General features: G+C 67.8%; 48 protein-coding genes (1 of these 48 running past the window's edge). 8 read left to right on the top strand and 40 right to left on the bottom strand.

All coding sequences use genetic code 11. From position 1 onward, the window contains the following. On the bottom strand, window positions 1–361 hold the 5' end (the start) of the coding sequence (gene eccB / locus A8G18_RS10510) for a type VII secretion protein EccB (RefSeq protein ID WP_026003505.1). It extends 1,109 nt beyond the left edge of the window; only the first 361 of its 1,470 coding nucleotides appear in the window; the start codon lies at window positions 359–361; its stop codon lies off the left edge, out of view. Between the two features lie 151 nt (window positions 362–512). Between eccB and eccE the strand changes: the two genes are divergently transcribed. Continuing rightward, entirely contained in the window at window positions 513–2,210 is a 1,698-nt protein-coding gene (gene eccE, locus A8G18_RS10505; protein ID WP_167352086.1) for a type VII secretion protein EccE, read from the top strand. Here eccE and A8G18_RS10500 read toward each other — a convergent pair. Next, window positions 2,198–2,773 (bottom strand): NADPH-dependent FMN reductase, encoded by a 576-nt coding sequence (locus tag A8G18_RS10500; protein ID WP_016932418.1) that lies wholly within the window; start codon window positions 2,771–2,773, stop codon window positions 2,198–2,200. The genes eccE and A8G18_RS10500 overlap by 13 nt on opposite strands. Continuing rightward, on the bottom strand, window positions 2,770–3,375 hold the full coding sequence (locus A8G18_RS10495; RefSeq protein WP_064063817.1) for a TetR/AcrR family transcriptional regulator: 606 nt from the start codon (window positions 3,373–3,375) through the stop codon (window positions 2,770–2,772). Before A8G18_RS10495 ends, A8G18_RS10500 begins: the two co-directional genes overlap by 4 nt. Before the next feature lie 68 nt (window positions 3,376–3,443). Here A8G18_RS10495 and A8G18_RS10490 point away from each other — a divergent pair, with 68 nt between their 5' ends. Together A8G18_RS10490 and A8G18_RS10485 are read left to right on the top strand one after the other, a co-directional pair. Next, a complete protein-coding gene (locus A8G18_RS10490; protein ID WP_064063816.1) occupies window positions 3,444–4,586 on the top strand; it encodes an acyl-CoA dehydrogenase family protein in 1,143 nt (380 codons plus the stop codon). 47 nt (window positions 4,587–4,633) lie between these two features. Further along, window positions 4,634–5,491 (top strand): phosphotransferase family protein, encoded by an 858-nt coding sequence (locus A8G18_RS10485; RefSeq protein ID WP_064063815.1) that lies wholly within the window; start codon window positions 4,634–4,636, stop codon window positions 5,489–5,491. A gap of 100 nt (window positions 5,492–5,591) precedes the next feature. Here A8G18_RS10485 and A8G18_RS10480 read toward each other — a convergent pair whose 3' ends face one another. The 9 genes from A8G18_RS10480 to infA all read right to left on the bottom strand — a co-directional run bounded on the left by A8G18_RS10480 (window position 5,592) and on the right by infA (window position 11,280). Continuing rightward, entirely contained in the window at window positions 5,592–6,593 is a 1,002-nt protein-coding gene (locus A8G18_RS10480; protein WP_016932422.1) for an alpha/beta hydrolase, read from the bottom strand. Between the two features lie 35 nt (window positions 6,594–6,628). Beyond that, window positions 6,629–7,441 (bottom strand): tRNA pseudouridine(38-40) synthase TruA, encoded by an 813-nt coding sequence (gene truA / locus A8G18_RS10475; protein WP_064063876.1) that lies wholly within the window; start codon window positions 7,439–7,441, stop codon window positions 6,629–6,631. A 44-nt stretch (window positions 7,442–7,485) separates the two neighbouring features. After that, window positions 7,486–8,040, bottom strand: coding sequence for a 50S ribosomal protein L17 (gene rplQ / locus A8G18_RS10470; RefSeq protein WP_006554582.1), 555 nt, complete (start codon window positions 8,038–8,040; stop codon window positions 7,486–7,488). A 30-nt stretch (window positions 8,041–8,070) separates the two neighbouring features. Then, window positions 8,071–9,132, bottom strand: a complete 1,062-nt coding sequence (locus A8G18_RS10465) for a DNA-directed RNA polymerase subunit alpha (protein WP_016932424.1) — start codon at window positions 9,130–9,132, stop codon at window positions 8,071–8,073. Window positions 9,133–9,233: 101 nt separating this feature from the next. Beyond that, window positions 9,234–9,839: a 30S ribosomal protein S4 gene (rpsD, locus tag A8G18_RS10460; RefSeq protein WP_016932425.1), complete on the bottom strand. Its 606-nt coding sequence runs from the start codon at window positions 9,837–9,839 to the stop codon at window positions 9,234–9,236. 22 nt (window positions 9,840–9,861) lie between these two features. Continuing rightward, a complete protein-coding gene (gene rpsK, locus A8G18_RS10455) occupies window positions 9,862–10,275 on the bottom strand; it encodes a 30S ribosomal protein S11 (RefSeq protein ID WP_006554585.1) in 414 nt (137 codons plus the stop codon). Then, window positions 10,275–10,643, bottom strand: coding sequence for a 30S ribosomal protein S13 (gene rpsM / locus A8G18_RS10450; RefSeq protein ID WP_016932426.1), 369 nt, complete (start codon window positions 10,641–10,643; stop codon window positions 10,275–10,277). Before rpsM ends, rpsK begins: the two co-directional genes overlap by 1 nt. A 209-nt stretch (window positions 10,644–10,852) precedes the next feature. Next, window positions 10,853–10,966 (bottom strand): 50S ribosomal protein L36, encoded by a 114-nt coding sequence (gene rpmJ, locus A8G18_RS10445; RefSeq protein ID WP_003938068.1) that lies wholly within the window; start codon window positions 10,964–10,966, stop codon window positions 10,853–10,855. 92 nt (window positions 10,967–11,058) lie between these two features. Next, a complete protein-coding gene (infA, locus tag A8G18_RS22800; protein ID WP_006554587.1) occupies window positions 11,059–11,280 on the bottom strand; it encodes a translation initiation factor IF-1 in 222 nt (73 codons plus the stop codon). Between the two features lie 219 nt (window positions 11,281–11,499). Here infA and dtd point away from each other — a divergent pair, with 219 nt between their 5' ends. After that, window positions 11,500–11,937: a D-aminoacyl-tRNA deacylase gene (gene dtd / locus A8G18_RS10435; protein ID WP_019288600.1), complete on the top strand. Its 438-nt coding sequence runs from the start codon at window positions 11,500–11,502 to the stop codon at window positions 11,935–11,937. Between the two features lie 24 nt (window positions 11,938–11,961). On the opposite strand, the gene map is transcribed toward dtd, so the two are convergent. From map to rpsJ, 24 genes are all read right to left on the bottom strand, one after another. After that, the gene (map, locus tag A8G18_RS10430) at window positions 11,962–12,759 is read right to left on the bottom strand and encodes a type I methionyl aminopeptidase (protein ID WP_064063814.1); all 798 of its coding nucleotides are present in this window, start codon (window positions 12,757–12,759) and stop codon (window positions 11,962–11,964) included. Between the two features lie 14 nt (window positions 12,760–12,773). Next, complete coding sequence (locus tag A8G18_RS10425) at window positions 12,774–13,319, bottom strand: adenylate kinase (protein WP_006554590.1); 546 nt, start codon at window positions 13,317–13,319, stop codon at window positions 12,774–12,776. Beyond that, on the bottom strand, window positions 13,316–14,629 hold the full coding sequence (gene secY / locus A8G18_RS10420) for a preprotein translocase subunit SecY (protein ID WP_059382411.1): 1,314 nt from the start codon (window positions 14,627–14,629) through the stop codon (window positions 13,316–13,318). The genes A8G18_RS10425 and secY overlap by 4 nt, the downstream gene beginning before the upstream one ends. Window positions 14,630–14,856: 227 nt before the next feature. After that, on the bottom strand, window positions 14,857–15,300 hold the full coding sequence (rplO, locus tag A8G18_RS10415; RefSeq protein WP_064063813.1) for a 50S ribosomal protein L15: 444 nt from the start codon (window positions 15,298–15,300) through the stop codon (window positions 14,857–14,859). Window positions 15,301–15,302: 2 nt separating this feature from the next. Continuing rightward, the gene (gene rpmD, locus A8G18_RS10410; protein WP_006554593.1) at window positions 15,303–15,482 is read right to left on the bottom strand and encodes a 50S ribosomal protein L30; all 180 of its coding nucleotides are present in this window, start codon (window positions 15,480–15,482) and stop codon (window positions 15,303–15,305) included. Next, complete coding sequence (rpsE, locus tag A8G18_RS10405; protein WP_006554594.1) at window positions 15,482–16,129, bottom strand: 30S ribosomal protein S5; 648 nt, start codon at window positions 16,127–16,129, stop codon at window positions 15,482–15,484. The genes rpmD and rpsE overlap by 1 nt, the downstream gene beginning before the upstream one ends. A gap of 31 nt (window positions 16,130–16,160) precedes the next feature. Continuing rightward, a complete protein-coding gene (rplR, locus tag A8G18_RS10400; RefSeq protein WP_006554595.1) occupies window positions 16,161–16,568 on the bottom strand; it encodes a 50S ribosomal protein L18 in 408 nt (135 codons plus the stop codon). 2 nt (window positions 16,569–16,570) lie between these two features. After that, a complete protein-coding gene (gene rplF, locus A8G18_RS10395; protein ID WP_060654861.1) occupies window positions 16,571–17,110 on the bottom strand; it encodes a 50S ribosomal protein L6 in 540 nt (179 codons plus the stop codon). A gap of 15 nt (window positions 17,111–17,125) precedes the next feature. Next, window positions 17,126–17,524, bottom strand: coding sequence for a 30S ribosomal protein S8 (gene rpsH, locus A8G18_RS10390; protein WP_006554597.1), 399 nt, complete (start codon window positions 17,522–17,524; stop codon window positions 17,126–17,128). Between the two features lie 173 nt (window positions 17,525–17,697). Further along, the gene (locus A8G18_RS10385) at window positions 17,698–17,883 is read right to left on the bottom strand and encodes a type Z 30S ribosomal protein S14 (protein WP_006554598.1); all 186 of its coding nucleotides are present in this window, start codon (window positions 17,881–17,883) and stop codon (window positions 17,698–17,700) included. Between the two features lie 4 nt (window positions 17,884–17,887). Then, complete coding sequence (gene rplE, locus A8G18_RS10380) at window positions 17,888–18,454, bottom strand: 50S ribosomal protein L5 (protein ID WP_006554599.1); 567 nt, start codon at window positions 18,452–18,454, stop codon at window positions 17,888–17,890. A 1-nt stretch (window position 18,455) separates the two neighbouring features. After that, window positions 18,456–18,773: a 50S ribosomal protein L24 gene (rplX, locus tag A8G18_RS10375; protein ID WP_060654858.1), complete on the bottom strand. Its 318-nt coding sequence runs from the start codon at window positions 18,771–18,773 to the stop codon at window positions 18,456–18,458. After that, window positions 18,773–19,141 (bottom strand): 50S ribosomal protein L14, encoded by a 369-nt coding sequence (gene rplN / locus A8G18_RS10370; protein WP_006554601.1) that lies wholly within the window; start codon window positions 19,139–19,141, stop codon window positions 18,773–18,775. Before rplN ends, rplX begins: the two co-directional genes overlap by 1 nt. A 290-nt stretch (window positions 19,142–19,431) precedes the next feature. Beyond that, window positions 19,432–19,716 (bottom strand): 30S ribosomal protein S17, encoded by a 285-nt coding sequence (gene rpsQ / locus A8G18_RS10365; RefSeq protein ID WP_024101619.1) that lies wholly within the window; start codon window positions 19,714–19,716, stop codon window positions 19,432–19,434. Next, on the bottom strand, window positions 19,713–19,949 hold the full coding sequence (gene rpmC / locus A8G18_RS10360) for a 50S ribosomal protein L29 (protein WP_006554603.1): 237 nt from the start codon (window positions 19,947–19,949) through the stop codon (window positions 19,713–19,715). Before rpmC ends, rpsQ begins: the two co-directional genes overlap by 4 nt. Then, window positions 19,949–20,365: a 50S ribosomal protein L16 gene (gene rplP, locus A8G18_RS10355; RefSeq protein WP_006554604.1), complete on the bottom strand. Its 417-nt coding sequence runs from the start codon at window positions 20,363–20,365 to the stop codon at window positions 19,949–19,951. The genes rpmC and rplP overlap by 1 nt, the downstream gene beginning before the upstream one ends. 4 nt (window positions 20,366–20,369) lie before the next feature. After that, a complete protein-coding gene (gene rpsC, locus A8G18_RS10350; protein ID WP_059382415.1) occupies window positions 20,370–21,167 on the bottom strand; it encodes a 30S ribosomal protein S3 in 798 nt (265 codons plus the stop codon). Then, window positions 21,167–21,559, bottom strand: coding sequence for a 50S ribosomal protein L22 (gene rplV, locus A8G18_RS10345; RefSeq protein WP_006554606.1), 393 nt, complete (start codon window positions 21,557–21,559; stop codon window positions 21,167–21,169). Before rplV ends, rpsC begins: the two co-directional genes overlap by 1 nt. After that, window positions 21,556–21,837 carry a 30S ribosomal protein S19 gene (gene rpsS / locus A8G18_RS10340; protein WP_003938088.1) on the bottom strand — a complete coding sequence of 94 codons (282 nt, stop codon included), beginning with the start codon at window positions 21,835–21,837 and terminating at the stop codon, window positions 21,556–21,558. The genes rplV and rpsS overlap by 4 nt, the downstream gene beginning before the upstream one ends. 19 nt (window positions 21,838–21,856) lie before the next feature. Continuing rightward, window positions 21,857–22,690, bottom strand: a complete 834-nt coding sequence (gene rplB, locus A8G18_RS10335) for a 50S ribosomal protein L2 (protein WP_026003489.1) — start codon at window positions 22,688–22,690, stop codon at window positions 21,857–21,859. Window positions 22,691–22,728: 38 nt separating this feature from the next. After that, complete coding sequence (gene rplW, locus A8G18_RS10330; protein WP_016935026.1) at window positions 22,729–23,034, bottom strand: 50S ribosomal protein L23; 306 nt, start codon at window positions 23,032–23,034, stop codon at window positions 22,729–22,731. Further along, a complete protein-coding gene (gene rplD / locus A8G18_RS10325) occupies window positions 23,031–23,714 on the bottom strand; it encodes a 50S ribosomal protein L4 (RefSeq protein ID WP_064063812.1) in 684 nt (227 codons plus the stop codon). Before rplD ends, rplW begins: the two co-directional genes overlap by 4 nt. After that, window positions 23,711–24,364 (bottom strand): 50S ribosomal protein L3, encoded by a 654-nt coding sequence (gene rplC, locus A8G18_RS10320; protein ID WP_064063811.1) that lies wholly within the window; start codon window positions 24,362–24,364, stop codon window positions 23,711–23,713. The genes rplD and rplC overlap by 4 nt, the downstream gene beginning before the upstream one ends. Window positions 24,365–24,409: 45 nt before the next feature. Beyond that, window positions 24,410–24,715, bottom strand: a complete 306-nt coding sequence (gene rpsJ, locus A8G18_RS10315) for a 30S ribosomal protein S10 (protein WP_003938093.1) — start codon at window positions 24,713–24,715, stop codon at window positions 24,410–24,412. A gap of 861 nt (window positions 24,716–25,576) precedes the next feature. Between rpsJ and A8G18_RS10310 the strand changes: the two genes are divergently transcribed. The 4 genes from A8G18_RS10310 to A8G18_RS10295 all read left to right on the top strand — a co-directional run bounded on the left by A8G18_RS10310 (window position 25,577) and on the right by A8G18_RS10295 (window position 29,546). Beyond that, entirely contained in the window at window positions 25,577–26,677 is a 1,101-nt protein-coding gene (locus tag A8G18_RS10310) for a daunorubicin/doxorubicin resistance ABC transporter ATP-binding protein DrrA (protein WP_064063875.1), read from the top strand. Further along, a complete protein-coding gene (locus A8G18_RS10305; protein ID WP_064063810.1) occupies window positions 26,674–27,525 on the top strand; it encodes an ABC transporter permease in 852 nt (283 codons plus the stop codon). The genes A8G18_RS10310 and A8G18_RS10305 overlap by 4 nt, the downstream gene beginning before the upstream one ends. A gap of 4 nt (window positions 27,526–27,529) precedes the next feature. Further along, the gene (locus A8G18_RS10300) at window positions 27,530–28,381 is read left to right on the top strand and encodes an ABC transporter permease (protein WP_064063809.1); all 852 of its coding nucleotides are present in this window, start codon (window positions 27,530–27,532) and stop codon (window positions 28,379–28,381) included. 100 nt (window positions 28,382–28,481) lie between these two features. Next, entirely contained in the window at window positions 28,482–29,546 is a 1,065-nt protein-coding gene (locus A8G18_RS10295) for an esterase/lipase family protein (RefSeq protein ID WP_064063808.1), read from the top strand. Window positions 29,547–29,668: 122 nt separating this feature from the next. Here A8G18_RS10295 and A8G18_RS10290 read toward each other — a convergent pair whose 3' ends face one another. The 4 genes from A8G18_RS10290 to A8G18_RS10275 form a co-directional block, all read right to left on the bottom strand. Further along, on the bottom strand, window positions 29,669–30,724 hold the full coding sequence (locus A8G18_RS10290; protein WP_115311488.1) for an alpha/beta hydrolase: 1,056 nt from the start codon (window positions 30,722–30,724) through the stop codon (window positions 29,669–29,671). A 142-nt stretch (window positions 30,725–30,866) separates the two neighbouring features. Beyond that, entirely contained in the window at window positions 30,867–47,528 is a 16,662-nt protein-coding gene (locus A8G18_RS10285; protein ID WP_245207837.1) for a non-ribosomal peptide synthetase, read from the bottom strand. Between the two features lie 184 nt (window positions 47,529–47,712). Continuing rightward, window positions 47,713–53,547, bottom strand: a complete 5,835-nt coding sequence (locus tag A8G18_RS10280) for an amino acid adenylation domain-containing protein (RefSeq protein WP_064063807.1) — start codon at window positions 53,545–53,547, stop codon at window positions 47,713–47,715. Window positions 53,548–53,688: 141 nt separating this feature from the next. Next, the coding region (locus A8G18_RS10275; protein ID WP_064063806.1) for a non-ribosomal peptide synthetase at window positions 53,689–57,671 on the bottom strand (3,983 nt) is incomplete at its 5' end.

The following is a 57,671-nucleotide window of genomic DNA, read 5'->3' as shown; positions in this document are numbered from 1 at the left end:
TCGTCAGTTCCTCGTCGGCCACGACCGCCGGCTCTGCCGGAGCTCCGAGGATCAACCGCGCCGACGCCAGGTTCAGGACGGGGTGGAAGGTCGTGTCGATCGCGACGTAGAGCGCACCGGAGTCTCGTCCGACGACGACGGCGGCATCACCGATCCGATCCTGGGGACGGAACAGGGCGAGTGCGGCACAGCCTCCCAGCACGACACACGCGACGACCGTTCCGACGACCGATGCCCGGAACTGGGAACGCATGGGGTCGTGGATCATCCGTACGTCGCCCCGCACCAACGCATGATCCATGCGTCGTGCCAGGAACCGGTATCCACTGACCTGCCACCGTGTGGTCGGTTGCGCTGCCATCGATCTCCCCCCCGTACGGCACGCTCTCTGGCGCAACACAGTACAGTCCTGTCGGGCGCTCATCGCACGCGCGCCGCGCGGCACAGGGGAAGGCCGGTACCGCGTCGACATCATTGCCGGCCGTCGTTCGGGGGGATCGATGCAACGGACCGTGACCGCGTCGGAGCACGCGCAATTCGTGACCGCGTCGGAGCACGCGCAATTCGTGACGGCGTCGGGGGACGCGCGAATCGTCACCGCGGCAGGTGAAGCGAGAAGTCGTGTCGCAGTCCGGTTGACGGGGGCGCAGTGCGTGGCCGTCGGCATGGGGGTGCTCGCGGTGGCGCTGGGGTCGTCCGCGTGGGTGGCCTGTGCGATCGCCGTGCCGGTCGCCGCGGCGTGCCTCCTCCGGATCGGCGGACGCGGTACAGCCGACTGGATCGCAACCGTCTTGCGCCGCCCCGGCGGCGTCCCCGTGTCGGGTGTCCTCCGCGACTTCCACGCCGGGCCGGCAGGCCCGGTGGGGGTGCGATGGGACGGCCCGTACGCGACCGTCGTCCTCGAGCTCGCGCCACCGGCCGGCAGAATCACCAGGCTCGGCCGTGACAGCGAGGAATCGGGACGAACACTCCCCCTGAGTGCGATCGCCGCATGCCTGTACCGGCACGACGTCGTCCTCGACGGGATCGACGTCGTGGTGCAAGGGCGTCGGGTTCTCGACTCGACGCCCGCCGGACAGGCCTACGCGCAGTTGCTCGGACCGCTTCCTGCCGCTGCCGAACGCACGGTCCGGGTGGTGCTCCGCCTCGATGTCACCTCCTGTGCGGCCGCCGCGGCCCGCCGGGGCGGCGGCTCCGAGGGCGCCGCGCGCACGGTCGTCGCCGCGGGGCGGCGTGTGATCCGCGCACTCGGCGACGACGGATACGCCGCGCGGCTGCTGAACGCGAACGAGATCGAACAGGCGGCACTGCGCATCTCCCACGGTGTGCCGGCAGCGGAATGGGTACCGACGCACCGGCACGTCGCGTTGTCCTCCGCCTTCGATTCCGGAGGGATGTTCGAACCCCGACGGATCGACCGGCACCACACCGCCGCGGTGTGGGCACATCCGACGTCGGCGTCGACGCTGGTACTCCGGCTGCGGCCGGGCGACCGCGGTTCGGTCCGGCTCGGGGCACTGGCACGGTTCACCACGCGCGAGCCGGACGTCCCGTCCGCTGCGGGCCTGCTTCCGGCATACGGGCGTCACGCCGAACTTCTCACAGCAGCACTGCCACTCGGTATCCCGCATCTGGAGGAGCTCGTTCCCCTGCGCGAGTCGGACGCCGAGGAGCTCGATGCCCTCGCCCTGCCGGCCGGCGGGTGCGGGCAACTCGTCGGATCGGACGACGCCGGTCGGGCCGTCACCGCCCGCCTCACCGGTCCCGGCATCCGCTCGGTCCATATCGCGGGCGAGTTGTACCTCGCCCGGCAGGTGGTCTTCCGGGCCGTCGCGGTGGGGGCGCGGGTCGTCGTCCACACCGACCGCCCCGGCGCGTGGCGCGGCCTGGCCGGATCCGCCGCCGGACCCGACCGGCTGCGGCTGGCGGGCGAGTACGCGGGCGACCGCGATTTCGACACGGTCGTCTACGACGGCGTCCCGCCCACCTCGTCCATGCCGCACGCGACCGCGATCCACGTGCACATCCACCCGGACGGATGGCCGCGCGAGCGTCCCACGGTGTCGCTGCTGCAGCCCGGGGCGGCCGGGGACCGCGTCGTGCTCACGGCGGGCGACGAACGCACACCCCTCACCCTCGTGACGATCGCGGCGGAGAGCGCCCATCTCGGCCGGTCGCGCATGGCGGATCCGGCGCCTCAGCCGGGATAACGGTCGAGGGCACTTCCCGCACGGACGGTGCGCGCCCACCATACGATCTGGTCGAGCATGCGTTCCGCGCCGTCGATCGCGGCCTCGTCCGTGGTGGTGCCGTCGGCAGCGAAGGCGTGCTTGACGCGGTGGAAACTCACCGACTGCCGCACCGGCACCATGTGGACCTCGACGACGACCTGCCGCAACTGTTCGACCGCGCGCAGGCCGCCGGACAGGCCGCCGTAGGAGACGAATCCGACCGGTTTGGTGCGCCATTCGTGCTTGACGGTGTCGATGGCCGTTTTCAGTGCGGCGGGATAGCCGTGGTTGTACTCGGAGGTCACCACCACGAAGGCGTCCGCGGCACCGATACGACGGGTGAAGGCGTCGGCGCCGGGCCCACCCGAGAGGTCCTGTGGGAGCGGGGTCTCGGCGAGGTCGAGAACGCCGACGTCGAACTCGGAGCGGCTCCGCGCGGTGGCCGCGAACCAGTCGGCGACGATCGGGGCGATGCGACCGGCACGGACACTCGCGACGACGACCTCGAGACGGATCGGTTCGTTCGGTACTGCCGTGGTCATGGGGTCGATCGTAGGTGGGGCGCGGCGGACAGTCCGTGTGCGAGCAGTGCGGCGAGTTCGCGGTAGGCGCGTGCGTCTTCGAGTCCCGTCGCCTCGGCCACCTGTCGTTGCTGGATGCGGACCATGACCGACGCGACGACATCGGCGACGAAGGCGGCGTGGACGTCGCGCAGTTCGCCGGACGTGACGCCGTCGGCGATGAGCTGGCGGACCCGGTCGGCCGCGAAGCGGGTGTTGCGTTCGTACACCTCGCGCGCGACCGGCGTGTGGGCGATGTCCTCCATGAATCGGGAGGACGCCGGTTCGAGTTCGCGTCCCACGGCCTCGAGATAAGTGCCGATGCGTGCCTGCGCGTCCGCGGCCTGTGCGACGTCGGCCTCGACCCGCTCGGCGGCGCCCTTGAAGAAGTGCACGGTCGCCGCGTGGACGAGCCGGTTCTTGTTCTCCGCGAGTGCGTAGAGCGTGGATTTCGAGCAGCGCAGGCGCGCGGCGACGTCGTCGAGGGTCAGGTGTGCGAAGCCTTCTGCCAGGAACAACGCGACCAGAGCGTCGAACAGTTGGGCCTGCCGGGCGGTGGGTCGCCGGCTACCGACTCTTGCCATACGGAAAACAGTACTGCAGTATCATGGTCAGTACTACTTTCGGTCCCAGCCTTCCAGGAGGAACCACCGTGCCCGTCGAGCGTCTGCTTCCCACCCGCGAGGCCTACGACCTGATCGACCTCACCCGCGACGTCACCGACAAGGTGCTCGCGCCGCGCGTCGACGAGCACGAACGCGCGGAGACCTTCCCCGAAGGCGTGTTCCCCGCACTCGGCGCCGCCGGACTGCTGAGCCTGCCGTATCCCGAGGAGTTCGGCGGCGGCGACCAGCCGTACGAGGTGTACCTGCAGGTCCTCGAAGAACTCGGTGCCCGTTGGGCCGCAGTGGCGGTCGCGGTGAGTGTGCACGGCCTGTCGTGTTTCGCGCTCGCCACCCATGGCACCGACGAGCAGAAGAACACGTGGCTTCCGGAGATGCTGGGCGGCAACACCATCGGCGCATACAGCCTGTCCGAGCCGCAGGCAGGTTCCGACGCCGCTGCGCTCGCCTGCCGCGCGAAGCCCGTCGAGGGTGGCTACCGCATCACGGGCTCGAAAGCGTGGATCACCAACGGCGGCAAGGCCGACTTCTACACCCTGTTCGCCCGCACGGCCGACACCGGCAGCAAGGGCATCTCGTGCTTCCTCGTGCCCGCCGGCACCGAGGGTCTGTCCTTCGGCAAGCCCGAGGAGAAGATGGGCCTGCACGCGATCCCCACCACCTCCGCCCACTACGACGACGTCTTCGTCCCGGCCGAACGCCGGATCGGCGCCGAGGGGCAGGGGCTGCCGATCGCGTTCAGCGCGCTGGACTCCGGACGCCTGGGGATCGCCGCGGTCGCGACGGGTCTGGCCCAGGCCGCTCTCGACGAGGCGACGGCCTACGCCAAGGAACGGCAGGCCTTCGGCAAGCGCATCATCGACCACCAGGGCCTCGGGTTCGTCCTCGCCGACATGGCCGCCGCGGTCGACTCCGCCCGCGCCACCTATCTCGACGCCGCCCGGCGCAAGGATGCCGGCCGGCCCTACTCGCGGCAGGCGTCGGTGGCCAAGCTCGTCGCGACGGATGCCGCGATGAAGGTCACGACGGATGCCGTCCAGGTCCTCGGTGGATACGGCTACACCCGCGACTTCCCGGTCGAGCGTTTCATGCGCGATGCGAAGATCACCCAGATCTTCGAGGGCACCAATCAGATTCAGCGGCTGGTGATCGCGCGGTCGCTGGCGGGATAACCGATCGGACGACAGCCGCACGGCACGAAGGTCGTTGGAGTGCCTTCATGCCGGACGCCCTGGAGCGGCTCACCCCACAGCAACGTGACCTGCTGACGCAGCGATTCGGCCGCACGGTCGTGGTCGCCGACATGAGCTGGGGACTGGTGTCGACCACCGTCCTCGCGATCGACACCGACGAGGGTCGGCTCGTCGTGAAGGCCGGTGGGGCGCCCGATCGCCACATCGGACGCGAGATCAGCGCCCACGAGCGCTGGACCGGTCCGTGGGTGGGGTGCGGGCGGGCCGCCCGGATGGTGTTCGCCGACCGGGCGACGAAACTCGTGGTGACGGAGTATCTTCCGGGCCGGCTGATCCAGGGTACGGCAGCCTCGTCGTCCCTCGATGTCTACGAGCAGGCCGGGGCGCTGCTCGCGCAGTTCCACCGCCAGGAGCGGATCGTGGACGAGGGGTACGAGCGATCGGCGAACGCGAAGACCCTGCGGTGGCTGGCGGCGGCGCACCGCATCGGTCCCGAGGCCGCCGGCCGGCTGCGGGCGATGGTCGAAGGATGGCCGACACCGACGGCCACCCTGGTGCCCACCCACGGCGATTGGCAGAGCCGGAACTGGCTCGCCGACGACGCGGGAGTGGTGAAGGTGATCGATTTCGGCCGCGCCGCCCTGCGTCCCGCGGGTGAGGACTTCGAACGGCTCGCGGTGCGCGAGTTCCTCCGGGTTCCGGGCGCCGAGCAGGCCTTCGTGTGCGGCTACGGGGAGGATCCGCGCGAGGCGGAGGCCTGGTTCCGTCAGCGCGTGCGCGCGGCGGTCGCGGTCGCGGTATGGGCTTTCCATGTGGGCGACGACTCCTACGAGGCCGAGGGCCATCGCATGATCGCGAGGCTCCTGCTCGCCCCTCGGTTCTAGCGCGTCGACGCATACACGGAGACGATCACCTGCTTCTCGGTTCGCTCGATGCGCTCATCAGCAACGTCCCCGAGTTCCCGGGCCGCGCAGTGTTGTCGCGTCAGGCGCCGATGGCCTCGCCGAGCACCGACCACGACTCGTGCAAGGCCTCCTGCCAGTAACCCCAGGTGTGGGTGCCCTCGGACCGGATGGAATAGGTCGCCTCGACGCCGGCTGCGTCCAGCGCACCGCGCAGTCGCGTCGTACAGTCGCTCACACCGGCCTCGATGAGACCCAGCAGAGCCACGTCGGGAAGGACGGCAACACCGGACTGCTCCCACGCCTTCAGTTCGTACGGACCGGGGACACCGCTACTCGTGGAGACGTAGACGGCCTTGCCGCGCAACTTCTCCGCGTTGCGCACGACGTCCTGTTCGTTCCAGTATTCGCCTGCGACCGGTCCCCACATGTTCTCGGCCTCACCGCCCCCGAACCCGACGACGATCTCCGCGTAACGCGAACCGGTCTCCGTGGCGGTCTCGGCGCATCCGCTGTACGAACCCACACCCTGGTAGAGATCCGGCGCGTGCTGGGCGAGGGCCAGCGCCGACGTCGCCGACATCGACACACCCGCGATCGCGTTCCGGCCGCTCGCCCCGAGCGTCGCGTCGACCACCGACGGGACCTCCTCGGTGAGGAAGGTCGTCCACTTGTTGCGTCCGAGAACGGGATCGTCCTCGAGCCAGTCGGTGTAGTAGCTGAACGCGCCACCGATCGGGGTGACGACGTTGACGTTCTTGTCGCCGAAGAACTCCACGACGTCGGTCTGCTCGCGCCAGGTCGCCCGGTCCTGTCCCCCGCCGGCACCGTTGAGCAGGTAGAAGACCGGTCGCGGAGCGCTCGTGTCGGCCGGACGCAGCACCTGCAACTCGATCGTGCGATCCATCGACGGCGAGTACACGAACAACGACCAGTCGCGGTCCGTGTGCTTCTCGATGCGTTCGACAGTCGCGCTCTGCGACCGGGTCTCGCCGGTCGCGGCAGCCGGGGACTCGTCGGCGTGGGCAACCGCGGCACCGGGCAGGACCAGCGACGAGACGGCGAGCGCCCCGATCGTCCCCATCAACGCAAACCGTCGTGTGCGCACATTCGTTCCCTTCATCCGCAACAGCCGGGCGTGATGGGCCCGCGCATCTCCCGCGTCGCAGCGTTGCGCGCGGCCAGTTCCTCGTCAGCAGGGTAGTCGACGCGGACCAGTGACAGGCCGTGAGCCGGTGCCACCGCTACGGACGCCGCGCGTTCGCGCGCCTCGAGCAGGGCCGTCATCCAGTCGACGCTGCGGCGCCCCTCCCCCACGGCCAGGGCCGCGCCGACGAGACTGCGCACCATCGACCAGCAGAAGGCGTCGGCGCTGACGTAGGCGGTGAGGATGTCGTCCTCACGGGTCCAGTCGTATCGCTGCAGTTCGCGTACGGTCGTCGCACCCTCGCGACGCTTGCAGAAGGCGGCGAAGTCGTGGAGACCGAGCAGTGAGTGCGAGGCGCGTCGCATCGCATCGAGATCGACGGCCTTCGGCCACGAAACGGTGTCGCGCGCCCGCAGCGGCTCGGCGCCGTACACCGCTGTGGTGAGGCGGTATTCGTAGTGACGCCGGATCGCCGAGAAGCGCGCGTCGAAATGCTCGGGGGCGACGGAGATCCCGGTGACACGCACGTCGCGGGGCAGGAACCGTGCGAGACGCCGGACCCAGCGCGACGGATCGTCGGGCAGCGCCGCGGTGGGTACGTCCACGTGGGCGACCTGCCCGGAAGCGTGCACGCCGGCGTCGGTGCGACCGGCGACGGTGAGCAGCACGGGGGTCCGGACGATCGCGGAGATCTTCTCCTCGATCTCCCCGCACACCGTGCGGCGACCGGGTTGCCGTGCCCAGCCGGAGAAGTCGGTGCCGTCGTAGGCGATGTCGAGTCGCAGACGTGTCGTCTCGTGAGCTTCAGCAGATGCCGAAACCAAGTGGACTAGTCCTTCTTGGCCTCGTCGGCCTCGGGTGCGTCGGCAGCCGTGGCGTTGGTGTCCTCGACACCCTCGACGACGGCGTCGGCGTTCGCGACCTCGGCGTCGGTGGCCTCGGCCTCGACGGCCTGGACCGCGTTGTCCTCGGCGGGTGCCTGCGAGGCGGCGACGCGACGTGCGCGGTCGGCCTCGGAGGTGACGGTCTTCTCGCGCACCAGTTCGATGATGGCCATGGGGGCGTTGTCGCCCTTGCGCGGCATCGTCTTGATGATGCGGGTGTAACCGCCGTTGCGGTCCTCGAAGGAGGGACCGATCTCCGCGAACAGCGAGTGGACGACGTCCTTGTTGCGGATGACCTTCAGCACCTCACGACGCGAGGCCAGCGTGCCGGCCTTGGCGTGCGTGACGAGCTTCTCGGCGTACGGGCGCAGGGCCTTGGCCTTGGCCTCGGTGGTGGTGATGCGGCCGTGCTCGAAGAGCGCGGTGGCCAGGTTGGCCATGAGCGCCTTCTGATGCGAGGCCGATCCGCCGAAGCGGGCGCCCTTCTTGGGCTTGGGCATGATTTTCTCCTAGTAACGGACCGTGAGCTGCTACAGCTGCTCGGTCTCGGCGTAGTCCTCGTTGCCGTCGTTGTCACCGAAGGAGCCGGCGTCGGTGTCGCTCCAGGTACCGGTCGCGGCGTCGTAACCGGCGACGGTGCTGGGGTCGAACGATGCCGGGCTGTCCTTGAGGGACAGGCCGAGCGAGTGCAGCTTGACCTTGACCTCGTCGATGGACTTCTGGCCGAAGTTGCGGATGTCGAGCAGGTCGGACTCCGTGCGTGCCACGAGCTCGCCGACGGTGTGAACACCCTCGCGCTTGAGGCAGTTGTAGGACCGGACCGTGAGGTCGAGGTCCTCGATCGGAAGTCCGAAGGAGGCGATGTGGTCGGCCTCGGCGGGCGAGGGACCGATCTCGATGCCTTCTGCTTCGACGTTCAGCTCACGAGCCAGACCGAAGAGCTCCACGAGGGTCTTGCCCGCCGAGGCGAGCGCGTCCCGCGCGCTGATCGAGTTCTTGGTCTCCACGTCGAGAATGAGCCGATCGAAGTCGGTGCGCTGCTCGACGCGGGTCGCTTCCACCTTGTACGTCACCTTGAGGACCGGCGAGTAGATCGAGTCGACCGGGATGCGGCCGATCTCGGCGCCGGACGCCTTGTTCTGCACGGCAGGAACGTAGCCGCGACCGCGCTCGACGACGAGCTCGATCTCCAGCTTGCCCTTGTCGTTCAGGGTGGCGATGTGCAGGTCCGGGTTGTGGATGGTGACACCGGCCGGGGGCACGATGTCGCCGGCCGTGACGGTGCCCGGTCCCTGCTTGCGGACGTACATGGTGACCGGCTCGTCCTCTTCCGAGCCGACCACGAGACCCTTGAGGTTCAGGATGATGTCGGTGACATCCTCCTTCACGCCGGGAACGGTGGTGAACTCGTGGAGCACGCCGTCGATGCGGATGCTGGTGACGGCTGCGCCCGGGATCGAGGAGAGCAGGGTGCGACGAAGCGAGTTGCCGAGGGTGTACCCGAAGCCAGGCTCGAGCGGCTCGATGACGAACTTCGAGCGGTTGTCAGCGATGACCTCTTCGGTCAGTGTGGGTCGCTGAGAGATGAGCATCTGTTGCCTCCTTGTGGGCGTCCGCCATATGACGCCCTAGTGGAATGGAGTGGTGTCCTCCCGTCCGGGTGGACCGGAGGACACCACGACACCGAGGTGTCTTACTTCGAGTAGTACTCGACGATCAGCTGTTCCTGCAGCGGGATGTCGATCTGTGCACGCTCGGGGAGCTGGTGGACCAGCACCCGCAGACGCGGACCGACGACCTGCAGCCAACCCGGGATCGGGCGCTCGCCCTGGGTCTCGCGCGCGACCTGGAAGGGCAGCGTGCTCAGCGACTTCTCGCGGACATCGATGATGTCGTACTGCGAGACGCGGTAGCTGGGGATGTCGACCTTCTTGCCGTTGACCAGGAAGTGGCCGTGGCTGACCAGCTGGCGGGCCTGACGACGCGTGCGGGCGAGGCCGGCACGGTAGACGACGTTGTCCAGACGCGACTCGAGGATGGCCAGCAGAACCTCACCGGTCTTGCCGGGGCGGCTTGCGGCCTCTTCGTAGTAGCGGCGGAACTGCTTCTCCATGACACCGTAGGAGAAGCGGGCCTTCTGCTTCTCCTGCAGCTGGAGCAGGTACTCGCTCTCCTTGATCCGCGCGCGGCCGTGCTGGCCGGGCGGGTAGGGGCGACGCTCGAAGGCCTGATCGCCTCCGACCAGGTCGACACGGAGACGACGCGACTTACGGGTGACGGGACCGGTATAACGAGCCATTATTCTTTACCTTCCTTTCCCGTTAGACGCGACGCCGCTTGGGCGGACGGCAACCGTTGTGCGGCTGCGGGGTGACATCGGAGATGGTGCCGACCTCGAGGCCTGCGGCCTGGAGCGAACGGATCGCCGTCTCGCGACCCGAACCCGGGCCCTTGACGAAGACGTCGACCTTCTTGACACCGTGTTCCTGCGCCTTGCGGGCGGCGTTCTCGGCGGCGAGCTGCGCGGCGAACGGGGTCGACTTGCGCGAGCCCTTGAAGCCGACGTGGCCGGAGGACGCCCAGGAGATCACGTTGCCCTGCGGGTCCGTGATGGACACGATGGTGTTGTTGAACGTGCTCTTGATGTGAGCGGCGCCGTGCGGAACGTTCTTCTTGTCCCTGCGCCGTGCCTTCTGGGTCTTCTTCGGACCGGTGCTGCGTGACTTGGGAGGCATTACTTCTTCTTTCCTGCGACGGTGCGCTTCGGACCCTTACGGGTGCGGGCGTTGGTCTTGGTGCGCTGTCCACGCACGGGCAGACCACGACGGTGTCGCAGGCCCTGGTAGCAGCCGATCTCGATCTTGCGGCGGATGTCCGCCTGAACCTCGCGACGGAGGTCGCCCTCGACCTTGTAGCTCTCCTCGATGTACTCGCGGAGCTTGGCGAGGTCCTCGTCCGTCAGATCCTTGCTGCGCAGGTCCGGGCTGACGCCGGTGGCCTCGAGGATCTCCTTGGAGCGGGTACGGCCGATGCCGTAGATGTACGTGAGTGCGATCTCCATCCGCTTTTCGCGGGGAAGATCGACACCTGCGAGACGTGCCATGTGGCATTCCTATTCGGTGTGCGGAGGTCTGCTCCCAGCCCGTCCCCTGCGTCGAAGAACTGTGTGATTCAAAAACACAGTGGGGCCCCGGCCTCCGTACCGGGGGTTGATCGCGCAGCTCCTCGACGGATCGAGGATCGTAACCACGCGACTGGTGCTGGAAGGTCTTCGTGCTTGTTGCCAAGCAGATCTTCGAGACGAAGGTGGATCTAGCCCTGACGCTGCTTGTGACGCAGGTTCTCGCAGATCACCATGACCCGACCGTTACGGCGGATCACCTTGCACTTCTCGCAGATCTTCTTGACGCTAGGCTGAACCTTCACGTAAGTCCGATCTCCTGTATGTGCGCCGCCGGACACGGCGGAGCCGGTCCGGCGACATGATTCTCCCCGACCGTGTGGCCGGGGAAGCTTCGTTACTTGTAGCGGTAGACGATGCGTCCACGCGTGAGGTCGTAGGGAGAAAGCTCCACGACAACGCGGTCCTCGGGAAGGATACGAATGTAGTGCTGACGCATCTTTCCGCTGATGTGGGCGAGAACCTTGTGCCCGTTCTCCAGCTCGATGCGGAACATCGCATTGGGCAGCGGTTCGATTACCCGGCCCTCGACCTCGATTGCCCCGTCTTTCTTAGCCATATCCTCCGCGATCCGTTGTTCGGCGTTGTGGTTGCATCGGCATCCGTTACCGTGACGCTCGGCAACTCCGGGACCGGACACGAACCGAGATTCGAAGGAATTCGACACGGGACCGATCGGAGCGCAGCGCGCACCACCGATCAATGGTACGGGAAGTTGACCGTCCAGGACAAATGAGCTCGGGCACACTCGTGCCCACGACCAGGAGGAGGACCGCACGTGCGGGCGTTGATCCAGCGGGTGACCACGGCGGCAGTGGCGGTCGACGGAGCCGAGGTGGCCCGCATCACGCCGGCCGAAGACGGTCACGGTCTGCTCGTGCTGGTCGGCGTCACGCACGACGACGACGAGGCGAAGGCCGCGACGCTCGCCCGGAAGGTGTGGACGATGCGCATCCTCGAGGACGAGCGATCCGCCTCCGACGTCGACGCCCCGATCCTGGTGGTCAGCCAGTTCACTCTCATGGCCGACACGAGGAAGAGCCGGCGTCCGTCGTGGTCGGCCGCCGCTCCCCGCCCGATCGCCGAACCTCTCGTCGATGCGTTCGCGAACGCTCTACGAGATCTCGGCGCGACAGTGGAGACCGGGAAGTTCGGGGCACACATGGAGGTGAGCCTCGTCAACGACGGACCAGTCACGCTCCTCGTCGACGTGTGACGCCGCGGAGTACGACCGCTCGCGTCACTCCGGCCGGACGGTGAGGATGCGGGGGCCGTCCTCGGTGACCGCGACCGTGTGCTCCCAGTGCGCGGCCCGGCTGCCGTCGACGGTCACCACCGTCCACTCGTCGTCGAGGACCTCGGTCTCGTAGGTACCGAGGGTGAGCATCGGCTCGACGGCGAGCACCGACCCGACGACGAGCTTCGGGCCCTTGCCCGGCTTGCCCTCGTTGGGGAGGAACGGATCCATGTGCATCTCGCGGCCGATGCCGTGACCGCCGTAGCCGTCGACGATGCCGTACGAGCGGCTGTGCAACTTCTCGGCGGCGTGCGTGCCCTGCTCGATCGCGTGCGAGACGTCGGTCAGGCGGTTGCCCGGGAGCATCGCCGCGATACCGGCCTCGAGCGACAGGCGGGTGGCCTCGCTCAGATCGATGTCGGCCTGCGACAACTCGCCGATCCCGAAGGTCCACGCCGAGTCGCCGTGCCAGCCGTCGAGGATCGCACCGCAGTCGATCGACACGAGGTCGCCCTCGGCGAGCACCACCGACGCCGATGGGATGCCGTGGACGACGACCTCGTTGACCGACGAACAGATCGAACCGGTGAAGCCGTGGTAGCCCAGGAAGGACGGAACGGCCCCCGCATCGCGGATGACCGATTCCGCCACCTGGTCGAGTTCCAGGGTGCTCACGCCCGGTTTGGCGGCCTCGCGCACTGCGACGAGTGCGGCACCGACCACGGCTCCCGCCGCCGCCATCGCGTCGAGTTCACCCGAGGTGCGGAACGGAACCACTGAGCGCTTGCGCCCGAAACCCATGTCGAACTACCCGTCTACTTTCCGAGTGCGGACAGAGCCCGCGAATTGATCTCCTCGACCTCACCGATCGCGTCGACCGTGATGATCGAGTCGGCGTAGTAGTCGAGCAGCGGGGCCGTCTCCTCACGGTAGACCCGGAGACGGTTGCGGATCACGTCTTCGGTGTCGTCGGCGCGACCGCGGGCGAGCATGCGCTCGACCACGACGTCCTCGTCGATGACGAAGGACAGCACGCCGTCGAGCTCGACACCGAGATCCTTCAGGATGTTCTCGAGTTCCTTGGCCTGCTCCACGCTGCGCGGGAAGCCGTCGAGGAGGAAGCCGTTGGCGGCGTCGGGCTCGGCCAGACGCTCACGCACCATGTTGTTGGTGATCTCGGCAGGGACGAGCTCTCCCGCGTCGATGTACTTCTTGGCCTCGACGCCGAGCGGGGTGCCCTGCCCGATGTTCGCGCGGAAAAGATCGCCCGTCGAGATGGCGGGGACGCCGAGCTTCTCGGACAGAATCGCGGCCTGCGTGCCCTTGCCGGCACCGGGAGGACCGAGCAGTACAAGTCTCACTTGAGGAACCCTTCGTAGTTGCGCTGCATCAGTTGACTTTCGATCTGCTTGACAGTGTCCAGCGCGACACTGACGAGAATGAGAACCGCGGCGCCACCGAAGATGCTCGAGGCCGTCTGGCTGCCGGACAGGAAGAAGTTCGGCAGCGTCGCGATGAGACCGAGGTAGATCGAGCCCGGAACCGTGATGCGGTTGAGCACGAAACTGAGATATTCGGCGGTCGGTCGACCGGGGCGAATGCCCGGGATGAAGCCGCCGTACTTCTTCATCTCGTCGGCCCGCTCCTCCGGATTGAAGGTGATGGCGACGTAGAAGAAGACGAAGAACACGATCAGGGCGAAGTAGATCGCGATGTAGACCGGGTTGTTCGGATTGACCAGGTACTCGTTGATGATCCGCTGCCACCAACTCGGATCCGGGTTCGTCGTGGCACCGGTGAGCTGCGCAACGAGGTTGGGCAGGTACAGCAGCGACGACGCGAAGATGACGGGGATGATGCCCGCCTGGTTGACCTTCAGCGGCAGGTAGGTCGACGACCCGCCGTACATACGACGGCCGACCATGCGCTTGGCGTACTGCACCGGGATCCGGCGCTGACCCTGCTCGATGAACACGACGCCCGTGATGAGGGCCAGGGCCACGACGCAGACGATCGCGAAGACGAGGCCGCCGCGGGATTCGAGGATCATGCGACCCTCGCTCGGCAGCGCGGCCGCGATACCGGAGAAGATCAGCAGCGACATGCCGTTGCCGACACCACGTTCGGTGATCAGCTCACCGAACCACATGACGACGGCGGCACCGGCGGTCATCACCAGTACGATGACGACCATCCCGAAGATGCTGTCGTCGGCGAGGATCGGCTCCGAACAGCCCTGCAGCAGCTGCCCTCGGGCGGCGAGGGCGACGATGCCGGTGGCCTGCAGGACGGCGAGCGCGACGGCGAGATAACGCGTGTACTGCGTCATCTTGGCCTGGCCGGACTGGCCTTCCTTGCGCAGTTCCTCGAATCGTGGAATGACCACGGTGAGCAGCTGGACGATGATGCTCGCGGTGATGAACGGCATGATGCCGATCGCGAAGACCGACAACTGCAGTAGCGCGCCGCCGGAGAACAGATTGATCAGCGAGTAGATGCCGGCCTGCTCGCTGCCGGCGAGCTGATCGACACAGGCCTGGACGTTGCCGTAGTCGACGCCCGGGGACGGCACGGTAGCACCGAGGCGGTACAGCGCCACGAGCCCGAGGGCGATGAGAATCTTCCGCCTCAGGTCCGGTGTCCTGAGGGCCGAGACGAAGGCGGAAAGCAAAGATCCTCCTGGCGGGCCGATCGGGGACGACGGATCGAGAGGGATCCGTCGGACGGTAGACAACTCTGAAACTCTAACAGTGGGCCCCGATGAGAGGGGTAGCCCGGTAGCCTATGTCACCGCTGCGAACGCAGCCTACGACACCGCTGTGAACACGCGAACGGCCGCGGTGCAGCTATCTGCACCGCGGCCGTTCGACAGCCGTGACTCACACGCGAAAGTACAGGTCAGGCCTGGACGGTCGCGCTGCCACCGGCTGCAGTGATCTTCTCCTGAGCGGAGGCCGAGAACTTGTCGGCGGTGATCTGCACGGCCACCGTCAGCTCGCCCTCGCCGAGGACCTTGACGAGCTGGTTCTTGCGAACCAGACCCTTCGCCACGAGGTCCGCGACACCGATCTGTCCACCCTCGGGGAACACGCGAGCGATGTCCCCGACGTTGACGATCTGGTACTCGGTACGGAATGCGTTCTTGAAGCCCTTGAGCTTCGGCAGACGCATGTGGATGGGCATCTGGCCACCCTCGAAGGCCGGCGACACGTTCTTGCGTGCCTTCGTGCCCTTCGTACCGCGGCCGGCGGTCTTGCCCTTCGAACCTTCACCGCGTCCGACGCGGGTCTTGTCCGTCTTCGCACCCGGAGCCGGGCGCAGGTGATGCAGCTTGATGGTCATTCTCAGACCTCCTCAACAGTGACGAGGTGACGCACCACGTTGATGAGGCCACGGTTCTGCGCGTTGTCCTCGCGGACGACGGACTGGCGGATCTTCCGCAGACCGAGGGTCCGGAGGCTGTCGCGCTGATTCGACTTGGCCCCGATGGTGCTCTTGATCTGGGTGATCTTCAGCTCTGCCATTACTTCACGCTCCCAGCAGCCTGTGCACGTGCGCGCAGCATGCCGGCGGGGGCAACTTCCTCGAGGGTGAGGCCACGGCGAGCCGCGACTTCCTCGGGACGCTGCAGACCCTTGAGGGCCGCAACCGTCGCGTGCACCACATTGATGGCGTTGTCGGAGCCGAGCGACTTCGACAGGATGTCGTGGACACCCGCGCACTCCAGCACCGCGCGCACAGCGCCACCGGCGATGACACCGGTACCGGGGGAAGCCGGACGCAGCAGGACGACACCGGCTGCAGCCTCTCCCTGGACGGGGTGGGTGATGGTTCCGCCGATGAGCGGGACGCGGAAGAAGTTCTTGCGAGCTTCCTCGACACCCTTCTGGATGGCCGCGGGAACTTCCTTGGCCTTGCCGTAGCCGACACCGACCAGGCCGTTGCCGTCGCCCACGATCACCAGAGCGGTGAAGCTGAAGCGACGACCGCCCTTGACGACCTTCGACACACGGTTGATCGAGACGACACGCTCGATGTAGTTCGACTTCTCGGCAGCGTTGCCGCCGCGCGAGTCGCGGTCGCGGCGGTCGCGACCGCCACGGTTGTCACCGCTGTTGGGGTTCTGTCCGGCGGGGCCGTTGCCGCCGTCACGCCGCTGACGTCCCGGCATCAGGCGTTCCTTCCGTTCGAGAAAATGGTCATCAGAACTTCAACCCGCTTTCGCGAGCCGCGTCCGCGAGGGCCGCGATGCGTCCGCTGTAGGTGTGGCCACCGCGGTCGAAGACCACGGCTTCCACGCCGGCAGCCTTCGCGCGCTCGGCGATCAGCTGACCGACCTTCGCGCCGCGAGCCTTCTTGTCGCCCTCGAGAGCGCGCACATCGGGTTCGATGGACGACGCTGCGGCGAGGGTGGTGCCCGTCAGATCGTCGACCAGCTGCACATGCAGGTGGCGCGACGACCGGTTGACGACGAGGCGGGGACGCTCGGCGGTGCCGGAGATCTTCTTGCGGAGGCGGAAGTGACGACGCGTCTTCGAAAGGCGACGCGTGGTGGAGGCGTCCTTGCCGCGCGGGATGCGCTTGGCCTTCTGGTTCTCGGTCTGGCTCATGATCACTTACCCGTCTTTCCGACCTTGCGACGGACCTGTTCACCCTCGTAGCGGATGCCCTTGCCCTTGTACGGGTCGGACTTGCGCAGCCGGCGGATGTTGGCCGCGATCTGGCCGACCTTCTGCTTGTCGATGCCCGAGATCGAGAAGCGCGTGGGGTTCTCGACGGCGAACGTGATGCCCTCGGGAGCCTCGATCAGCACGGGGTGGCTGTAGCCGAGCGAGAACTCGAGGTCCTTGCCCTTGAGAGCCACGCGGTAGCCGACGCCGTGGATCTCCATCTTCGTGGTGTAACCCTCGGTCACGCCGACGATGAGGTTCTGCACGAGCGTCCGCGACAGGCCGTGCAGCGCACGGCTGCGACGCTCGTCGTTCGGGCGCGTGACGTTGATTGCCCCGTCCTCGCCCTTGGCGATGGCGATCGGCTCGGCGATCGTCAGGGACAGGTTGCCCTTGGGGCCCTTGACTGCAACATCCTGGCCGTCGATGGTGACCTCGACGCCCGAAGGAACTGCAACGGGGAGTTTTCCGATTCGCGACATTGTGGTGGCCTCCCTTTACCAGACGTAGGCGAGGACTTCCCCGCCCACTCCCTGCTTGGCCGCCTGGCGATCGGTGAGCAGACCGGAGGACGTGGAGATGATCGCCACGCCGAGGCCGCCCAGGACCTTGGGCAGGTTGGTGGATTTCGCGTACACGCGCAGGCCGGGCTTCGACACGCGACGCACGCCGGCGAGGCTGCGCTCACGGGAAGGTCCGTACTTGAGGTCGACGATGAGGGTCTTGCCCACCTCGGCGTCCTCGGTGCGGTAGTCGGAGATGTAGCCCTCGCGCTTGAGGATCTCGGCGATGTTCACCTTGATCTTCGAGGACGGGAGCTTGACCTCGTCGTGGTACGCCGTGTTGGCGTTACGCAGACGCGTCAAGAAGTCTGCGATGGGGTCGGTCATGGTCATGGCTGACCTGTTCACCTTTCTCGATGCGGTTCCCATGCAACGCCGGAACGTGCCGGCCGTGGGCCTACATCGAAACTCGGTTCGATAGCGGGTTCGTCGGCCGGATCGGCGACGAACCCATGACAGCGTGACAGTGGGCGGAGAACTTCTCGGTCCTCCGCCCACCGCTCACGTCACCAGGAGCTCTTGTGAACTCCCGGAAGTTCTCCGCGGTGTGCCATCTCGCGAAGGCAGATGCGGCAGAGTCCGAACTTGCGGAACACGGAGTGCGGGCGCCCGCAGCGCTGGCAGCGGGTGTAGGCGCGCACCGCGAACTTCGGCTTCTTGTTGGCCTTGTTGACCAGTGCCTTCTTAGCCATGGGCTCAGTTCTCCTTGAACGGGAAGCCGAGGTGCTTGAGCAGGGCACGGCCTTCTTCGTTGTTGGTAGCGGTGGTCACGACAGTGATGTCCATGCCGCGCGGGCGATCGATCTTGTCCACGTCGATCTCGTGGAACATCGACTGCTCGTTCAGGCCGAACGTGTAGTTGCCGTTGCCGTCGAACTGGTTGCCGTTGAGGCCACGGAAGTCCCGGATACGGGGAAGCGCGATGGACACGAGACGGTCCAGGAACTCCCACATGCGGTCGCCGCGCAGCGTGACGCGCGCACCGATCGGCATGCCCTCGCGCAGCTTGAACTGTGCGATGGACTTGCGGGCCTTACGGATCTCCGGCTTCTGACCGGTGATGAGCGCGAGGTCGTTGACGGCTCCGTTGATGAGCTTCGCGTCGCGGGCGGCGTCGCCGACACCCATGTTGACGACGACCTTCACGACGCCGGGGATCTGCATGACGTTCGCGTAGTCGAACTCCGCGTTCAGCGCGTCCTTGATCTCGGCGCGGTAGCGGGCCTTCAGGCGCGGCTGGGTCTTGTTCTCGGTGGAAGTCATGTCAGAGGTCCTTCCCGTTCTTCCGGGAAATCCGAACGCGCTTGCCGGTTTCCTCATCGGTGCGGTAGCCCACGCGGGTGGGGTTTCCGTCCGAGTCGACGACCGCAACGTTGGAAACGTGGATCGGGGCCTCCTGCGTCACGATGCCCCCGGAGGAGGCGCCACGCTCGTTCGCAGAGACGGCGGTGTGCTTCTTGATACGGTTCACGCCCTCGACGAGGACCTTGTCGGTCGCCGGGTAGGCCGCGATGACCTTGCCCTTGGCGCCCTTGTCCTTGCCCGAGATGACGAGCACGGTGTCACCCTTGTGCACCTTCATCACAGCACCTCCGGAGCGAGCGAGACGATCTTCATGAACCGCTTGTCGCGGAGCTCGCGACCGACGGGTCCGAAGATGCGGGTGCCGCGAGGATCGTTGTCGCCCTTGATGATGACGGCAGCGTTCTCGTCGAACTTGATGTACGAGCCGTCCGGCCGGCGGCGCTCCTTGGCGGTGCGCACGATCACGGCCTTGACGACGTCGCCGCGCTTGACGTTGCCGCCGGGGATCGCGTCCTTGACGGTGGCGACGATGACGTCACCGATTCCGGCGTAGCGACGGGACGAGCCACCGAGAACGCGGATGCAGAGGATCTCCTTGGCACCCGTGTTGTCGGCGACACGCAGTCGCGACTCCTGCTGGATCACTTACTTCTCCTTGACCTGGATTGGTGTGTACGTCAGATTTCCGACCTGGACGTACGCGGTCGTCGGCTGCACACGACGCACGTGCGAATCACACACGGGTCCTGTAAGCAACCCGTCCAGGGTAGGCCATATACCGTACGCAGGGCAAATTCGCGAATTGTGATGCCCCTCCCCACCCCGGAACCGGGCGTGTCGCGAGCGGCGGTGCCTACCGGACGCACAGCACCCCACCACCCGTGATGCGGGCGGTGGGGTGCTGCATGATCTCGTTCCGTCGAGGACGAGGAGGCCTACTTGGCCTTCTCGAGCACCTCGACCAGACGCCAGCGCTTCGACGCGGACAGCGGACGGGTCTCCATCAGCTGAACGCGGTCGCCGATGCCGGCCAGACCGTTCTCGTCGTGCGCCTTCACCTTGGTGGTACGGCGGATGATCTTGCCGTACAGCGGGTGCTTCACGCGGTCCTCGAGCTCGACGACGATGGTCTTCTCCATCTTGTCGGAGACGACGTAGCCGATGCGGACCTTACGGCTCGCGCGCTGTTCCTGGTTGCTCACTGCCTTTTCCTCACTCATGCCACGTCACCCGCATTCGGGCCGGTGGCCAGTCCGAGCTCGCGCTCGCGCAGCACCGTGTAGATACGGGCGATCTCGTTGCGCACGACGCGAAGCCGACGGTTGTTGTCCAGCTGGCCGGTGGCCATCTGGAAGCGGAGGTTGAACAGCTCTTCCTTGGCCTCGCGGAGCTTGTCGGTCAGCTCCTCGTCGCTCAGCTCGCGGAGTTCTGCGGCGGGGGTACCGGTAGCCATCAGAACTGCTCCTCCCTCGTCACGATGCGGCACTTGCAGGGGAGCTTGTGCATCGCACGACGCAGGGCCTCGCGCGCAATCTCCTCGTTGGGGTAGCTCATCTCGAACAGCACGCGACCGGGCTTGACGTTCGCGACCCACCACTCCGGCGAACCCTTACCGGAACCCATGCGGGTCTCGGCGGGCTTCTTCGTGAGCGGACGATCCGGGAAGATGTTGATCCAGATCTTGCCGCCACGCTTGATGTGCCGGGTCATGGCGATACGAGCGGACTCGATCTGCCGGTTGGTGATGTAGGCCGGCTCGAGAGCCTGGATGCCGTAGTCACCGAAGGCCACCTGGGTTCCGCCCTTGGCGGCACCCGTACGGCTCGGATGGTGCTGCTTGCGGTGTTTGACCCGCCGGGGGATCAACATTGCGTCAGCCCTCCTTGTTCTCGGTCGAGGCAGGAGCGTCGCTCGATGCGGCGCGGCCGGCCTCGGTGCTCGTCGCGGTGGTGCCCGACGCGCCGGAACGACGCGGGCGGCTCGGACGCTCACGACGCGGCCGGTCGGCGGGAGCGGCTGCAGCAGCAGCGAGCTCACGACGGCCACCGACGATGTCGCCCTTGTAGATCCAGACCTTCACGCCGATACGGCCGAAGGTGGTCCGTGCCTCGTAGAGGCCGTAGTCGATATCCGCGCGCAGCGTGTGCAGCGGGACGCGACCTTCGCGGTAGAACTCCGAACGCGACATCTCGGCGCCACCGAGGCGGCCCGAGCACTGCACGCGGATGCCCTTGACGTTCGGCTGACGCATGGCCGACTGGATGGCCTTGCGCATCGCACGACGGAAGGCGACACGGTTCGAGAGCTGCTCGGCGACGCCCTGCGCCACGAGCTGAGCCTCGGACTCCGAGTTCTTGACCTCGAGGATGTTCAGCTGGACCTGCTTACCGGTCAGCTTCTCCAGCTCGGCGCGGATGCGATCGGCCTCGGCGCCGCGGCGTCCGATGACGATGCCCGGACGAGCGGTGTGGATGTCCACACGCACACGGTCGCGGGTGCGCTCGATCTCGACCTTCGCGATGCCGGCGCGCTCGAGGCCGGAGGCCAGGAACTTGCGGATCGCGACATCTTCCTTGACGTAGTCCGCGTACTGCTTGTCGGCGTACCAACGAGACTTCCAGTCGGTGGTGATGCCCAGACGGAAGCCGTGCGGGTTGATCTTCTGGCCCACTACTGAGCTCCCTTCCGGCGGTTACGAGTCGAAGCCGACCCGACGCTTTCCACGATCACGGTGATGTGGCTCGACCGCTTGCGGATGCGGAACGCACGGCCCTGGGCGCGCGGCTGGAACCGCTTCAGGGTCGCGCCCTCGTCCACGTACGCCGTCGCGACGACGAGCGTGCTGGGGTCGAGGTTGTAGTTGTTCTGCGCGTTCGCAGCGGCCGACGCGATCACCTTGGCGACCGGCTCGGCCGCGGCCTGCGGCGCGAACTTGAGGATGGCCAGGGCCTCCTCGACGGACTTACCGCGAACGATGTCGACGACGCGGCGCGCCTTCATCGGGGTCACGCGCACGTGGCGCGCAACAGCCCGAGCGCTGTTGGTGGTGGTTTCAGTGCTCATCGACGCTTGCTCTTCCGGTCGTCCTTGATGTGGCCCTTGAACGTACGGGTCGGCGCGAACTCACCGAGCTTGTGACCGACCATGGACTCCGAGACGAACACCGGCACGTGCTTGCGTCCATCGTGGACAGCGAACGTATGACCGATGAAGTCGGGCAGAATCGTGGAACGGCGCGACCAGGTCTTGATGACCTGCTTGGTGCCCTTCTCGTTCTGCGTGTCCACCTTCGCCAGGAGGTGGTCGTCGACGAACGGGCCCTTCTTGAGGCTGCGTGGCATTCTCTAACTCCCTCCTTGACTAGCGCTTCTTGCCGGTACGGCGACGACGGACGATGAGCTTGTCGGACGCCTTGTTCTTGCGGGTGCGGCCCTCGGGCTTGCCCCACGGGCTGACCGGGTGGCGACCACCCGAGGTCTTGCCCTCGCCACCACCGTGCGGGTGGTCGACCGGGTTCATCACGACACCACGGACCGTCGGGCGCTTGCCCTTCCAGCGCATACGGCCGGCCTTGCCCCAGTTGATGTTCGACTGCTCGGCGTTGCCGACCTCGCCGACGGTGGCGCGGCAGCGCACGTCGACGCGACGGATCTCACCGGAGGGCATACGCAGCGTGGCGTAGGTGCCTTCCTTACCGAGGAGCTGGATGCTCGCACCGGCGGAACGGGCCATCTTGGCGCCGCCACCCGGACGCAGCTCGACCGCGTGGATGGTCGTACCCGTCGGGATGTTGCGCAGCGGCAGGTTGTTGCCCGGCTTGATGTCGGCGTTGGGGCCCGACTCGATCGGGGCGCCCTGCACGAGTCCCTTGGGAGCGATGATGTAGCGCTTCTCGCCGTCCACGTAGTGGAGCAGCGCGATGCGCGCGGTGCGGTTGGGGTCGTACTCGATGTGAGCGACCTTGGCCGGCACGCCGTCCTTGTCGTTGCGACGGAAATCGATCAGGCGGTAGGCGCGCTTGTGTCCGCCACCCTTGTGACGGGTGGTGATGCGGCCGTGCGCGTTACGTCCACCGCGACCGTGCAGCGGGCGGATCAGCGACTTCTCGGGCGTCGACCGAGTGATCTCGGCGAAGTCCGACACGCTGGCGCCACGGCGGCCCGGCGTAGTCGGCTTGTACTTACGGATTGCCATGAGTCTTCTCGTCCTCTATCTCTCGAGAGTTCCGATCGCTAGGCGACCGGGCCTCCGAAGATCTCGATGGGCTTGCTGTCGGCCGCGAGGGTCACGAGCGCGCGCTTGGTGTCCTTGCGCTTGCCGTAACCGAAACGGGTCCGCTTGCGCTTGCCCTGACGGTTGGCGGTGTTGACGCTGCTCACCTTGACGCCGAAGACCTTCTCGACGGCAATCTTGATCTGCGTCTTGTTCGAGTCCGGGTGCACCAGGAAGGTGTAGGTGCCCTCTTCCATCAGCCCGTAGGACTTCTCGGAGACGACGGGAGCCAGCAGGATGTCGCGAGGATCGGCGATCGTGCTCACTTGCTCTCCTCCTTCACTTCCTGGCCGGACTCGGCCGGCCCGTGGATGAACGTGTTGAGCGCCTCGACGCTGAACACGACGTCATCGCTGTAGAGCACGTCGTAGGTGTTCAGCTGATCCGGCGCGAGCACGTGGACGTTCGGCAGGTTCTGCGCGGACTTCCACGCCGCGATGTCCTGGCGACCGACGACGAGCAGCAGGTTCTTGCGATCCGACAGCTCAGCGAGGAAGGTGCGGGCACCCTTGGTCGACGGGGTCTGGCCCGCGACGAGCTCGGTGATCACGTGGATGCGCTCGTTGCGCGCCCGGTCGGAGAGGGCACCGCGCAGAGCGGCGGCCTTCATCTTCTTGGGGGTGCGCTGGCTGTAGTCGCGCGGCTGCGGGCCGTGGACGACGCCACCGCCGGCGAACTGCGGCGCACGGGTCGAGCCCTGACGTGCGCGGCCGGTGCCCTTCTGGCGGTACGGCTTCTTGCCACCACCGCGGACGTCGCCGCGGGTCTTGGTGGAGTGCGTTCCCTGACGAGCCGCGGCGAGCTGCGCGGTGACGACCTGGTGCAGCAGCGCGATGTTCGCGGGAGCGTCGAAGATCTCGGCGGGGAGATCGACGGAGCCGGAGGTCTGGCCACCGGGGGCCTTGACGTCCAAGGTCAGCTTGGTTGCGGTCTCGGTGCTGGTCATGCCCGTGCACCACCCTTCACTGCGGTCTTGACGATCACGAGGCCGCCCTTGCGACCCGGGATCGCGCCCTTGATCAGCAGCAGCCCGTTCTCGGCGTCCACCTTGTGGACCGAGAGGTTCTGCGTCGTGATGCGGTCGGAGCCCATACGGCCGGACATGCGCGTGCCCTTGAACACGCGGCCCGGGGTGGCGCAGCCACCGATGGAACCCGGACGGCGGTGCACGGCCTGCGTACCGTGCGACGCGCCCTGGCCGGCGAAGCCGTGACGCTTCATGGTGCCGGCGAAGCCCTTGCCCTTGGAAGTTCCGGTGACGTCGACGTAGGCGCCGTCCTCGAAGACCTCCGCGGTGAGTTCCTGGCCGACCTCGTACTCGGAGGCGTCCTCGACCCGGAGCTCGACCAGGTGACGGCGCGGCGTGACGCCGGCCTTGTCGAACTGGCCGCGAACCGGCTTGTTGACCTTGCGCGGCGCGATGGCACCGTAGGCGAGCTGCACGGCGTTGTAGCCGTCGCGCTCCTCGGTACGGATCTGCGTGACCACGTTCGGTCCGGCCTTGACGACGGTCACCGGGACGACCCGGTTGTTCTCGTCGAAGACCTGGGTCATGCCGAGCTTGGTGCCCAGGATTCCCTTGATCTGGTTAGTCATGTGTTGTCTCCGCTGCGTCTTTCACAAGCTCGCTGTAATCGAATGTCACTGAATGTTGACGTCGACGCTTGCCGGGAGATCGATGCGCATGAGCGCGTCGACGGTCTTCGGCGTCGGGTCGAGGATGTCGATGAGCCGCTTGTGCGTCCGCATCTCGAAGTGCTCGCGCGAGTCCTTGTACTTGTGCGGCGAGCGGATGACGCAGTACACGTTCTTTTCAGTGGGCAACGGCACCGGGCCGACCACGCGGGCACCCGTACGGGTCACCGTCTCGACGATCTTGCGCGCAGATGCGTCGATCGCCTCGTGGTCATAGGCCTTGAGCCTGATGCGGATCTTCTGTCCCGCCACGCTTAGTGTCCTTTTCTTGCCGCGTTTCGTGATCCCCGGCGGAGCCGGGAAATCACCTCGTCTGCACAGTTCCCCGAGGAACGGCGACCGAGAACAGCACTCGAAACACAGTGCGAGCCGGACGTATCCGATCCGCTTGCCGCTGTTCATCTGTCATTGTTCTCCGGCCCACGCGGTCGGGCGTGTCGGCCCGCCGCTCATTCCCCGGCGTCGAGACTCGTAGGCTTCGACACCGCAAGGAACGGAACCGGCTGTGCTCGCAGGAGCACACAGGGGTACTGCTTCCGTCTTGCATGTGGCCGCGACCAGGCCGTGAGGCTCGATCCGCGACTGTCACGTCTTTCCCGATCCGAGCCGCGAAACATCCATGGCCCGGTCAAGGCAACCCGACCAGTATGCAGGAGCACGGCCGAGAGTTCAACTCACGACGGTGCGTGATGTGCGCCTCCACAGGGCACGCCACGCGGTCGGGTCTGCGCGATCGAGCCTGGCCGATGGGGTTCCTCGGCAGTGTCCGGACCGGCGCAGCCGCTCCATCGTATCCGCCGGGACGGGACCGGGGCCGGGAGGGGCCTGCGCGATCGCGGCCGGGGAACGGAGGCGGTCGCGTCCCACGAACGGCTGCTGCAGGCACTGCGCCGCGACGACGTCGAGGCCGCCGGGCGCGAGACACGTGCGCACTCCACCACCGGGCCCGCCGCCTCGTCGATCATCGCGACGATCTCGGCGTCCGGTCCTGACCTGCGGACGCGGACGAGCGTGTCCGTCCGCACCTCCCGGAACCGTGCGTCCCGGTACGATTCCGACGGTGACGGACCGACCCGTCCCCGACAGGGACCGAGATCTACGGCGGGGTGTGATGTGAGCGATCACGACCAGGCAGTTCTCGTAGAGGACGTCCACAAGTCCTTCGGCGAGGTCCACGCGCTCGACGGGATCAGTTTTTCCGCACCGCCGGGCCGCGTCCTCGGCATTCTCGGCCCCAACGGTGCCGGCAAGACCACGATGGTCAAAGTGCTGTCGACCCTCCTGCGGCCCACCTCGGGTCGCGCCGTGGTCGCCGGGCACGACGTGGTGACCGAGGCCGCTGCGGTCCGGCGTTCGATCATGATGACCGGTCAGTTCGCCGCGCTCGACGACACCCTCACCGGTCGCGAGAATCTGATCCTGTTCGGTCGCCTGATGGGGCTCGACAAGAAGTCCGCCACGCGACGGGCCGACGAACTGCTCGAGGAGTTCGATCTCGTCGACGCCGGTCGCCGCCCAGTGAAGGGCTATTCCGGCGGCATGCGCCGACGGGTCGACATCGCGTGCGGCCTCGTGGTCCGCCCCAAGGTGGTCTTCCTCGACGAGCCCACCACCGGACTCGACCCGCGTAGCCGGCAGGGTGTGTGGTCGCTGGTGGCGGCACTCAAGGAGCAGGGCATCACGGTGTTGCTGACGACGCAGTACCTCGAAGAAGCGGATGTGCTGAGCGACAACATCATCGTCATCGACAAGGGGACGGTGATCGCGGAGGGCACCGCGAACCAGTTGAAGTCGTCCGCAGGCGGCACCCATTGCGAGATCGTCCCGGTCGACCCGCGCGCGATACCCGAGCTCCTCCGGGCACTCGACGGTCTCCTCCCGCGGGATCCGAGGAAGGGCACGGTCCCCGAGACGGATCGGGTGTCCGTTCCGGCGCCCGGCGGCGCCGCGACCCTCACCGAGGTGCTGCGGCGTATCGAACCCCTGGGTGTCGAGCTCGCCGACATCGGCCTGCGGCGGCCCTCCCTCGACGACGTCTTCCTCCGGCTCACCGGGCACTCGGCGTCCACTCCGGACGGTCACGCTCCGGGAGCGTCCACCCCGGACGGCTGTGATCCGGAAGCGTCCGACACCGACCCGACCGCGCTCGCCCAGGGAACCGCTGCGCCTCCGTCCGAGCGAGCGGGACCTGCCCCGGCAGGGGAACGACCGTGACCGCCCGCACCGACGAGGTGACGGTGGCAAGCTCACCGGAGTCCTCCTCGTTCGCTCCTCCGTCACGCCGGGGCGGCGCGCACCGCCGGATCACCCCGTCCTCCCTCGACCAGTGGTGGGTGCTGACGGTCCGTTCGCTGCGCACGATGGCCAGATACGGCGAGCTGGTCCTCGCGGTCCTGGCACCGTTCGTCTTCGGCCTGGGTTTCTACCTGCCGCTCAAGTTCGTCATGCAGCTGCAGGGCATCGACTACGCGCAGTTCCTCATGCCCATCATCGTGTTGCAGTCGATGGCGTTCACCGCCATCTCCGCGGCGCAGCTGGCGGCGCAGGAGGGCACGACCGGTGTGACCTCCCGCCTGCAGACGATGCCCGTCGCCGCCGCGGCGCCGTTGGCGTCGCGGATGACGGCGAGCACGGTGCGATCGGTCATCTCCCTGGCGGCCGCGATCGGATTCGGTTATCTGATCGGTTTCCGTTTCTCCGCAGGGCTCGGGCAGGCGGTGTTGTTCTGCGCGACCGCACTGATCATCAGCGTGCTGTTGTGCCTGGGCGCCGATGCGATCGGCTGTCTGTCCCGGAGCCCCGAAGCGACCGCGCAGGCGCTGACCCTGCCGCAGTTGATCCTCGGGATGCTGTCGTGCGGTTTCGTGCCCGAGGAAGGGTTCCCCGAGTGGATCAGGCCGTTCGTCCGCAACCAGCCGATCTCCCAGTTCTCCTTCGCGATGCGCGACATGGCCCAGGACGGGGTGACCTGGGAGGTCTTCCGCCCGAGTCTGTTCTGGATGATCGGGCTGGCCGTGATCTGCATTCCGGGGGCCGTATGGGCCGCGACGAGACGGGCGTGAGGCGATGAGCGGAACCGTCGAGACGTCGCGGGGGCCGGGCCACGGCTTCGCCTACCCGGAGCCGGATCGCATCCGCGGCGAGCGTTCGCTCGGTGCCCTGTGGGAGCACAGCCGTCTCCAGTGCGGACGGCTGCTGCTGAGGTGGGCCCGCGATCCCGCCACGATGATCCAGGCGCTCGTCTATCCGGCGCTGACGCTCGTGATGTTCCGTATCGTGCTCGGTGACAGCATCACTGCCGCGACCGGATATTCGTCGATCTTCGGCACCGTCCCCATGGTCGTGCTCGTCGGCGCGATGTTCGGTTCGGTGGTCAGCGCGGTGGGATTGCGCACCGAACGTGATTCCGGCCTGCTGAGCCGATTCCACACGCTGCCCGTTCATCGTTCGGCGGGGCTCGTGGGCCGGTTGACGGCCGAGATGGTGCGCGTGTTCGTCACCTCTCTCGTGATCTTCGCCGCCGGCATGGCGCTGGGCTTCCGGTTCACCCAGGGCCTCGGTCCCACCCTGCTCATCCTCGTGGTCCCACTGATCTTCGGTCTGGGCTTCGCGATGATGGTGACCGCTCTGGCGACCCTGCCGGGGCGCACACCCCTGGTCGAGACCGTCTCGATCCTGTGCACCCTGCTCATGTTCTTCAACTCGGGGTTCGTGCCGGTCATGGCGTATCCGAGCTGGTTGCAACCCGTCGTGGCGAACCAGCCGATGTCCTGCGCGATCGACACGATGCGCGCGCTGGCGATGGGAGGGCCTGTCGCCGAGCCCTTCCTGAAGACGGTCGCGTGGTCGGTGGGGATGGTGGCGGTCTTCGTGGTCCCCGCCGTCGTCGGTTACCGGCGCTCGGTCGAACAGAATTGATCTTCCGCTGCCCGGAACGTCCCCCGACGGGCTGCTAACCTACTCGGCGATCCCCCAACCAGCACGAACATACGATCCCCATGTTCGTCGAGGAGTACCGATGATCCGTGCGCGTCGCAGCGTCGTAGCCACAGCCACTGCTGCCCTCGCCCTTGCGTCGTCGATGTTCGCCACCCCGGCGATATCGGCGGCCGATCCTGCCCCTGCCGCGCCGGCCGAGCCGGCGCCTACCATCACCGTGCCCGATCCGGTTCCCCTGCCCACCTCGGCAGACGCTCCGGGGAGCCCCCTCGCGACCCTGTTGAGCACGATGGGCGAGGGGGTCGAGGGAGCCAACGACCTCGGTTGCGTCCCGTCGCCGGACCATCCCCGGCCGGTCGTCCTCGTGCACGGCACCGGGACGGGCATGTACCCCACATGGGTCTACGTCGCTCCCGAACTCGCACGGCTCGGCTACTGCGTATACGCGTTGAACTACGGCGCTGCGCAGGGATACTTCGATCCCGAGCGCACGGTCTGGGGTGTCTCGGACATCGAACGGTCCGCCGTGGAACTCGGAACGTTCGTCGATGCCGTTCGCGAGCACACCGGCTCCGAACAGGTGGATCTGGTCGGCCACTCGCAGGGCGGCGTCGTCTCCCGTCAGTACCTCAAGTTCGAGGGTGGGACGGACGCGACGGATCCCTCCCGCAACCCGGTCCGGAACCTCGTCATGCTGGGCGCGACGAATCACGGCACCACCTTCAACGGCCTGCAGCAGCTGTACACGGTGCTCGCGGTGCTCGGCGTGACGAACGGCAACGATGCCGTGGCCGAGTTGCTGTTCCGCGGGAGCAATCTCGGCGCGGCCGGGCAGCAGCAGCTGATCGGGTCGCGCATGCTCAGCAATCTCAACGAGGGTGGCGACACGCTTCCCGGCGTGACCTACACCTCGATCGCGACGCGCCACGATCAGATCGTCACACCGCCCGAGAGCTCGTTCCTGCGCCCGGGACCGGACGCCGAGGTCCACAACGTGTGGGTTCAGGACGGCTGCCCGGATTCGCCCGCCGACCACTCCACGATCCTCGTACGACCCGAATCACTCCACCTCGTGAAGTCGGCGCTCGACCCCGGATACGCTGCGGCCCACGCGGTGCCGTGCGACCTACCCGAGAACGGATAGCGTCGGCGACCTCGGTCGCCACGGCCACCCGGCGATTCGCTCGTCGACACGGAAAGGCCCCTACCGCCCGGAAGCGGTAGGGGCCTTTCCGGTCGGTCACACGAACCGACCGACGAGGACGGTCAGAGGCCGAGGGCCTTCTGCAGCACCGGCCACGAGTCCTTCAGATCGTCCTGCCAGTAACCCCACGAATGGGTGCCGGAGTCGCGGAAGTTGTAGGTGGCGGGGATGTCCAGCTCGTCGAGGCGGGTACGGAGGTTGTGCGTGCAGTAGTTGGTCGCCGCTTCGATGACGCCGCCGACCACGATCTGGTTGGCGAGCACGTCGACCTGGCCGTCGATCTCCGGACCGTTCAGGGTGTCGTAGCGCCCCGGCAGGCCCGTGCCGTTGGAGATGTAGAGATCGAGACCGCGCAGCTCCTCGGCGTGCACGTAGGGATCGTTCTCTGCCCAGGCCGGATCGTTCAACTCACCCCACATGTTGCGGGTGTCGCCGCCACCCCAGGTCTCGACGACGAGCTTGACGAACTGCTGCCCGATCGGGTCGGAAGTCTGGGCGCAGCCGCTGTACGCCGCGACGCCCTGGTACAGGCCGGGTGCAGCGATGGGCAGCTGCAGGACCGACGTACCCGAGGACGACAGACCCGCGATCGCGTTGATCCCGTTCGTACCGAGCGCCGCGTCGATCAGCGGCGGGATCTCCTTCGTCAGGAAGGTCTCCCACTTGTTGACACCGAGAACCGGGTCCTCTTCCTTCCAGTCGGTGTAATAACTCCATTTGCCACCGACCGGGGAGACGACGTTGACGTTCTTGTCCTTCATGAACTCGATCGCGTCGGTGCGGAAGCGCCAGGTCGCGCTGTCCTCGCCACCACCGGCTCCGTTGAGGAGATACAGCGTCGGGCGCGGCTCGCTGGTGTCGGCGGGACGCCAGACGTCGAGCAGGATCTCCTTGTCCATCGAGGCGGAGTAGACGTAGACGAGCAGCTGCTGCTCGCCGTAGTTTTCGATACGGGTGATCTTCGAGCCGTTTTCGCTGGTCACCGACTGGAGCGGCTGTTGGTTCTCGGCCACAGGGTCTGCCGGCTGGGCAATTGCCGGAGCCACAGACAACGCAGCCGAGAAAACTGCGCATGCCGCGCCGACGGTCAGTACGCGAAGTCGTCCGGATCCTCGCATCGGATGCCTCATACGGTTCTCTCACCTTTTCGAATAGGCAGTGGTGGTCGGCGTCGGGCGCGGTGCGGTCCGATGCTCGAACGGAACCTACCCGATGGCGGCCTACGTACAGTTACATGCGTCGTCGTCCGGGAGCAACTCGTTACATCCACTCCCTGTGGAGGTGTTCCTCGAGCACCGGCCCGATCGCTGCCAGCGACTCGGGTGTGGTCATCGCGCCGTGCACACAGTCGATCGGAACGTCCGAGATGGTTCCGGTCACCAGGTGCGACCAGCGTCCCGCGGCACCGTCCTGGGCGGGCGGATGATCGGCCGCGCTGAAGTACATCAGGTCTCCTTCGAACACCCCGGGGGTGTGCGACGCGATGAGTTCCGCCGATCGCAGCGCACTCTCGTAGAGATTGCGGAAACGCTCCGCGGTGAGCGTGACCATCTCCTGCGGAACGGTCTCCATCACGCGCTGGAGATGCTCGTCCGACAGGCTCGTCACGTCGGCCGAGTCGTCGAGGACGACGCCGATCTGTTCGAGCTCGTCGCGGATCGCTCCCCGGAAGTCGCCGACATCGAGATTCAGATGGCTGTCGAGCATGGCGAGGCAGTCGACGCTCTCCCCCGCCGCCTGCAGTTGCACGGCCATCTCGTGCGCGAGCACACCACCGAGCGACCAGCCCATGAGGTTGTACGGACCGTGTGGCTGCACCGTCCGGATCTCCTCGACATATCGCGCCGCCATCCCGGCCAGGGACTCCGGCAGGTATCCGTCCTCCGACAGCGCCTTCGACTGGATGCCGTAGATCGGCCGATCGTGCACGAAGCGGGTCAGGCCCGAGTACGTCCACGCGAGTCCGTACATCGGATGGACACAGAACAGTGGTGCCCGGGAACCGCGTGCCCGGAGCGGGAGCAGCACCTGCATCGCGCTGTCGGCGAAGGGATCGAACTCCTCGCCGGCGTCGCGTTCGGCCGAGATGCGTCCTGCCAGTGCAGCGACGGTGGGGTCGGTGAACAACCACTGGACGCGGACGTCGGCGCCCACGCTGTCGCGGAGCCGGCTCGCGACCTGCGTCGCATTCAACGAGTTGCCGCCGAGCGCGAAGAAGTCGTCGTCCACACCGACCTTCTCGACGCCGAGGACCTCCTCGACGACGCCTGCGACGAGCTCCTCGAGCGGAGTACGCGGCGCCGTGTACGCGACGGTGTCGATCACCGGGGTGGGAAGCGCCTTCCGGTCGAGCTTGCCGTTGGCGTTGAGCGGCAGTTCGTGCAAGGGCACGAGGACCGCAGGCACCATGTACGACGGCAGCGAATGCCGCGCATGCACGGCGAGTTCGCCGACATCCAGCGACACTCCTTCGGCAGCGACGACATAGGCCGCGAGACGGTCGCCTCCGTCCGGTCCCGCGACGACGGTGACCACGGCGCGCGCCACCTCGGGTCGCGATACGAGCACTGCTTCGATCTCACCGAGCTCGATGCGCTGCCCGCGCAGTTTGACCTGGAAATCGGACCGGCCGAGGTAGTCGAGTCTGCCGTCCTCTCTCCACCGGACGAGGTCTCCGGTGCGGTACAACCGCGCTCCGGTGTTGCGGGGATCGGCGACGAAACGCTCCGCCGTGAGAACCGCTGCGTGGGCGTATCCGCGGGAGAGTTGCACTCCCCCGACGTACAGTTCGCCGACGCTTCCGACCGGCACCGGCCGGAGCCGACTGTCGAGTACGTGCACCGTCGTGTTGGCGACCGGTGCACCGATCGGCACCGGCCGGCCGTGCACTCGGGCCGTGTCCACACTGGTGACCACGGTTGCTTCCGCAGGGCCGTACCAGTTGACGAGTGCCGCCGTGCCGATCGCCCGGTAGGCGTCGACGGTGTCGGCGGTCAGTTCCTCCCCGGCCGCGAAGACGTACTTCAGCGATACGAGGTCGCCGGAATCCGCGGACTCGCAGAAGACATCGAGCATGGACGGCACGAAATGCACCGAGCTCACCGACCGGCGACGGATCGTCTCGGCGAGATACTGCGGGTCACGGTGTCCGTCGGGCCGGGCCACCACGACCGTCGCCCCGGTCTGCAACGGCCAGAACAATTCCCATGTGGAGATGTCGAAGGTGACGGGAGTCTTGTGCAGGACCACATCCCCCACAGAATGCGGGAATGTGCGCTGCGCCCAGCGGAACTGGTTGGCGACCTGCCGGTGGGTGATCTGGACGCCCTTGGGACGGCCCGTCGACCCCGACGTGTAGATCACGTAGGCCGTGTTGTCAGGCCTCAGGGATCCGAGCCGTTCGCAGTCGTCGAGAGGGTGAGAGGGCAGGTGACCGAGGTCGAGGCGGTCCACGTCGATCACCGGAACGGTCGTCGCGACGTCGACACCGTCACGGCTCGTGGTGAGGACGCATGCGGGACGCGCCCCGTCGAGTACGAGCGCGGTGCGATCGGCGGGATGATCCGGGTCGATGGGTACGTACCCACCACCGGCCTTGACGATCGCGTAGATCGCGAGCGGCAGTTCGAGCGAGCGCCGCATCGCCACCGCGACGAGCGTCTCCGGCCCCACGCCCAGTGCGACGAGGTGCCGGGCGAGCCGGTTGGCTTCCGCGTCGAAGGTCGCGTAGTCCCACTCGGTGTCCTCGAACACGAACGCCGGCACCTGTGGGGTGCGGGCCGCCTGCTCCTCGAACAACGACACCAGCGTCGCCTCGTCGAGCAGTTCGGGGACGTCCGTCGCATTCCATCGGTCGAGACGCGCCCGATCGTGTCCGGTCGACACGTCGAGCTGCCCGATCCGCCGGTCGACCGACTCGGCGAACGCGTCGAGCACGACCTCCAGCCGGCCGGCCACGTCGCGCGCGAAGGTCCCGCCGATCACGTCCTCCAGATACTTCACCGTCACCCGAACCCGGTCGTCGGCGACCACCATGAGTGTCAGCGGATAGTGTGTGCCGCTGGCCGCGTCCACGGCGGCGACGTCGAGACCGATGCCGGAGCGCGCCTCCGACAGGGCGGCCGCGTCCACCGGGAACGATTCGAAGACCACGAGCGAGTCGAACAGTGCGTCCGCACCGGCCGACTCCTGGATCTCGGCCAACCCGAGATAGTGGTGATCGAGGAGCGCGCCCTGTTCGCGTTGCACCGTCGACGCCAGGTTCGCGACGGTCTCGTCCGGGTCGATGCGCACCCGGACGGGGACGGCGTTGAGGAACAGGCCGACCATCGACTCGATACCGGGTAGCTGTGGCGGACGTCCGGATACGGTGGCGCCGAAGACGACGTCGTCGCGGTCGGTCATCCGGGAGAGCAACAGCCCCCATGCCGTCTGCACCATGGTGTTGAGGGTGACGCCGAGTCGGCGCGCCGTCGCGGACAGCTTCGCCGTGGTGTCCGGCGTGAGTTCGAAACCGGCTTCGCCGATGCCCGCCTCGATCCCGCGAGCGGTGTCGAGCGTGGTGATCGTCGTGGGACCGTCCAGGCCGTCGAGCGAGCGCTTCCATGCCTCCCTCGATTCGGCGTGATCCCGTGCGTGCAGCCACTCGAGATAGTCCCGATAGGGAGCGACGGGCGGCAGCACGGCCGGATCCGCGTCGGCTGCGTACAGCACGAGCATGTCGCGCATCAGCAGCGGCATCGACCAGCCGTCGATGAGGATGTGATGGCTCGTGACGAGCAGATCGACACGGTCCGAGGCGGCACGGAACAGGGTGAACCGCAGCAGCGGGGCGCGGTCCATCACGAAATGCGTTGCGAGATCCTCTGCTTTCGCCTGCTCGATGCGCGCGTCGATCGCGTCCGGGTCGCCGGCCTCGGTGACGTCCACCTCACGCCACGGAACCTCGATCCCGCGCTGCACGACCTGCACCGGCACACCGCTGCGCGTCGTGGTGAACGCCGCGCACAGGTTGGGGTAACGGTCGAGCAGGGTCTGTGCGGCCCGGTGCAAGCGGGCGGTGTCGAGATCACCGCGGAGACGGAGCACGAACTGGGTCGTGTACACGTCGACGCCGTCGCTCGCGAGCAGGGCGTGGAACAACATGCCCTGCTGCAGCGGGGTGAGCGGCCACACGTCCTCGAGGCCCGGGTACCGCTGCTCCCATATCTCGATGTCGTCGGCATCCGCGTCGACGAGGGGCAGGTCGGAGGGGGTGAGTCCGCCGATACCGGGTTGTGCCGCGTACCGGGCGAGTGCGTCCACCGTCGCGGTCCATGTCCGGACCACGTCGGCGAGTTCGTCTTCGTGGACGCGCGCGGGATCGGCGGTGAGGGTCACGGTGAGTTCCCCCGCAACCGACGAGGCGTGGATTTCGAGCCGATGTTCCGGTGCGGTACGGAAGACGGGCCGGATCCCGTACTCGGCGGACAACCGCCAGGCCTCGCGCATGTCCCCGGCGCGTGGTTCGCCGTGCAGGGTCACCATCGTGTCGGGACCAGCCGTCACCGCGTCGTCGGGCGACCGGCGCAGCGCCGCACGGAGTTGTTCCTTGACGGCCTTGACGAGTGGGGCCGCCCCTTCGGGCCCGGTGAGTTCCCCGACCCCGTCCAGGTCGATGCGCGCCGGATACTGCACCTGCAGGCCGCCGACCGTCCGGGACGTACCGGCCGCAGATGCGAGTCGTCGCCCGTCGGCGCCCACCACGAGATCGACCTGTGTCGACCCGCCGGTGCCGGTGACCGCGACCGCAGCGACCGCGACGAGCACGTCGATCGGTTCGGCGCGGAAGGCCGCAGCGAGATCGGCGAAGACGGATGCGGTGTCCGAGGCCGAATGACGGACGGTGGCCCCGAGGGGAGCCCGCTCGTCCGAATCCGCAGTCGTGACTCTCGTCACCGGCGCGGCCGGAGGCGTCGCGAACGTGTTCGACCATGCCCGCGCCGAGACCTTCTCGGCCGCCACGGTGGGGGTGCGACCGGCGGCACGGGCGGTCCAGGCGGCGGCCAGATCGTCGGCGAGCACCTGCCACGACACTCCGTCGACGGCGACCGCGTCGCCGACGGCCACGAGCAGATCGGAGTCACCGGCGGACACCCGGACGAATTGCACGACGATGCCGGCAGCCGGGTCCAGCCGGTCTGCGGCCTCCCGCACGACGCGGTCGACGATCTCCTCGAGCGCAAGGGGGCCTTCGATCACCTGGTGCCGCAACACCTTCGAGATATCGAGGGCCGACGCGGCAACGACCCGCGGGGACTCGTCGACCTCGCGCGGCACGACCAGACGCAGCAGCGGATGCGCCGCGAGTACAGCGGTCAGGCACTCGGCCGGCCCGTCGTCGTCGACTCCGCCCGGCATCTCGATGACGACACTCGTGACACCGTGGTGCCCGCCTGCGCGAACACGCGCGATCTCGGGTGTCCGAGGAGCGGTGTCCTCGGCTGCAGGATCCGCCTCCGCCTCCCCTGCCTCCGTGGCAGCCCCGGCATCGACGAGTTCGGCGAGCGCCGCGACCGTCTTCCGTTCGAAGACGTCGCGCGGGCTCAGTTCGAATCCGAGCGTCCGGGCTCGGGCGACGAACTGGATGGACACGATACTGTCGCCACCGAGGGCGAAGAACGAGTCGTCGGCGCCGATCTCGTCGACACCGAGGATCTCGGCGAAGATCCCGGCGATCGCGGTCTCCGCCGGAGTCGACGGTGCGCGACGCTCCGTGGAAGCGAACACCGGTTCCGGCAGGGCCTTCTTGTCGAGCTTGCCCACCGGGGTCAACGGCACCCGGTCGATGACGACGACGGCCGTGGGCACCATGTAGTCGGGCAGTGACCCGGCCACGAACCCGAGCAGTTCGTCGGTGTCGACGGTCCGCGCTTCGCACGGCTTGACGTAGGTCACGAGAACTACGGCGCCGGCTGCGGTCTCGTGCCCGAGAGTAGCCGCGAAGTCGACGTCCGGATGTGCGACGAAGGCCGCGTCGACCTCCCCCAGCTCGATCCGGAACCCGCGGATCTTGACCTGCTGGTCGGCACGTCCGACGTACTCGAGTTCTCCGCCTGCGGCCCAGCGGACGAGATCGCCCGTGCGGTACAGGCGTTGCCCGTCGCCGAACGGGGATGCGACGAACCGTTCCGAGGTGAGCCCGGCCCGGCGGTGATATCCGCGGGTCAGCGCCGGTCCCGAGAGGTAGAGCTCGCCGGTGACGCCGAGCGGGACGGGATGCAGCCGGGCATCGAGCACGTGCGCACCCACACCGCGCAACGGATGACCGATAGGCATCGCGCCTCCCGGCACGAGCGGTTCGGAGCTGGTGGTGATACACGTGGTCTCGGTCGGGCCGTACACGTTGTAGAACCGACGGTCGCTTCCCCACCGGGTCACCAGATCGGAGGAGTACGCCTCGCCGCCGACCATCACCGCCTCGAGTTCACCGAGGCCGGACGGATCGACGGTGGCCAGCGCGGCCGGAGTGACGAAGGCGTGCGTGACGGCCTCGCGCCGCAGGACGGCCGCAAGTTCCTCGCCGCCGTAGATCGCGGGCGGCACGATCACCATCGTCGCTCCCGCTCCGACCGCGAGAAGCATCTCGAGCACGGACGCGTCGAAGCTCGGTGAAGCGAACTGCAGGGTGCGTGCGTCGGCCGTGATTCGGAAGGTCTCGCATTGCGCGCGTGCGAGATTCGCCAGGCCCGCATGGGTCGAGACGACACCTTTCGGCCGGCCGGTGGAGCCGGAAGTGTAGATGACGTAGGCCGCGTTGCCGACGCGGATCGCGCCGTGCAGTTCCGTCGCCTCGATCGGTTCGGACGACATCCGGTCGCATCTGTCCCGGAACTCGTCGTCGTCGAGCACGAGCCACTCGGCGTCGGGGAGCCTGCCGACGTGAGCCGAGGAGGTGACGCCGAGACGGGTGCCGGAGTCCTCCAGCATGTAGGTGATGCGGTCGGCCGGATAGTCGGGGTCGATGGGCACATAGGCCGCCCCCGTCTTGGCGACCGCCCATACCGCCCGGATCATGTCGATCGAGCGTGGGAAGGCGAGGCCGACGAACGTCTCCGGACCGGCACCGTGGTCGAGGAGCACCCGGGCGAGACGATTCGTCTGCTCGTCCAGCTCGCGATAGGTCAGTGCCTCGTCGCCGCAACGCACGGCGGTGCGGTCCGGCCCCCCCGCCACGGCGAGCGACAGGAGCCGTGACAGGGTCTGCGGCTCGACCGATTCGGCGCCGCGCACTCCCGCGAGACGTGCACGTTCGTCGGCGTCGAGGATGTCCACGTCGCCGATCGCCCGGTCGGTGTCGGTGAGGACACCGTCGAGGAAACGCACGAAGCGACGCGCGAAGCCGTCGATCGTGTTCTCGTCGAACAGGTCTCGCGCATACGAGAACTCGGCTGCCATACCGGCCGGTTCGCCGGCCTGATCGAATTGTTCGGCGAGGGTGAGCGACAGGTCGAATTTGGCGACGTCGATATCGGAATCCACGATGCCGAAACTCAGGCCCGGCAGATCGAAACCGGTCCGGCCCAGGTTCTCGAAGGAGAGTGCGACCTGGAACAGTGGCTGCCGCGCGGTGGACCGTTCCGGCGCCAGGATCTCGACCAGTCTCTCGAACGGGATATCGGCGTGTGCGAACGCATCGAGATCCGTCTCACGTGCCTCGGCGAGCAGGTCGGCGAACGACCGGTCGCCACGCGGCGCGGTCCGCAGCACGAGAGTGTTGACGAACATACCGATCAGGTCGTCGAGTTCCTCGTGTCCGCGGCCGGCGACGGGCGTACCGATCGCGATGTCGACGTCACCGGTGATGCGGTGCAGGAAGCCGGCGAGTGCGGCGTGCAGCACCATGAACAGGGTCGCGTTGTGCGTGCGGGCGACCTCGGTGAGCCCGTGATGGGTCGACGGGTCGACGACGAAGCGCACCTTGCCACCTCGCATCGACTGCACGGGCGGGCGCGGACGATCGGTGGGCAGGGCGATCTCGTCGGCGATCCCGGCGAGGGCGTTCTTCCAGTAGGCCGCCTGTCCGGCGAGGACCGAGGCGGGATCGTCCTCCGAACCGAGCATCCGTCGCTGCCACAGAGCGAAGTCGGCGTACTGGATCGGGAGTGCCGCCCAGGCGGGCACCGCGCCCGTCGAGCGTGCGCTGTAGGCGACCACGAGGTCTCGCGTGAGCGGCCCGACCGACCAGCCGTCGGCGCTGATGTGGTGCACCACCGTCACGAGGACGTGCTCGGTCGCGGCGAGACGGAACAGCGCGAGCCGGACCGGGATCTCGGTGGTGACATCGAAGCCGCGCGCGACGATGTCGTGTACCCGGGCCGGCAGGTCGGTCTCGGTCACGTCGACGGGTTCGAGGCGAACGGTGGCCTCCACTGCCGGGAGGATCTGCTGGATCGGACCTTCCGTCCCGCGCGGATATCGCGTACGGAGGGTCTCGTGTCGCGCCACGACGTCGTTGACGGCGTGCTGCAGGGCCTCGGCGTCGAGCGATCCGGACAGCCGCACCGCCGCGGCGACGTTGTAGGCGGGCGAGGACGTGTCGAACTGGTTGACGAACCACATCCGCTGCTGCGCGAGCGAGAGGGGAATCTCCACCGGGCGAATCACCGGGACGAGAGGTTCGTGGTGTTCGACCGCGGAGAACTGCTCGAGGCGGGCAGCGAGCGCACCCACGCCGGGGGCCTCGAACAGTGCGCGGACGGGAACGCGCAGTCCCGACGTCTTACCGAGACGCGCGACGACCTGGGTGGCGAGCAACGAGTTGCCGCCGAGATCGAAGAAGTCGTCGTCCAGACCGATGCGGTCGACACCGAGCACATCCGCGAACACACCGGCCACGGTCTGCTCGATCGTCGTGGTCGGGGCGCGGAACTCCGTGGACTCGAAGACGGGCGCGGGAAGTGCTGCGCGGTGGAGCTTTCCGTTGGCGGTCAGCGGAAGCTCGGTCAGAACGACGAACGCCCCGGGGATCATGTATCCGGGCAGTTCCCGGGCGAGAGCCTCGGCAACCCGGCCGGTGTCGACGACCGCACCGGCAGCGGGAACCAGGTACGCGACGAGCCGATCACCGAGACGCGCATCGTGGTGCGCGGTCACGACGGCCGCAGCGATGTCGTCGAGGCGACGGAGTGCCGATTCGATCTCCTCGAGTTCGATGCGGAAACCGCGGATCTTCACCTGGAAGTCGGAGCGGCCCCGGTATTCGATCTCGCCGTCGGTGCGGAGCACCGCGAGATCACCGGTGCGGTACATGCGCGTCCCGGCCGGTCCGAACGGGTCGGCGACGAAGCGGTCCGCCGTCAGGGCCGGTCGATCCTGGTAGCCGCGTGCGAGCTGGATACCGGCGAGGTAGAGCTCCCCGATCACCCCGGCGGGCACCGGATGGAGGCGCCGATCGAGGATGTGGACGCGGGTGTTCCATTCGGGTGTGCCGATGGGCACGACGTGCTCGTCCGCGTCGTCGACCTCGTGCGAGGTGACCGACACGGCGGCTTCGGTCGGGCCGTAGAGGTTGAACAGTGCTGCACGGTGGGTGCGGCGGAACGCGCGAGCGGTCGTGGCCGGCAGCGCTTCACCGATCGCGAGGACGGCGCGCACGGATTCGGGGAGCGACCCCTCCGAGGCGGTCATGAGCATCTCGAGCATCGAGGGCACCAGGTGCACGACGGTGACACCCTGCTCCTGCATCGTGGCAAGCAGATAGTCCGGGTCCTGATGACCGTCCGGTCGTGCCACGACCAACCGGCCGCCTGTGGTGGGCGCCGACCAGAACTCCCACACCGACAGGTCGAACGTCGAGGCAGTCTTGAGAAGCACGACGTCGTCGGGGCCGAGATCGAATTCCTCGGCCTTCCAGAGCAACTGGTTGGTGACGGCGCGGTGGCCGACCGCGACGCCCTTCGGCCGGCCGGTCGACCCGGACGTGAAGATCACGTATGCGAGATCGTCGGGCCGCAGCGGTGAGCTCCGATGCGCGTCGAGTACCGGACCGGACGGATACCTGGCCGTGTCGATCTCGTCGAGGTCGACGATCTTCGGCAGATCGAGGGCGCAGGTCCGGCGAGCGTCGCCGTTCGTGAGGACGACCGTGGGGGCGCTCGTCTCCAGGATGTACTCGACGCGGGCCACGGGCATCGCGGGATCGATCGGTACGTATGCCGCACCCGTCTTCGCGACCGCGTACATCGCGATGGGGAGCTCCGCACAACGCGGCAGGAGGAGCGCGACACGATCCTCCGTACCGACACCCCGCTCGAGCAGCATGTGCGCGAGCCGGTTGACCTCGGTGTCGAGCTCCGCATAGGTCCAGTGCCTGTCACCCGATACGAGAGCCACCGCGTCCGGTCGGCGTGCGACCTGCTCGTCGAACAGGGTCACCAATGTGGCGGAACCGTCCGTGGTCCGGTCGGTGTCGTCGAGCTCGGCGAGCCGTCGCCGATCGGCCTCCCCGAGCAGATCGATGTCGCCCACCACCACGTGCGGGTCGGCGGTCACCGCGCGCAGGACCGTCTCGAGCAGTTCGGTGAACCGCACGACCGTGGACTCGTCGAACAGGTCGGTGGCGTAGGTGACGAAACCGCCGACACCGAGGGGCGATCCGTCCTCGGCGTAATGGTCCGCGACGATGAAGTGCAGGTCGAATTGGGAGATCTCGGTCTCGATGTCGAGACCCGTGACCGTCAGGCCCGGCAGTTCGAGGCTCGACCGCTCGACGTTCTGGAACGACAGGCCGACCTGGAACAGGGGGTGCCGCGCCTGCGATCTGGTGGGGTTGAGGATCTCGACGATCCTCTCGAACGGCAGGTCCGCATTGGCGTAGGCGTCGAGATCGATCTCCCGCACGCGGTCGAGGAGCTCGCCGAATCGCGCGTCGTCGTCCACTCGGGTGCGGAACACGAGCGTGTTGACGAACATGCCGATGACGTCGTCGAGCCGGGCCTCGCCGCGACCCGCGATCGGCGTGCCGACCGCGACGTCGGAACTCGCGCTCAATCGTGACAGGAGGACCGCGAGCGCTGCATGGAACGTCATGAACAGCGACGCCCCGCGCTCGCGCGAGAGAGACGACAGCGCGGAGTGCACGTCCGCCGGGATCCGCAACGGAACGCGGCGGCCCCGCAGGGACTGAACCGGTGGGCGGGGACGGTCGATCGGCAGTTCCAGCTGGTCGGGAAGACCGTCGAGGGTCTCGACCCAGTACCGGATCTGCGCTGCCGCGACGGAATCCGCATCGGATTCGGAACCGAGCACCTCGCGTTGCCACAGGCTGTAGTCGGCGTACTGCACCGGCAGCGGCGTCCACGACGGACGTTCACCTGCGAGTCGCGACATGTACGCGGTCATCAGGTCGCGGGTGAGCGGCGCCATCGACGACGCGTCGGCACTGATGTGGTGGACGACGAACGCGAGCACGTGGTCGTCGGCATCCAAGCGGAACAGCCTGGCACGAAGCGGGGCATCGGCTGTGACGTCGAATCCGGCGACGGCCAGCGCGGTGACGGCGGCCTCGAGATCGCCGGGGACGACCTCGACCGGTGTCAGGTCGGGAACGGCCCCGGCCGCCGGCAGCACGACCTGCACCGGACCGTCCTCGGACTCCGGGTAGACGGTGCGCAGGATTTCGTGCCGATCGATCACGTCGGCGACCGCGGCTTCGAGAGCCCGGGCGTCGAGAGATCCCGTGATCCGGAGCGCCACCGGCAGGTTGTAGGCCGGCGAGTCCGGATCGAATCGGTTGAGGAACCACATGCGCTGCTGTGCGAGCGACAGTGGCACGCGCTCGGGACGGGGCCGGGCCTCGAGACGGGGCCGGTCCTCACCCGTCCCGCGCGATTCGAGGCGCACGGCCAGCGCCGCGACCGTGGGCGATTCGAACAGTTCCCGAACCGGGACCCGCGTGCCGAGTGCATCGGAGATCCGTGATGCGACGCGCGTCGCGACGAGCGAGTTGCCGCCGAGTTCGAAGAAGTCGTCGTCGGCACCCACCCGGGCCACGCCGAGCACGTCGGCGTAGACACCTGCCACGATCTCCTCGATCGGGGTACGGGCCGCGCGGAACTCGCGTGCTTCGAAGACCGGTGCGGGCAGGGCCTTGCGGTCGAGCTTTCCGCTGGTGTTCAAGGGGAACTCGTCGAGCGCGACGACGGCCGAGGGCACCATGTAGGAAGGCAACGTCTTCTTCACCGCATCGAGCAGCGCCGCCCGGTCGACGGTGTGTCCCGGTGCCGGCACGACGTACGCGACCAGTTGCTCACCGGTGGAGGTGGGCACGACGAGCGCGACTGCCTGCGATACCTCGGCGCAGCCGAGCAGAGCCGTCTCGATCTCGCCGAGTTCGATGCGCTGGCCGCGGAACTTGACCTGGAAGTCGGTGCGACCCAGATAGTCCAGGACGAGCTCTCCCGCAGCGGTACGACGCCACCGCACGAGGTCGCCGGTGCGGTACATCCGGCTCCCCGGTCGTCCGAGCGGACTCGCGACGAACCTGTCGGAGGACAGGTCGGGGCGCTTCTCGTAACCCCGAGCGAGTTGAACCCCGCCGAGATACAGCTCGCCCGGCGTCCCGACCGGTGTGGGAGCCAGACCCGAGTCGAGGACGTAGACCTGCACGTTCCACTCGGGCACACCGATCGGCACGGCGTGACCGTCGCCGTCGGCCGGCCAGTAGGTCGCCGAGACCGCCGCCTCGGTCGGGCCGTAGAGATTGTGGAGCGCCGCATCGCCGAGCCGGCGGAAGGCCGACACCGTTTCCGGCGGCAGTGCCTCTCCGATGACGAACACGTGCCGCAGGCTCGCGCAGCTGCCGGCGGGTGCCTGTGCGGCGAAGACGGTGAGCATCGACGGGACGAAATCGGTGAGGGTGACGCGGTGGCGTGTGACGGCATCCGCCACCCAGGCGGGGTCGCGATGGGCGTCGTGCGGCGCCACGACGAGGGTGCCCCCGGTGCGCAGTGGCAGGAAGTAGCCCCAGAGCGAGACGTCGAAGGTCGTGGCGGTCTTCTGCAGGTACACATCGCTCCCGGCGATGTCGTACTCGGCAGCCATCCACTCGAGCTGGTTGACGATCGCTTCGTGGGGGACGGACACACCCTTCGGCCGTCCCGTCGAACCCGACGTGAAGATCACGTAGGCCGGTGATGCGGGCTGTACGGTGCCGCGCAGTTCGTCCTCCCGGACAGGATGCGCGTCGTACCCATCCGTCTCCAGGGTGTCGAGGAGGATCGGGGCGATTCCCTCGGGGAGGTCGCCGGTGTCCGCGCTCGTGCTGAGCACACACACCGGTCGGGCGGTGTCGAGGATGTGACCGATCCGGTCGGCCGGATGGTCGGGATCGAGCGGCACGTAGGCACCGCCGGCGGTGACGACCGCGTACATGGCGACCACGAGATCGATCGACCTCCGGATCCCCAGGGCCACGAGCGATTCCGGTCCGACCCCGGACGAGATCAGGTGCCGCGCGAGTCGGTTGACGCGTGCGTCGAACTCGGCATAGGTGAGCGATTCGTCGCCGAAGAGGACCGCGGTGGCTCCCGGGACGCGGTCGACCTGGGCCCGATAACGTGACAGCAGTGTCCCCGTGTCCGTCGGATGGTCGGTCGCGTTGACCCCGACGGTGAGTGCATGACGCTCGTGCGGGGTCAGCAGGTCGATCTCCCCGACCGGGATGTCGGCGTCGCTCGCGAAGGCTCCGAGCACCGACACCAGGCGCTCCGCCAGGGCGCGAACGGTCGAGTCGTCGAAAAGATCGGTGGCGTAGGTGAACTGGGCTCCGATTCCGGCGGGGCGCCCGTCCACCTCCCGGGGGGTCACCGTGAGCTGGAGATCGAACTTGGCGATGCTTCCGCCGAGATCCACCGGTACGAGCTCGAGATCGCGCAGCGCGAGTTCGGGCTGCGCCATGTTCTGGAAGAACAGGGCGACCTGGAAGAGCGGGTGGTGCCCCGCGGAGCGGACCGGATCGAGGATCTCCACGAGCCGCTCGAACGGCAGATCGGCGTGCGCGAATGCGTCGATGTCGGTATCGCGGACCCGGTGCAGGAGCTCGGCGCAGCTCAGGTCGGGCGTGATGTCGGTGCGCAGCACAAGGGTGTTGACGAACATGCCGATGAGGTCGTCGAGGGCCTGTTCGCCACGCCCGGCGACGGGTGTGCCGATCGCGATGTCGCGTGCGCCCGAGATCCTCGACAACAACACCGCGAAGGCTGCGTGGACGACCATGAACGGCGAACATCCCGCTGCCCGGCCGAGTTCGGCGACGGCCGCGTGCAGTGCCGGATCGATCTCGAAATCGACGGTGGCGCCGCGACCCGACGCCTCGACCGGCCGGGGCCGGTCCGTAGGGAGTTCGAGCCGGTCCGGTAGGTCGGCGAGAACGGACGTCCAGTACGCGATCTCCTTCGCCACCGGAGAATCGGGATCGTCCTCGGAGCCGAGCACCGCACGCTGCCACAGGGTGTAGTCGGCGTACTGCACGGCGAGCGGTTGCCACCCGGGGACCGCTCCGGCGGTGCGGGCGAGGTAGGCGGTGACGAGGTCGCGTACGAACGGTTCGGTGGATGCCCCGTCTGCGGCGATGTGGTGGACGACGATGACCAGGACGTGCTCGTCGGGCGCGACCCGCAGGAGTTCGAGCCGCAGCGGCACCTCCGTCGTCACGTCGAAACCGGCCGACACGGTGCGCAGGACGCGGTTCTCCACTTCGGAGACCGGGACGTCCTCGACACGCACCGTCGGGGTGGCCGCCGACGGGGGAAGGATCACCTGACTGCCCACCCCGTCGCGATCGGGGTAGACGGTGCGGAGCGTTTCGTGCCGATCCACGAGGTCGGCGATCGCCGCGCGGAGCGCGTCGACGTCGAGCGCCCCGCGCAACCGGAGCGCGACGGGGATGTTGTTCGCTGCCGAGCCGGTGTCGAACCGGCTGAGGAACCACATCCGCTGCTGGGCGAGCGACAGCGGAATCGTCTCGGGCCGCGTACCGGCGGTGAGCGGGATACGGCCGCCGGTGCCGAGGGGTTCGATCAGCGCGGCGAGCGCAGCCACGGTCGAGCCCTCGAACAACAGTCGGGCCGGCACACGGGTGTCGAGGCGTTCACCGAGCCGGGCCGCCACCCGGGTCGCCACGAGCGAGTTGCCGCCGAGATCGAAGAAGTCGTCGTCGAGACCCACCCGTTCCAGGCCGAGCAGCGTCGCGAACTCCTCGGCGACAGCGATCTCGGTATCCGTGACAGGCGGGCGGAACTCGACGGTCACCGGATCGGGGTCCGGCAGCGCCGCGCGATCGACCTTGCCGGACGGCGTCAGCGGGATCTCGTCCAGTACGACGATCACCGACGGAACCATATGCGACGGAAGAGCGTTCGATATCTCTTCGGTAACCACGCGGGTGTCGATCCCCGCCCCCTCCGAGGAGTGCAGGTAGGACACCAACTGTGCTTGACCCGCCGGCGTCTCGCGACCCACCGTCATCGCGAAATCGACTCCGTCACAGGCGGCGAGCGCTGCGTCTATCTCACCGAGTTCGACTCGGAAACCGCGGATCTTGACCTGGAAGTCGTTGCGTCCCAGGTAGATCAATTCGCCGTTCGTGCCGCGGGAGGTACGGACGAGATCGCCGGTACGGTAGAGCCTGGTACCGCCCGGCCCTGCGACGAATCGTTCTGCGGTCAGACCGGGGCGTCCCCGATAGCCTCTGGCCAGAGCCGTCCCGGACACGTACAGTTCACCGGCCACGCCGGGAGCGACCGGATTCAGGCGGGCGTCGAGGACGGACGCGCTCAGATTGCGAACCGGCGTACCGATCGTCACAGGCCGTCCCGGTTCGAGCGGCCCGCTGCAGTGCGTCATGATCGTCGACTCGGTCGGTCCGTAACCGTTGAAGAATCGGCGCCCGGGTGCCCAGCGCTCCACGACATCCGGCGGACATGCCTCACCAGCGGAGAGCACCATCTCCAGATCGGTCAGAGTGCTCGGGTCGATCGAGGTCAGCACGGCCGGGGTGATCACGGCGTGCGTCACGCGCTCGCGGCGTAGCAGTTCGGCGAGCTCGTCCCCGCCGAACACGGTGGGCGGTGCGACGACCATGGTCGCGCCGACGGAGATCGTCATCAGCCATTCGAAGACCGACGCGTCGAAGCTCGGCGACGCCACGTGCAGCACGCGCGACTGCGGTGTCAGATCGAAGCGTGCCGCGACTTCCTGCGCGAGGTCGTCGAGGCCCGTGTGGGTGACGGGGACGCCCTTCGGCCGGCCCGTCGAACCCGAGGTGTAGATGACATAGGCCGGGTTCTCGGCCCGCAGCGGCAGCACCCGCTCGTCGAAGCTCACGGGAGCGGACGGCAGAGCGTCGGCATCGGTGATCGTCTGCGGATCGTCGAGCGCGATCCACTCGACGGTCTCGGGCAGCGCGGCCACCGCGGCCGCCCGGGTCAGACCCAGGCGTGCGCCGGAGTCGGCGATCATGAACTCGATGCGGTCTGCCGGATAGTTCGGGTCGACGGGAACGAATGCCGCGCCCGACTTGGCGACCGACCACACCGCGAGCACGGACTCGATCGAACGGGCGAGCGATACCGCGACCACGTCCTCGGGGCCGATCCCCCGGTCGATCAGGAGACGAGCCGTTCGCGACGACGCGGCGTCGAGTTCGGCGTAGGTCAGGGAACGGTCGCCGAAGACCACGGCCGTGGCCGCCGGGTCTCGTTCCACGGCAGCCGCCAGCAACTGCGGAAGGAGCACGGCACGCGGTCCGCGCCGCCGGGCGGGGCGCCGACGGGGCCGGCTGCCGCGGTCCGTCCGTGCCGGATCGGCGTTCCGGACGTCGTCGAGGTTCGTCCGAGCCTCGTCCCCCTGCTGCCCGCCGACCTCGCGCGAGAACTCACTCACCACTGGTACCGATTCCCTCGAACGTCCCGTTTCGGCCGCGACCACCCGTTGTTACCGGGTGGTCAGTTGCCCCATTAGAGCATCGCGGGGCAAGGCGTCATGTTACGGCGAGCCTCGGGCACGCCCGCATGGGGCGACCCTCGGCGGTTCGCCCCATGCGGCAGAGATATCGAGTTCTTGCCGGTCAGCGCCCCGAATCGAGCCGTCGGCCGAGGGCGGGACCGATCACGGCCCAGGCCTTCCGGGTGGCGAGGTCCCAGTGGGAGACGGGGACCTCGCGCGTGGTCACCAGTCCGTTCACGAACGGATACCACGTCTCCGCGGATGACGCGGAGCGGTCGGCCTCGGCGACGAAGACCGTCAGGTCCCCGTCGTAGACCTCGGGTCGATGTGACGCGAGGAGGGTGTAGGAGTGACGCACACCCTCGACGATCCGTTCGATCCGCTCCGGGGTGAGTACGTCGAACGGGGCCGGTAGACCCTCGACGATCTTCTGCGCGTTCTCGGGGGTGAGCTCGGTGAAGGGCACCGAGGCCTCCGGGACGTCCCCGCCGAAACCGAGGACCTCGGCGACGGTGGGTGCGGTCGCCCGCTCCGGAGCCGCAGCGCCTCGTGTCTCCGGGTAGGCGTCGAGCAGCGCGAGGGTCGGAACCTCCTGTCCGGCGCGGCGCAGTCGTATCGCGACGGCCTGGGCGAGGATGCCTCCCATCGACCAGCCGACGAGATGGTAGGGACCGTGCGGGTGGATCTCCCGGATACGCCGGGCGTACTCGTCCGCCCACGCATCGATGCTCGAGGGGAGAGCGCCACTCGCCCCGAGGGCGGGCGACTGCAGACCGTAGACGGGACGGTCGCCCAGATACGGGACGAGACCGGCGAAACCCCATGCGAGTCCCGTCACGGGATGGATGCAGAACACCGGCGCACCCTCCCCACCGGCACGCAGGGGTAGAACGAGATCCAGGCCTGCGTCGCCGAGTGCGTCTCGCGCCGAGTCGCCGTGCGCATCGATCCGGGCGGCGAGTTCCTCGACGCCCGGATGAAGGAAGAGCCACGGCAACTCGACGTGGGCGTCGAGGACGTCCCGCAGGCGTGCGGCGACCTTCACGGCGCTGAGCGAGTTGCCCCCGATTCCGAAGAAGTCGTCGTCGAGACCCACGCGGTCCCGGGTACCGAGCACTTCCGCGTAGATCGAGGCGACGACCGTCTCCGTGCGGCTGCGCGGGGCGCGATACGGCGCCGAGGCGACCTCCGCTTCCGGAAGAGCCTTGCGGTCGACCTTGCCGTTGACGTTGAGCGGCAGCACGTCGAGCGTGACGAAGCCCTGGGGGACCATGTAGGACGGCAGGGTCCGGGTCAGTGCGGCGCGGATCGACGCGATGTCCGGGGATTCGGCGACGGGAACCACGAATGCCACGATCCGATCGCCGTTCTGCACGGTGACGACGGCGTCACGAACCTGCGGGAGCGCACGCAACGCCGATTCGATCTCCCCCAGTTCGATGCGGAAACCCCGCACCTTCACCTGGAAGTCGGCGCGATCGAGGTATTCGAGCGTGCCCGACAGCCCGTCCTCGTCGAACCGCCAGCGCACGACGTCGCCGGTGCGGTACAGACGCGTACCGGGTGCACCGAACGGGTTCGCCACGAACCGTTCGGAGGTGAGCTCGGGACGTCCGAGGTAACCGCGAGCGAGCTGGGCACCGGCGAGATACAGCTCTCCCGCGACACCCGGCGGCACCGGATGCAGGCGGTCGTCGAGGACGAACACCTGCGTGTTGGGGATCGGCGCCCCGATGGGCACGGATGTGTCCGCCGTCTCGGTGACTCGGTGGGCCGTCACCGAGACCGCCGCCTCGGTCGGACCGTAGAGGTTGACGAGGTCCGTGTCGGAGTGCTCGAGGGTGCGCTCCGCGGTGTCGACCGGAAGTACCTCGCCGATCGCCAGGACGCGTCGCAGCGAACCCGGCAGTTCTCCTTCTGCGTCGTCGAGCAGCGCATCGAGCATCGAGGGGACGACGTGCAGGGTCGTCACGTTCTCGCGGCGGATCAAGTCGTTGAGGTAGGCGGGGTCACGGTGTCCGTCGGGCGACGCGACGACGAGCTTCGCACCCGAGGTCGGCGCCGACCAGAACTCCCACACCGACAGGTCGAAGGTCGCGGCGGTCTTGAGGAGGACCGCGTCCCCCTCGCCGAGCCGGTACTCGTTCTTCTTCCAGACCAGCTGATTGACGATCGCCTCGTGCGAGACGACGACTCCCTTCGGACGGCCGGTCGAGCCCGAGGTGTAGATCACATACGCCGCGTTCCCGGCGCGCAGGGGTGCGAGACGGTCGGAGTTCCGCAGGGCGCGACCGTCGTACGCGGCGAGATCGACCGTGTCGACCTCGATCGTCGGGCGGTCACCGGGGAGGTCGATCCGGTCGCGGCCGGTGGTGAGCACACACGCCGGGTCGGCCGACTCCACGATGTACTCGATCCGCTCGCGGGGATGGTCGGGGTCGAGCGGCAGGTACGCTCCACCGGCCTCGACGACGGCATACATCGCGACGACGAGATCGATCGAACGACGGATGGGGAGGGCGACGACCGTCTCGGGGCCGACTCCGTGTTCGATCAGCACCCGTGCGAGACGGCGTACCCGCGTGGCGAATTCACCGTAGGTGAGTTCGCCCTTCGCATCGACGAGCGCGCAGGCCGACGGTGTTGCGCGGACCTGGTCGGCGAACAGGTCGGCGAGGGTCCGGCCGGGGCCCACCGCGACCTGCTCGGCCTCCCATGCTTCGAGCATGGCGGCGAGCTGGTCGGGATCGTGCAGGTCGATATCGCCGACCACGACGTCCGCGTCGTCGGCGACGACCGACAGGATCCGCAGGTAACGGTCGACCATGCGGCGGACGGACGACTCGTCGAACAGGTCGGTGGCGTAACCGAATTCGATGTCGCACCCACCGGGTCCGCCGTTCACGCCGCGGTCGACGATCGTGACGTGGAGGTCGAACCGGACCGACGAGGACGAGGCGTCGAGCGGTTCGACCCGCAGGCCCGGCAACTCGAGCGCGTCGAGAGTGAAATTGTGGTACGACAGGCCCACTTGGAAGAGGGGATGGCGCGCCGGCGACCGAACCGGGTCGAGCACCTCCACGAGCCGCTCGAACGGGACGTCGGCGTGGTCGAAGGCCGCGATGTCCACCCGGCGCGCCTGGTCGAGCAGTTCGGTGAAGGACGCGCCGAGGTCGACGTCGGTGCGCAGGGCGAGCATGTTGACGAACATGCCCACGAGGTCGTCGAGTTCGGGTGCCGATCGGCCCGCGACGGGCGTCCCGATCACCACGTCGTGGGTGTTCGACAGTCGCGCCAGCAGCGCCGCGAGCGCGGCGTGGACGACCATGAACGGCGTCGTCCCGGTGCGGCGTGCCAGCGCGGTGATCGACTCGTAGGTGTCGCCGTCGAGTTCGGTGCGCACGGTGCCGCCGCCCGAGCCGAGGATGGCGGGGCGGACGTGGTCGGTGGCGAGGTCGAGGTGGTCGGGGATACCGGCGAGCGCTTCGGTCCAGTACGCCAGTTGCCGGCCGGCGACGGAGCCGGGATCGTCGTCGCTGCCGAGGACCTCGCGCTGCCACAGCGTGTAGTCGGCGTACTGCACCGGCAGCGGCGTCCACGCCGGCGGACGGCCTCCGGCGCGGGCGGTGTACGCGGTCACGAGATCGCGCACGAGCGGCGCGAGCGACGTGCCGTCACCGGCGATGTGGTGCATCACGAGCATGAGCACGTGGTCGTCGGTTCCGGTCTCGAACAGGGCCGCGCGGACCGGCACCTCCGCGGTCACGTCGAATCCACGTCCGGCGACGGCCGCGAGCCGCTCGACCAGTGCCTCTGCCGGAATCTGCTCCACCGGCACGTCGACCGCGACCCTCCCGGGTTCGAGGATGCGCTGTTCCCCGGTGCCGTCGACCTCCGGGTAGACCGTGCGCAGGGTCTCGTGACGTTCGACGATGTCGGCGAACGCCGTACGCATCGCGTCGATGTCGAGCGTGCCCGCGAGCCGGACCGCCAGCGGAATGTTGTAGACGGCGGACTCGGGATCGAGGCGGTTGAGGAACCACATGCGCTGCTGGGCGTAGGACAGCGGCAGGCGTGCGGGTCTGGGCCGTGCGACGAGCGGCACCGTTCCGCCGGACGAGGTGGCGTCGAGACGGCCCGCGAGCCCCGCGACGGTCGGTTCCTCGAACAGCGCCGCGGCACCGACCGTGACTCCGAGACGTGTCCGGAGACGACCGGTGACGGAGGTCGCGAGCAGCGAGTTGCCGCCGAGATCGAAGAAGTTGTCGTCGAGCCCGACCCGGTCCACACCGAGCACGTCGGCGAACACCTCGGCGATCGCCCGTTCCGATACCGTGGCGGGGGAACGGAACTCGGTGGCCGTGATCTCGGGTTCCGGCAGGGCGGCGCGGTCGACCTTGCCGGACGGGGTGAGGGGAATCCGGTCGAGGACGACGACGGCTGCGGGAACCATGTACGCCGGAAGCAGGTCTGCGACGTGGCGGGTGAGGACATCCGCATCGAGCGCCGCGCCGGCCCCGTGCACGTACGCCACGAGACGTGTCTCCCCGGCAGGTGTCGGGCGGCCGAGGGTGACGGCGAAATCCACTCCGGGGAAGGACGACAGCGCCGCGTCGATCTCCCCGAGTTCGATGCGGAATCCGCGCACCTTCACCTGGAAGTCGTTGCGGCCCACGTAGACGATGCCCGCATCGGCGCTTTCGGGTCCGCGTACGACGTCACCGGTGCGGTACATCCGTGCGCCTCCGGCAGCCGCGACGAATCGTGTCGCCGTCAATCCGGGACGTCCGTGATAGCCGCGGGCCACGCCCGGACCCGAGACGTACAGTTCCCCCACGACACCTGCGGGAACCGGATGCAGACGCGAGTCCAGCACGGACTCCGACACGTTGCGGATCGGGGGCCCGATCGTCACCCGGTCGCCGGGAGCGAGTTCGTCCGAGATGTTCGACATGATCGTCGTCTCGGTGGGGCCGTAGCCGTTGAAGAATCGGCGTCCGGGAGCCCATCGCGTCACCAGTTCGGGCGGGCACGCCTCACCACCGACGACGACCGTGTTCAGCACGCCGAGCCCGGACGGGTCCACCGAGGACAACGCGGCCGGAGTGACGAAGGCGTGGGTGACCCCGTGTCGCAGAACGAATTCTGCGAATTCGCCACCGCCGAAGACCGAGCGCGGCGTCACGACCATGGTCGACGACGCCCCGACCGCCAGGAGCAGTTCGAGTACGGAAGCGTCGAAACTCGGCGATGCGAAGTGCAGGGTGCGCGAATCGGCCGTCAGGCCGTAGCGTTCGACCTGCTCCGCACAGAAGTTCGCGAGACCGGTGTGGGTGACGACCACACCCTTGGGCCGTCCGGTCGAACCGGACGTGTAGATGACGTAGGCGGCGTTGTCCGGTCGCAGCGGACCGCGTCGCTCGTCGAAGCCCACCGGGGTCGAGGCCAGCGCCTCCGCTTCGGACGACACGTCCGGTGCATCGATCCGCAGCCACTCGACGGTCTCCGGCAACGAGGAAGCGGTGTCCGAAAGGGTCAGTCCGGTAACAGCGCCGGAGTCGACCACCATGTGCTCGACCCGATCGGGCGGGTATGTGGGGTCGACGGGTACGAAGGCCGCGCCCGTCTTGGCGACGGCCCAGGTGGCGACCACCGATTCCGGCGACCGGACGAAAGCCAGCGCTACGACGTCCTCGGGGCCGATACCACGGCCGATCAGCAGTCGCGCCAGACGTGACGAAGCGGCGTCGAGTTCCGCGTAGGTCGTCGATCCCGATTCGGAGAGCATCGCGATACCGGAAGGATCGCGCTCGACCGCCGCGGCCAGCAGATGCGGGAGAAGCGCGGTCGCGGGACGGCGGCGTAGACGGTGCTTCCACCGGCGAGAACCGCGCTGTCGGTGAGCGTCTGCGGACACCGCCGGACTCGATTCCGGCCCGATTGCACTGGTGGTCATGCCCTCCCCGATCTCGCCGGGGGTACGCAGAACCAGACGTCGCGAGAGTTCGCGGCGCCCATCGATCGAGCATCCGTGTGGACTGGTCCCCGACTACCGGTCCACACCTGCCGATCGTGATCGAGTCTGGCACAGGCCGGGCTAGGGCTCCACTCGAACGGACGGACCGACTCCGTCTCCCTGGTTGCCCGACTGGGCAATTCGGACATTCTCACCGCAGGTGAACTTCGCCAGGATCGGCCCGATCTCACGGCATCCTTCATCGGAGGTGATGCCCCAGTGATCGACGTCCACGATGTGCCGCACCACGCGACCGGTGACGAACGGATCCCACTCCCGAAGCGAAGGCTGTTCCCGGCGGGAGGATTTCCCGGCCTCGACGAACAACATGTTCCCGTCGAACAGGCCCGGTGTGTGACCTTCGAGCACCTCGAAGGAGTGGGTTATGCCGCGCAGAATCCCGTCGAGGGGAAGCGACCCGAGCGCCGGCCCGTTGTCGTCGGCCGGGTTGTTTGTGAAACGAAACACACCTGCGGGTGGTGTGTCGCCACCCTGCCCGGCCCCCATCAGGCCTGCCATCGCGACCTCCGCCGGATCGACCCGATCGGTCAGGACGATCCGTACGTGCGCGTCGAGGAGGGTCAGCGACGAGACGATCGATCCCGCACGCTGCAACCGGACCGCCATCTCGTGGGCGATGACGCCACCCATCGACCAACCGACGAGGTGATACGGACCGGCGGGCCGGACTTCACGAACGGCCTCGACGTAGACGGCCGCCCATTCCTCGATGGACCCGGGTAGCGGCGCGTCACCCGACAGTGCCGGTGACTGCAGTCCGTAGACCGGGCGTCCGTCCTCCACATACTCGGCCAGCCCGGCGAAACTCCACGCCAGGCCGACGACGGGATGCACGAAGAACACCGGTGGACCATCGGCATCCGGTGTGCGCAGCGGTAGCACGATGTCGAAAGCCGCGCTGCGTCCGTCCTCGCCGGTCGGGTCGGTGCGATCGATCCGTTCCGCGAGATCGGCGACCACAGGACTGTCGAAGATCCACTCGACCGGCACGGTGTGCCCCACCGCAGCCGCCAACTCGCCGTTGACGGCGATCGCGAGCAACGACGTACCGCCGAGTGCGAAGAAGTCGTCGTCCCGTCCCACTCGCTCGATCCGGAGCGTGCGAGCGAATGCCGACGCGACAGCTGCTTCGGTGTCCGTCCGTGGCGGACGGTACCGAGAGGCTTCGGCCCGCAGAACGGGAAGAGCATTGCGGTCGAGTTTTCCGGTGGTCCCCCGGGGCAGTCGGTCGAGCAGGCCGATCGCGGTCGGAATCATGTATCCCGGCAGCCGCTCGGTGAGGGCGGGTCGTAGCGCTTCCACGTCGAGGTCGGTGTCGTCGTCCGCCACGACGAAGGCCACCAGCCGGTCTCCCCGGTCCGCATCCTTCTGCACCGCCGCGGCGGCGGTGATCACCCCCGGGCACGAACGCAGCGCATCCTCGATCTCGGCGAGTTCGACCCGGAAACCGCGGATCTTCACCTGCTGGTCCCGACGTCCCACATACTCGAGTTCGGTGCCGGCCGAGGTCTCCACCCACCGCACGAGATCACCGGTGCGGTACAACCGTCCGTCGCCGAACGGGTCCGCGACGAACCGAGCGGCGGTCTCCGCCGTACGGCCGAGGTATCCGCGCGCAAGCTGTACCCCACCCAGATACAGCTCGCCCACGACCCCCACCGGAACCGGGTTCAGGCGCCCATCGAGCACGCGCACGGTCGTGTTCCATGCGGGCACACCGATCGGAACGACATGCCGGTCGTCCTCCCGCACCTCGTGGGCAGTGACCGAGACGGTCGCCTCGGTGGGACCGTAGAGATTCGTCAGCACGGCATCCGAGCACTTCCGGAATCCCTCGGCCGAGGCGGGCGACAGCGCTTCCCCGATGGACAGCACCCGGCGCAACGAGGCGGGGTATCCGCCGGTCGCTGCCGCGGTGAGCATATCGAGCATGGTCGGTACGGAGTGGAAGGTGGTGACCTCCTCCCGATCCATCAAGGCCAGCATCGCCGCAGGGTCGAGATACCGTCCGGGCGGCGGAACGACCAGGCATCCACCGGAAGTGAGCGCACCCCAGAACTCCCACACCGACAGATCGAAGGTCGGCGGTGTGTGCAGCACTGCCACTTCACGGTCGTCCGCTCCGAACCGGGAACGGATCCATTCCAGCTGGTTCACCACCGCCCGGTGCGGGACGACCACCCCCTTCGGTGTTCCCGTGGAGCCCGAGGTGAACAGCACGTAGGCCGCATTGTCGGGTGACAGCGGCGAAATCCGGTCCGCATCGGTGAAATCGTCCGCCGGCAGCTCTTCCCACGCCGGGTCGTCGATGTCGAACAGAACCGCGTCACGGGTATCGACCGTGCGGGTTGCGCCGGTGGTCTTCGACGAACGGAGAACGAGCGCGGGACGGGCGGTGTCCACGATCTGTTCGATCCGGCCGGGCGGCAGAGAAGGATCGAGGGGAACGTAGGCGCCGCCTGCCGTCGAGACGGCGAACATCGCGACGACGAGCTCGAGAGAGTTCGGCATCAGAAGTCCCACCCGGGTCTCGGGTCCGACACCTGCTGCGACGAGTGCGCGTGCCGTACGGTTCACCCGCGCAGCGAATTCCCGGTACGACGCTCGTCCGCCGGGGTGGACCACCGCGGTGGCCTCCCGGACACGGGATACGTTTCTGCGGAAGAGCTCCGGTAGCGTCTGCGCGTCGGCCGGGTGTCGCCGGCCGCCCGAGATGTGCAGGAGGCGGGTGCGTTGCGCGGGGTCGAGCATCTGTGCGTCGCCCACCGGCCGCGTGGGGTCGGTCACGAGGTCGCGAACCAGGCGCACGAACATGCCCGCGAGTGCCTGCGCGGTGGACTCCTCGAAGAGATCTGTCGCGTAGGTGAGCACACCGGCCAACCCGTCCACCACGCCCTCGCCGTCGTAGCGTTCGGCGAGGATCAGGTGCAGATCGAATTGGGAGACGTTCCTTTCCGCTGCGAGACTTTCGGCCTCGAGACCCGGTAGGTCGAGATACGCGCGCGACAGGTTCTGGAAGGACAATCCGACCTGGAACAACGGGTGGTGCGCGAGAGACCGCACCGGATCGAGCACCTCGACGAGACGCTCGAACGGCACATCGGCGTGCGCGAACGCGGCGAGGTCCGCCTTCCGGACCCGGGAGAGCAGAGTGGAGAACGACTCCACGAGATCTACCTCGGCCCGGAAGACGATGGTGTTGACGAACATTCCGACGAGGTCGTCCAGTGCCGGGTCGTTCCGTCCCGCGACGGGAGTACCGACCACGATGTCGCGCATGCCGGACAGCCGGGAGAGCAGCACCGCGAACGCCGCGTGAACCACCATGAACGGCGTGGCGCCGTGATCCTGCGCAAGTGCCCGGAGCGCCGTGTGGACCTCCGTACCGATCGAGACATCCACGCTTGCACCACGATACGACTGCGCCTTCGGCCGCGGGTGATCGGCGGGAAGGTCGATCCGGTCGGGGATCCCGTCGAGGGCGCGACGCCAGAAATCCACCTGTCGGGAGGACATCGAGCCGGGGTCGGACTCGTCGCCGAGGATCTCGCGCTGCCACAGCGTGTAATCCGCGTACTGCACGGACAATTCGGGGAGCCGCGGTTCCGAACCGGAGAGTCGGGCGACGTAGCAAGCCGCAAGATCCCGGGTCAGCGGTCCCATCGAGTAGCCGTCGGCGGAGATGTGGTGCACCACGACGACGAGCACGTGCTCCTCCGGCGCCGTCCGGAGGAGTTCGACGAGGAACGGGACCTCACGGGTGACATCGAACCGAGTGGAGACGACCCGTTCGATCCTGCCGGCCAGCGCATCCGGCGAGATGTCGACCGGGACGAGCCCGGACCGCACCGAGTCCGCACCGAGAATGTGCTGTACGGGACGGCCGTCGACCTCCGGGTAGACCGTCCGCAACGACTCGTGCCTGGCCACGACGTCATCGATCGCACGGCCGAGCGCGTCTGCGTCGAGCGCTCCGGTGAACCGGACGACGACCGGAATGTTATAGGCCGCAGACGAATCGACACGGTTGAGGAACCACATGC

This window comes from Rhodococcus gordoniae (genome assembly GCF_001646655.1).
In the GTDB taxonomy this organism is placed as follows: domain Bacteria; phylum Actinomycetota; class Actinomycetes; order Mycobacteriales; family Mycobacteriaceae; genus Rhodococcus; species Rhodococcus gordoniae.
This window is presented reverse-complemented; position numbering and strand designations above follow the sequence as displayed.

Bases quoted from the DNA above. Each gene is read 5' to 3' on its own strand.
- A8G18_RS10500 (WP_016932418.1), bottom strand. From the start codon at position 2,773: ATGACCACGGCAGTACCGAACGAACCGATCCGTCTCGAGGTCGTCGTC.
- A8G18_RS10495 (WP_064063817.1), bottom strand. From the start codon at position 3,375: ATGGCAAGAGTCGGTAGCCGGCGACCCACCGCCCGGCAGGCCCAACTG.
- A8G18_RS10485 (WP_064063815.1), top strand. From the start codon at position 4,634: ATGCCGGACGCCCTGGAGCGGCTCACCCCACAGCAACGTGACCTGCTG.
- A8G18_RS10480 (WP_016932422.1), bottom strand. From the start codon at position 6,593: ATGGGGACGATCGGGGCGCTCGCCGTCTCGTCGCTGGTCCTGCCCGGT.
- rplQ (WP_006554582.1), bottom strand. From the start codon at position 8,040: ATGCCCAAGCCCAAGAAGGGCGCCCGCTTCGGCGGATCGGCCTCGCAT.
- A8G18_RS10465 (WP_016932424.1), bottom strand. From the start codon at position 9,132: ATGCTCATCTCTCAGCGACCCACACTGACCGAAGAGGTCATCGCTGAC.
- rpsD (WP_016932425.1), bottom strand. From the start codon at position 9,839: ATGGCTCGTTATACCGGTCCCGTCACCCGTAAGTCGCGTCGTCTCCGT.
- rpsK (WP_006554585.1), bottom strand. From the start codon at position 10,275: ATGCCTCCCAAGTCACGCAGCACCGGTCCGAAGAAGACCCAGAAGGCA.
- rpsM (WP_016932426.1), bottom strand. From the start codon at position 10,643: ATGGCACGTCTCGCAGGTGTCGATCTTCCCCGCGAAAAGCGGATGGAG.
- infA (WP_006554587.1), bottom strand. From the start codon at position 11,280: ATGGCTAAGAAAGACGGGGCAATCGAGGTCGAGGGCCGGGTAATCGAA.
- map (WP_064063814.1), bottom strand. From the start codon at position 12,759: ATGGGTTTCGGGCGCAAGCGCTCAGTGGTTCCGTTCCGCACCTCGGGT.
- rplO (WP_064063813.1), bottom strand. From the start codon at position 15,300: ATGACCATCAAGCTGCATCACCTGCGCCCGGCTCCGGGTGCGAAGACG.
- rpmD (WP_006554593.1), bottom strand. From the start codon at position 15,482: ATGGCAGAGCTGAAGATCACCCAGATCAAGAGCACCATCGGGGCCAAG.
- rpsE (WP_006554594.1), bottom strand. From the start codon at position 16,129: ATGCCGGGACGTCAGCGGCGTGACGGCGGCAACGGCCCCGCCGGACAG.
- rplR (WP_006554595.1), bottom strand. From the start codon at position 16,568: ATGAGCCAGACCGAGAACCAGAAGGCCAAGCGCATCCCGCGCGGCAAG.
- rplF (WP_060654861.1), bottom strand. From the start codon at position 17,110: ATGTCGCGAATCGGAAAACTCCCCGTTGCAGTTCCTTCGGGCGTCGAG.
- rpsH (WP_006554597.1), bottom strand. From the start codon at position 17,524: ATGACCATGACCGACCCCATCGCAGACTTCTTGACGCGTCTGCGTAAC.
- A8G18_RS10385 (WP_006554598.1), bottom strand. From the start codon at position 17,883: ATGGCTAAGAAGGCACTGGTCAACAAGGCCAACAAGAAGCCGAAGTTC.
- rplE (WP_006554599.1), bottom strand. From the start codon at position 18,454: ATGACTTCCACCGAGAACAAGACCCAGCCGCGCCTGAAGGCCCGCTAC.
- rplX (WP_060654858.1), bottom strand. From the start codon at position 18,773: ATGAAGGTGCACAAGGGTGACACCGTGCTCGTCATCTCGGGCAAGGAC.
- rpsQ (WP_024101619.1), bottom strand. From the start codon at position 19,716: ATGAGTGAGGAAAAGGCAGTGAGCAACCAGGAACAGCGCGCGAGCCGT.
- rpmC (WP_006554603.1), bottom strand. From the start codon at position 19,949: ATGGCTACCGGTACCCCCGCCGCAGAACTCCGCGAGCTGAGCGACGAG.
- rplP (WP_006554604.1), bottom strand. From the start codon at position 20,365: ATGTTGATCCCCCGGCGGGTCAAACACCGCAAGCAGCACCATCCGAGC.
- rplV (WP_006554606.1), bottom strand. From the start codon at position 21,559: ATGAGCACTGAAACCACCACCAACAGCGCTCGGGCTGTTGCGCGCCAC.
- rpsS (WP_003938088.1), bottom strand. From the start codon at position 21,837: ATGCCACGCAGCCTCAAGAAGGGCCCGTTCGTCGACGACCACCTCCTG.
- rplB (WP_026003489.1), bottom strand. From the start codon at position 22,690: ATGGCAATCCGTAAGTACAAGCCGACTACGCCGGGCCGCCGTGGCGCC.
- rplD (WP_064063812.1), bottom strand. From the start codon at position 23,714: ATGACCAGCACCGAGACCGCAACCAAGCTGACCTTGGACGTCAAGGCC.
- rplC (WP_064063811.1), bottom strand. From the start codon at position 24,364: ATGACTAACCAGATCAAGGGAATCCTGGGCACCAAGCTCGGCATGACC.
- A8G18_RS10300 (WP_064063809.1), top strand. From the start codon at position 27,530: ATGAGCGGAACCGTCGAGACGTCGCGGGGGCCGGGCCACGGCTTCGCC.
- A8G18_RS10295 (WP_064063808.1), top strand. From the start codon at position 28,482: ATGATCCGTGCGCGTCGCAGCGTCGTAGCCACAGCCACTGCTGCCCTC.
- A8G18_RS10290 (WP_115311488.1), bottom strand. From the start codon at position 30,724: ATGCGAGGATCCGGACGACTTCGCGTACTGACCGTCGGCGCGGCATGC.
- A8G18_RS10280 (WP_064063807.1), bottom strand. From the start codon at position 53,547: ATGACCACCAGTGCAATCGGGCCGGAATCGAGTCCGGCGGTGTCCGCA.